Here is a 55,020-nt window from a genome sequence, read left to right as displayed (position 1 = left end):
GCGGCTGCGCCTCAGCGTCGAGCTCTGCGCCATGTACTGGCATTTCCTGCTCTTCGTCTGGCTGGCCATCTTCGCGCTTTTGGCCGGCTGGGCTGCGACGTTCATCGATATTTGCCGGCAACTGCTGACCTAGGAGATAGGGATGGCTGAGACGACAGTGACGCACACCGGCCAAATGAGGCCAAGACCAGCTGGCTGGCATGGCATTGCCGCCGATTGGGCCTCCGACCAGCGCGCGTTCAAGAACGTGTCCTGGGGCAAGGCCATGATGTGGATTTTCCTGCTCAGCGACACCTTCATCTTCGGCTGCTTCCTGCTCTCCTATATGACCGCGCGCATCTCCACGCGCGTGCCGTGGCCAAATCCGAGCGAGGTCTTCGCGCTGCGCATCGGCGGCCAGGAAATCCCCCTGATCCTGATCGCCATCATGACCTTCGTGCTGATCTCGAGCAGCGGAACCATGGCGATGGCGGTGAATTTCGGCTATCGCCGCGACCGCCGCAAGACGGCCATCCTTATGCTTCTGACCGCGGCACTCGGCGCGACCTTCGTCGGCATGCAGGCCTTCGAATGGACCAAGCTGATCACCGAAGGGGTACGGCCCTGGGGCAACCCCTGGGGCGCGGCACAGTTCGGTTCATGCTTCTTCATGATCACCGGCTTCCACGGCACGCATGTGACGATCGGTGTGATCTTCCTGATCATCGTGGCGCGCAAGGTCTGGCGCGGAGATTATGACACCGGGCGGCCCGGCTTCTTCACCAGCCGCAAGGGCCGTTACGAGAACGTCGAGATCATGGGGCTCTACTGGCATTTCGTCGATCTGGTCTGGGTGTTCATCTTCGCTTTCTTCTATCTTTGGTGAGAGGCAGATATGGCTGAAGCAACCGCAAACGGCCTCGGGCAACACGCACTTCACGCACATGATGCACCGGTGGCGGCCGCCCATGCCGAAGTTCACCAGGAACACCCGATCAAGCTCTATCTGGTGGTCTGGGCGTGGCTGTTCATCCTCAGTACCTGCTCCTATCTGGTCGATTATTTCGGCCTGCACGGCTATCTCAGATGGTCGCTGATCCTGATCTTCATGATCCTCAAGGCTGGGCTGATTGTCGCTGTCTTCATGCATATGGCCTGGGAACGGCTGGCGCTCGCCTATGCGATCATCCTGCCGCCGATCCTGGTCTTGGTGTTCGTGGCGATGATGCTTTTCGAGGCCGATTACACGCTTTTGACCCGGATGACGTTTTTCGGCGCTGGCCCCTGACCGGCACTCCGGGTCAGCCGGCGACATCCGCGGCCGGAAAGCCCGCGCCGCTTGCCAGTCGGCGGCCTTGAAACAAGCGGCCGCTGGTGCATTTCTCCTGGTACCGGAAACGACAGGAGGAACGAATTGCCCTCGTTTCCGCATGCGTCGCGAACTCAAGCAAGAGGGACGCCAAAAAATGACCATCGCAAACAGACTTAGGGAATTTATCGACGGCAAGGGAATTTCCTACGACACCGTCCCACACCATCGCACATCCACCAGCAGGCAGTCGGCAATAGCCGCGCATGTGCCCGGCAGCATCATGGCCAAGTCAGTGGTCGTTCACCACGAACTTGGCTATGCGCTGGCCGTGGTTCCAAGCACGCACAGGATCGAGCTCGGCAGGTTGCAGGACGTCATGGACAGACGCCTCGGCCTCGCCTCCGAAGATGAGGTGGTTTCCCTCTTCGGCGATTGCGACATCGGCGCCGTCCCGCCGATCGGTGCGGCCTACGATGTGCCGGTGATCCTCGATGAGAGCCTCGGCAACGCCGCCGACATCTATTTCGAGGGCGGCGACCACAGGACGCTGGTGCATGTAAGCGGCAAGGACTTCCGCAACCTGACGAGGGATGCACGCCAGGCCCGCTTCAGCCACGCTGCCTACTGAACCTGATCCTGTCGCGCCGGCGCGCCCTCGCCGACGCGACAAAAGCTGGAGCGTCCTCAGTTCGCCGGTCTGGCGGAGGCCGGCGACTCCACGACCTTGCGGTAGACATGCCAGGTGGCGTGACCGAGGATCGGCAGCACGACCGCCAGTCCCGCGAACACCGGCACGGAGCCGATGATCAGCGCGACAGCGACGATCAATCCCCAGACAGCCATGGTGATCGGGTTCGCCATAACCGCCCGCACCGAGGTGTGGATGGCCTCGTAGGCGCCCACATCGCGGTCGAGCAGCAGCGGGAAAGCAACGACCGTCGTGCACAACACCACGACGGCGAAGACGAAGCCGATGGCGTGCCCGAGGATGATCAGCGTCCAGCCGCGCCCGGTGGCGAATATCTGATTGATGAAGCCGGATATCGATTCCGGCGGCGCCGGGCCAAACAGATATTGGTAGAACATCTGCGCAGTCAGGAGCCACGCGATGAAGATCGCAAACAGCATGATCCCGACCGCCGCGATCGCAGGCAAAGCCGGGGAATTCCTGACCTCGAAAGCGTGCCGCCAGGACGTATCGAGCCCGGCCTCCCGCCTGCGGCTGATCTCATAGAGGCCGATGGCCGCGAACGGGCCGATCAGTGCAAAGCCGGACACCAGTGGAAACAGCAAGGGCAGCGCATTGGCGCCCGATGTCCAAGCGGCGAGCACGACGCCGACGAGCGGGTAGATCAGGCAGAGAAAGACGATATGCGAGGGCTTGACCATGAAATCGTCGACGCCGCGCCTGAGTGCGTCGAAGAGGTCGGAAACACCGATCTTTCGAATTCTCGTATGCTCCAGCGTCTCGCTGGCACCTGCAATCACGTGAAAGCTCGCCATAACCGTTCCTCCAGATCAGGTCCGGCAAGGTCGGAGGTTCACGGTGCCACCGATGTGCATGGCTGGCCACGCAAACGCGACCTGCACTGTCCCCAGCATACTCTCTTGTGCGGGACTTGTCGCCTTGTTGGTAGGGAGTTGGTGGCGGCGGGCGGGACGCTGGCCCCGGAAGTCTTTCTTCGATATTCTCACACAGTGCCGCGCGCCCCTTTTTGGCGCGCCCGGGGACGCTGCAGGCACTTTGATTGGCGCATGATCTCCCGGCCGGAGGTCAGCGAAGCGAGAATCGATCCCGGTTTTCGCAGCCTTGCGCCAGGTCGAAGGTGAAGATCATGGACGCAAGGACGGTTCTCATACTTGGCCTCGGCATAGTCTTTCTGCTGCTGCTGGGATTTTGCGCACTGCCATCGTGACGGATCAACGTGCGGTCTTCAGCACGACACTTGCCAACCGTTCAAGCGCCGGCTGAAACCAGGGCGCGCATGATGACGGTGTCGGCAAGCAGCGCGGCGAAGATCGCGAAAAGATAGATGATCGAGTAGGCAAACAGCGCCTTGGCGGGCTTCAGTTCCTTTTCGGCAGCAGCCAGGACCTTCCAGGCGTGCCAAATAAAACCCACGCCCAATACGGCCGAGACAAATCCGTAGTAACCGCTGGCGAATCCGAAGGCCCAAGGCAGCACGCCGGCCGGCGCCAGAAGCAGCGCATAGGCGAGGATCTGCTTCTTCGTCGAAGCCGGGCCGGCCACATTCGGCATCATTGGAATGCCGGCGGCGGCGTAGTCGCCGACCTTGAACAGCGCCAGCGCCCAGAAATGCGGTGGCGTCCACAGGAAGATGATCAGGAACAGGACCAGGCTTTCGACGCCAACGGCGCCGGTGGCCGCCGCCCAGCCGATGACTGGAGGAAGAGCGCCGGCGGCACCGCCAATGACGATGTTCTGCGGCGTCGAGCGTTTCAGCCACATGGTGTAGATGACGACGTAGAAGAAGATGGTGAAGGCCAGCAGCGATGCGGCGAGCCATCCAACCAACAAGCCGAGCGTCATGACCGAAAGACCGGCAAGCACCAGGCCGAAGCCGAGCGCCTCACCCGGCATGACACGGCCGGACGGAACCGGCCGCTTTGACGTCCGTGACATCAGCGCGTCGATGTCCGCGTCATACCACATGTTGAGAGCCCCGGCCGCCCCTGCCCCGATCGCAATCGCACCGATAGCGATCACGGCGATGATCGGATTCATCGCAACGGGGGCCACCATCAGGCCAACGAAAGCGGTGAAGATGGAGAGCGCCATGACGCGCGGCTTCAGCAGCGCAAAGAAATCGGCGGCCATCGCTTCCGAGAGGCGGACGCCGGTGTTGTCTCCGAGGTGGCTTTCCTTAGTCGACATTGCAGGCGACCACAGATGAGACAGGAAGACTGACTACTGCGAGAACTGCTTGAGATAGGCGATAACGTTGGCTACGTCCTGATCGTTCTTGAGGCCGGGAAACGTCATCTTGGTGCCTTTGACCATGGCCTTGGGATCGTGAAGGTAGGTCGTCAGCGTTGGCTCGTCCCATTTGACGCCGGATTTGCCTGCCGCAACCATGGCATCGGAATATTTAAAATCCGGATGCGTACCGGCCGTGCGGCCGATGACGCCGTGCAGCGATGGACCGATCTTGTTCTTGTCCTCGTTTGCAATGTGGCAGACTTGGCATTTGGTGAAGACCTTCTCACCAGCCGCGGCATCCTGTGCCCGCGACGGATGCGCGATGAAGATCGTAACGGAGACCGCAGCGAAAAACGCTATAGAGCGCATGGCATTTCCTCCCTGATCGCCATTTATGCTTCGAACGATCGCGCCCGGGCAGAATATCTCTCCCCGATGGAATTGCAGTACTTACATACCATGGAATCCAGGCGGCGGGTAGAAAAAGCCAAACATTGCGGAGGTTTAGTAACCAGACGCGCTCAGGGAGGAGCGGTCCGGCAGGTCCCGGCGATCTGCTCGACCGCTTCTTCAAGCCCGGCAAGGTCGAAATCCGCATGGCCACGGCCTGACAACAATCCGAACCGCCAGGAAAGCGACAGCCGGCTTGCGGGAACAAGACGCTTGATGCCGTCGGCGCCGTCGCGCACCAGCATTCTGCCGCGCGCCCCGACCGACCAACTCTCGTCGAACTTGCCGCCGCCGTCGACGGTAACCGACATGGTGATCTTGCGGCTGGCCGAAACCCCGTCATTCAATTGCAGCCATTCGATCCAGCGCGGTTCGCCGTCTGCCCTGCAGGCAATGGTCAAAACCGGGCTGTAGCTCAAGGCACCGCCACCCGTGATCAGTTTGTTGGTGCCATGAAGCGAGGCGGTAACGAGGCCATCATCGTCCGTGCTGAAGCGCCAGTCGCCGGCAAGCGCGTCGGCTTGCGCGAGATCACAGGCGAATGCCAGAACAAGCGCCAGGGCGACGGCACGCCCCGTTTCGAAGAATAGGCTCAACGCCCCCTCCAGGAACCATACGGTTTGCAGCAACAGCGCAGATAGTGATTAGCGCTTGGTTTAGCCAAGTGCCGCCTCCCGCGAAGCGAATCGGCTGTTGCAGTTTCGCAACGAAAAAGGCCACCTCAAGGGCGGCCTTCGTCGATTCCAGCAAGTACGAGAAACTTATTCGGCGTCCTTGGCTGCCTTTTTCTTCGGCGCGGCCTTCTTCTTCGGCTCTTCTGCCTCGTCGCCGGCCTCGCTCGCCTTGGCTTCAGCCTTCTTGGCTGCGGCCTTCTTCGCGGGCTTCGCCTTGGTCGTGGTTTCCGCTTCCTCGTCGTCGGCCATCAGCTCTTCCTTGCTGACCTTGACGTCGGTGACCGAAATCTGGCCGAGCAGGTGGTCGACCACCTTCTCCTCGAACATCGGCGCCCGCAGCGCGTTCAGCGCCTCGGGATTGTTGCGGTAGAACTCGAATGCTTCCTGCTGCTGGTTGGCCGGGAAGCGGCGAACCTGCTCGAACAGGCCGCGCTGCAATTCCTCGTCCGATACGGTGACACCGGCCTTCTCGCCGATCTCGGCCAGCACCAGGCCGAGGCGCACGCGGCGTTCGGCAAGACGCAGATATTCGGCGCGGGCTTCTTCTTCAGTCGTCTCTTCGTCGGCGAAGGTGCGGCCGGCGGCCTCCAGATCGCGATTGACCTGCGCCCAGATGTTGTTGAACTCGGCGTCGATGAGCTTCGACGGTGCCTCGAACGAATAGGCCGCATCGAGCTGGTCGAGCAGCTGGCGCTTGACCTTCTGCCGCGTCATCGAGCCGAACTGGTTCTCGATCTGGCCGCGCACGATCTCACGCAGGCGCTCCAGCGATTCCAGGCCAAGGTTCTTGGCGGTCTCGTCGTTGATTTCCAGTTCGCCCGGCTTCGACACTTCCTTGACGGTGACGTCGAAGGTGGCTTCCTTGCCGGCCAGATGTGCCGCCTGGTAGTTTTCCGGGAAGGTCACGGTGACCTGCTTCTCGTCGCCGGCCTTGGCGCCGATGAGCTGGTCCTCGAAGCCCGGAATGAACTCCTTGGAGCCCAGCACCAGCGGCTGGTCGGTGCCGGCGCCGCCGGCAAAGGCCTCGCCGTCGATCTTGCCGACATAGTCGATGCTGACGCGGTCGCCTTCGGCGGCCTTGCCGGTCTTCGGCTCGTAGCTGCGTGCCGATTCGGCGACGCGCTTGACCTGGTCGTCGATCTCGGCGTCCGGCACGTCGAACACCTGGCGCGTCACCTTGATGTCGGAGAAATCCTTGATCTCGATCGCCGGAATGATCTCGTAGTTGAGGCGGAACTCGAAGTCGGTGCCGCCGGCCAGGATCTTCTCGGCTTCCTTCTCGTCTTCGGTCATGATGACTTCGGGCTGCATGGCGGCTTTCTCGCCACGGCCCGTGATGATCGAACGGGTCGAATCGTTGAGGATCTCGTTGACCACTTCGGCCATGAACGACTTGCCATAGACCTTGCGCAGGTGCTGCACCGGCACCTTGCCCGGCCGGAAGCCGTTGATGCGAACCTTGTTGCGGGCGTCCGACAGCCGCGCCATCAGCTTGGCTTCCATGTCACCGGCCGGCACGGTGATCTTGATCTCGCGCTTGAGACCGGAGTTGAGCGTTTCGGTGACCTGCATCGTAAAACCTTTGTTTTCACCAATGAGACTGCCACGGCCTCTGCCGTTTACAGCCTGCCGGTATAATCTTGCCGGGAATGGCTTTTGGTACGGAACCTGGCGATTTGACCGAAATTACGGCTCAAACTCTCCCAAACTGCGTTCCAAAATGTGAATAAGTTCTTGTTTTTCCTACTTCTTATCACATTTTGTAGAAGCGGATCGTCGCGTCCCGTCACATTTGACACGCCTTTTGTCACAGGCGAGGCTAATTTTCAACAGTCTTCGCGCTTAGGCGAATAACCAACATTTCGGCCCTGACCCGACATCTTGTCTCCGACATTGACAGAATGATGGCTACATGGGATTGCCGGAGCGCTGCGGGTATGGCGGAACTGGTAGACGCACCAGATTTAGGTTCTGGCGAGAGATCGTGGGGGTTCGAGTCCCTCTACCCGCACCACCCTTCGCTCTGCGAGCTCCGGGTGGCAGGCCATCTGAAACCGTTAGCTTCTGATCGCCTCGTCAAATGACCGCTATCGCGTCGACCTCTATGAGGTAGCCTGGGGACATTATCGCCACCCCGACCACCACATTGGCTGGTTTGTGATCTCCAAACAGCGCAATCTGCGCTTCTTCAATGATCGGAACGTGTTCATCGCGCCTGTAATCGACAATGTAGATCGTGATCTTGCAAACGTGCTCAGGCCGTGCACCTGCCGCATTGAGCGCTCGGCCGAGATTGCCGAATGCCAGGCGGGCTTGCGCCGCAAAATCACCATGCCCAACGAGCTTGCCGTGTATGTCTTCGGGCTGCTGACCTGAGACGAACACCAGCTTGGATCCCGTCGCGACGACAACCTGCGTGTACATCTCCGGAACTGGCAGATCATCGGGGTTGATGAGTTCGAGCGGCACTGAACAATCTCCTGCTTCATTCGACTGAAATCGACATTGGCGATCACCGCGTCGCTGGCATGGCGATAGCGGCGGTACGCGCGGCGATCAGCGGCATGGCCCCGCGCAAACTCTTCCAAGGTCACGCGCCGGCGCCAGCGCCGATTGTGAGTATGCAGCCTAGTACAGCGGCTCCTCGAACAGCGTCTTGTCGCCGTCGACCAGCGCCTTGATCTGCGCGGTGCCGTCGCTGGCAAGCGCAAGCCGTATCCCGAACGGACGTACCCGCATGTCGTCCTGGATCGCCATCCCCTCGCCCTCCGGCAGGTAGAAGCGTTCGATGCCGTAGTCCGGCGCGATCGTCATCCCCTCGCTGCGCAGATCCCAGCCCGCCGCGACATGGCCGGCAATATCGGCCTCATCCGCGGCGGCCGGCGTCGGCGCCTTGCCGAACCAGGCGGTGGTCGGCGTCCAATAGCCATCGGCGCCCTTCTTCAGGCGGACGACGATCGAGGTGTCGTCGCTGGAGAACTTGCCGGCGGGGATGTTGGCGATCATCTTCACCGGAATGCGCGAAATGTCGTAGCCGAGGACGATATAGTCGCCGCGCAGCAGGTCGCGCGGATCGACGGGTTCGATCTTCAGCAGCACTTCCTTGCCGCTGCGCAGGATCGCCGCCCGCCCTGCAATGATCCAGCTCAGGAAGCCTATCTGGACGAGCGCCAATACCAGCGCCGAGACAACAAGCCTCTTTCCGGTCATCATGCGGTGGCTCCTCCGGTGGCCGGACCCTTCATGCGTTTTTCGACGCGGATGATGATGATGGCAAGGATGCCGAGCAGCACCGCGGCGGCAAGGAAGAAGCCGGCCGTGTCGAGCATCGACTGCAAGGTCACGACATAGATGATGGCGAGTTCGAAGGCGAAGCCGAGATAGGCAAGCCAGCGCAACCCGCGGCTTTCACGCCCTGCCAGGACGATCGCGGCGACGATGCCGGCGAGTGCTGCGACCGAGGCGATGGTGAAACCGCTGTTGTAGGTGCTTTCGTCGGCCAGTTCGAACTGGATGATGGCCAGGCCAGTGAGGAAGCCGAGCAGCGCGTGCAGGGGCAAGCGGCCGCCAAGCTGCACGATCCTGTCGACCGGTTCCGGTGCGAAGACAGAAGCCGCGAAAAGCGCGGCAGAGACAATGACCAGGGGGATCGCCACCGGCAGCGTCGCGTGATTCCCTGCCAGCAGCACGAGATAGAAGAGCAGCGACAGGACGATCAGGTGCCGCGCGGCCTGGCTGCGGGTCCAGAACGAGACGGCGAACAGCACGATCGCCATGACGACGAAGGCATGCGGAAACGCGCTGCGGCTGTAATAATCGAACCCTTTCAGGAACAGCCAGGCGTCGGCGATACCGACCGCTGCGACGTTCAGCGGGTTCGACCGCAGCGCGACCGCCGCCAACCCCGTCCCGGCGCCCCAGGTGACAAGCGCGGACGCCTCGTCGCCGGACAAATGGTACATCTGGCCGATCAGCGCGATCGAACCGCCGAAAGCAGCGGCAGCCACGATCCACAGCGCTTCGCCGATCGCCGCATGGTCGCGCGTCTTCAGCACCGCGCCGCCGACATAGCCGCCAAGGATGATGGCAAACAGAGCAGCCACCCGCGCCAGCCGCGGGATCGCTTCCCAGTTGGCGGCGACGAAGATCAGGATGGCCGCGCCAAACAGCAGGGCCGCCATCATCGCCAGGATCGAACCGAAGCTCAGTGATTTGCGCATATTGGCCTCGACGTCACGCGTCAGGGCGTCGGCTGTCGCGGCGTCGATCAGGCCTGTCTGCAGCCATCGCGCGATGTCGGCTCTGACCCGTGTCGAGTAGCCCGCCATGTCCTGCCTCCCCGCTAGGTCGTTTTTTCAGCCGAACCAGCCAAACCGTTGACGCCACGGCATTTTCCGATTCTGGCTTCTTTGTGTCAGGTCCGTGAAGGCGCGTTAATGTTGCATTGCACAATTTGCATTGCTGCCATGCAGCCATAGCGCTTTTAAATCGATATGAGCCCGCCTATTTATGGTTCGTACACAAACGGAATGATCCGCAAGAAAGACGAAACGAGAACTACCATGAACCTGATCCGCAACTACCGCAACTGGCGCCGCTACAGGGACACCGTGTCTGAGCTGAGCCGCCTGAGCAACCGTGAACTGACCGACCTCGGCATCAGCCGCAGCGACATTCCTTACGTCGCTCGCAAGGCGGTCTAATTCTTCGGACCGCAAATGGTCCGAACAAGTTTCTGAAAAGAGAACGACAATGAACCTGATCCGCAACTATCGTAACTGGCGCGTTTATCGCGAGACGGTTACCGAGCTGGGTCGCCTTTCGAACCGCCAGCTGCATGATCTCGGTATCGTCCGCGACGAAATCAAGATCATCGCCCGCCGGGCGATCTAACGGAATTTCGCTGGGGTCGACCTCCTCCCCGACTTCCAGCGAACGGTCAGCCCTTATCCTCCTCCCGAGGGTTGACCACCAAAACGGCGCCCGCCGCACCTCCTCCCGCGGCGGGCGCTGTTCCCCGGAGCAAAACGAATTTTGCTCCAAAGGGTTTCGCCCCTTTTCAAAACGCGAAAGAGATTTCGTCAAAGCCGACCTCCTCCCCGGCGATGACGAATAGGCCCGACCTTCACCTCCTCCCGAGGGTTGGCCAACCAAACGGCGCCCGCCGCACCTCCTCCCGCGGCGGGCGTTGTTTCCCCGGGGCAAAACGGATTTTGCTCCAAAAAGGGTTTTGCCCCTTTCCAAAGATAGCAAAAGAGATTTTGTCAAAGCCGACCTCCTCCCCGGCGATGACGAATACGGTCGATCTTCACCTCCTCCCGAGGATCGACCCCCAAAACGACACCCGCCGGACCTCCTCCCCCGGCGGGTGTTGTTGTATTCAGCGCCTGGTTTCGCCCTCCGCGGTTTGCCGCACCAAGCACGGCAATTGCAATCGCCGCCCCAAGCGATTATTCCGGCGCTCATGAGCAAAAATCCCATCCATATCATCGGCGGCGGTCTCGCCGGTTCCGAAGCCGCGTGGCAGGCAGCGCAAGCCGGTGTTCCCGTGGTGCTGCATGAAATGCGCCCGGTTCGCGGCACCGACGCGCACAAGACCGATGGCCTGGCCGAGCTGGTCTGTTCCAACTCCTTCCGCTCCGACGATGCCGAAAACAACGCAGTCGGCCTGCTGCACGCCGAAATGCGCTTGGCCGGCTCCTTGATCATGAGCGCCGGCGACGCCAACCAGGTGCCGGCCGGCGGTGCGCTGGCCGTCGACCGCGACGGTTTCTCCGACGCCGTGACAAAGAAGCTCGAAGCGCACCCGCTGATCACCATCCAGCGCGAGGAAGTGCCTGGCCTGCCGTCGGCGGACTGGGACCAGGCGATCGTCGCCACGGGGCCACTGACCGCGCCATCGCTTGCCCAGTCGATCGCCGAGGCGACCGGCGCCGATGCGCTTGCCTTCTTCGACGCCATCGCCCCGATCATACATTTCGACACGATCGACATGGACATTTGCTGGTTCCAGTCGCGCTATGACAAGGTCGGGCCCGGCGGCACCGGCAAGGACTACATCAACTGTCCGATGGACAAGGACCAGTACCTTGCCTTCGTGCAGGCACTGGTCGACGGCCAGAAGACCGAATTCAAGCAGTGGGAAGGCACGCCCTATTTCGACGGCTGCCTGCCGATCGAGATCATGGCCGAACGCGGCGTCGAGACGCTGCGCTACGGACCGATGAAGCCGATGGGCCTGACCAATTCGCACAATCCGACCGTCAAGGCCTATGCCGTCGTCCAGCTGCGCCAGGACAATGCGCTGGGCACGCTCTACAACATGGTCGGCTTCCAGACCAAGCTGAAGCACGCCGAACAGGTCCGTGTGTTCCGCACCATTCCAGGCCTGGAAAACGCCGATTTCGCCCGCCTCGGCGGCCTGCACCGCAACACCTACATCAATTCGCCAACCTTGCTCGACGCTTCGCTGCAGCTGAAGTCGCGCCCCGGCCTACGTTTCGCCGGCCAGATCACCGGTTGCGAAGGCTATGTCGAAAGCGCGGCCATCGGCCTGCTCGCCGGGCGCTTTGCCGCCGCCGAAAGGCTCGGCCAGGCGCCGTCCCTGCCGCCGCTCACCACGGCTTTCGGCGCGCTGCTCAACCATATCACCGGCGGCCACATTGTCTCCGACGACGAACCGGGCAAGCGCTCGTTCCAGCCGATGAACGTCAATTTTGGCCTGTTCCCGCCGGTGGAAGCGGTGAAGATCGAAGGCAAGCGCCTGCGCGGCAAGGACAAGACGGTCGCAAAACGGCACGCCATCACCTCGCGTGCGCTCCAGGATTGCCGCGAGTGGCTGGGTTTGCCGGCACAAGCGGCGCAAGCAGCGGAATAGCCGCGTGCCTGGATCCGGATTCCGCACGATCCCCCAGCTTCTGCCACCCGGCTGGCGGGAGAGTAAGGAACCGTTCGCTGGCGACTACGAGATATACTGGAGCATCTACATCCGCTGCAACAACAAGCGGAAGTTGCGCGAGATCCATATACCGGCGCTTGAAGCGCTGATCGGCCAGCCCCATGGAGGCAAGGGCTGGGTGCTTGAAAACGAAGACTACGACGAGGACCGCGATCGAAGCTTGCAAAGGATCGTTGCCCTGCAGCGCCTAGACGGCCCGTATAACGACCGATTCCTCGTTGATTTCATGAAGTCGCTTTATTCGCTGTCGCCCTACTGGACTATCCAAGCCCGGCTTGATCCGTCACATCCTCACGGTGTGTACGTCAACGCGCGATTTGAACGAGAGACAGCCCCGGAAGCCTCGGCAGTTGTCGATGCAATGGTCGAGCTGGAGGGCAGTTTCACGGACGCCATGGGTGGTGAATCCGGACGTTACCTCGGGACGGGTCAACGTATCGGCGGTGATTCCGCATCTGGCGGATCGTGATCCGTCAATGCAGTGGTCGAACTGAAGCCTACTTTCATCGGACTAGGGTCAATCTGGCCAGTATATGGGTTCGGGCCAACGCATCGGCGGTCAGCCCTGCCATAACGCTCCGATTGGAATCGACGACAAAGTAGGATAGTATCCTACCTGATGTCGCATGGGAGCCACCCTATGGAATCCGCCGAAAAACTGTCCGTCACCGTCACGCCGGCCATGGCGCGCATGATCCGCGAGAAAGTCGAGGACGGCTCCTTCGGTTCGGCGAGTGAAGTCATCCGCGCTGCGCTTCGCGCCTTCCAGCGCGAAGAGGAAGAGCATGCCGAGCGGATGGCATCGATCCGGGCGCGGGTGAAGGCGTCGATCGAGGATACGAGGCCTGCTGTTCCGCTCGACGAAGCGATCGACCGGGTAAAGAAGCGGATTTCGCAACTGGCGCAAGACCACGATGATCCAGCGCCTCGCCGTCGTTCTTAGCGAAAACGCAATCTCCGATCTCGAAACGATTGGCGCTTACATTCTTGAGAACAGCGGCAGCGAAAACATCGCGGACGGTTTTGTGGATCGGATCAAGGAGCGCTGCCAGAGCATCGGCAATGCGCCCCGGGGTGGCCGTCCCCGCGACGATATCGTGCCCGGATTGCGAACAGTTCCATTCGAGCATTCCGCCGTCATCACTTACATCGTCGACGGCGATGTCATCCGCATCGTCAACATCTTTTACGGCGGTCGCGACTATGAAGCGCTGATGCGCGATGGCGGTTCGAGCGACCCCTCTTAGCAGCCAAAACAACTATTCGGCCGGCTCGGCGCCCGCCATCGGCAGCCCCGGCTTGCCCGCTTCACTGGGATTTCGCCTGACATAGGCAGCCTTCAGGCTCTCCGAAGTTTCGCGCGAGCCGTCATGGCTCCAGCCCGGCGGCTTGATCAGGTAGTTCAGACGCTCGCCCAAAGTCAGTCCAGGCGAAAAGGCATCCCTGAACATGCCGATCCATTCGTGGAACGCCACTTTCAGCGGGTTGAAGGTGCCGAGATTCCTAACGATGCCGTAGCGTGGCCGGTCCTCCTCCAGTTCCGGGACGAATGTGCCGAACATGCGGTCCCAGATGATCAGCGTGCCGGCATAGTTGGCGTCGAGATAGCGCGGATTGGTGGCGTGGTGGACGCGGTGGTGCGAGGGCGTGTTGAAGATGAATTCGAACCAGCCCCACATCTTGCCGATGGTCTCGGTGTGGATCCAGAACTGCCAGACCAGGTTGAAGCCGAAGGTGAAGGCGATCACCGCCGGGTGAAAGCCAAGCAGCACCAGCGGCGCCTGCAGCACGAACATGAAGGTGAACAGACCCGTCCAGCTCTGCCTGAGCGCCGTCGACAGATTGTAGTGCTGGCTTGAATGATGGTTGACATGCTCGGCCCACACCCAGCGCACCCGGTGCGCGATGCGGTGATAGACGTAGTAGCGCAGATCATCGAGCAGGAAGGCGACCAGAAACACCCAGACCGATAGGCCGAGATTGAAGACGCGGAACTGCCACAGCCACAGCAGCGCCCAGTAGGAGACGACGCCAAGCAGCAGTCCGGCGACGACATTGCCGGTGCCCATCATCAGGCTGGTCAGCGTGTCGCGCGTCTCGAACGAGCCCTTGGCGCGGCCGGTCCGTACCAGCCAGAGTTCGATCAGGATGGCGGCGACGAAGAACGGAATGGCCAGCTGGGTGACCTGTGGAAAATCATAGCTGTCCATCACGCGGCCTCCCTGGCGGCATCTGAGTGGCGTGCTTGAAGGGCCTTCAGCACGGCCTGCGCGTCGCCGGCATTGGCGAAGCGGAAGCGGCCGCCCTTCCAGGTGAAGTCCCTCAGCCTGACCAGAATTGTGTTGGCCTCGTCAGCGCTGGACACTTTTGTGTCATCAGCCGTGACGATGCGCGTCAAAAAGCAGTCGCCAATGCTGTGAACAATGCCGATGCGCCCTCGCCCAAGGTCCAGGAATGCCGTCTTGGCGTCCACCGTCAGGCAGACTGTCGCGACCATCTCGTCAGGGTAGTCCTCGGCGAAGCGGCGCAACGCCTGATCCGGGCTGGGCAGCGTGGCCGTCTTGCTGCCACCGGTGAAATGGACCGCGGCAACCGACAGCGCAATGCCAAGGACGACGATCGCGACCAGAACAGGCAAGCTCATGGATTTCCTCCGGGCCGGCCTGTCGTCTTCGGCGACAGTTCCCGGCACGGCCGAATCCTTAGCATGATTGACGTTTACGTCAAAGTGCCGGCCAGCCCTTGCTCGCCCAACGCAACAGCAGCCAATGCCTGCGCAAGGCCGACAGCCGCACGACGCCGTCGAGCGGCGAATGGTGCGAGCCTTCCATCTTGTGGAGATAGGCGCGCGACAGCGCCAGCGGCAGGAATGCCGGACGCAACGATGCCGGTAGCGCGGCAGCGCCTTGCTCGAAAGCGGAAAGGTGTTCGCGCGACAGCGCCATCATCGCCGCCACCGCGCGCTGCGCACCCGGCCCGCCATCGCCGGCAACAAATTCCTCCGGCGACGACCCCGCCGCCGCCAGAATGTCGGCCGGGATAAAACACTGCCCGCGCTTGCGATGCAGCGGCAGCAGAAGCAAGAGGCCGGTCATGGCCTGCGCGCAGCCCGCCCTGCCGGCGAGTTCGGCGTAGCGGGGCGCCTCGACGGGATCGAGCATCATTGCCGCAAGCTGGATGAGCGCGGCCGCCGTCTCGCCGCAATAGCCTTCGAGGTCGGTGCGCGTGGGCATTGGATCGTCGTAGAGATCGAAGATGCGCGCTTCGAGCATGTTGTCGAAGGCCAATTTCGGCAGGTGATGGGCGGAAATTGTCGCCTTCAGCGCGTCGGCGACGGGATGGCCGATGACTGCATCCTCGTTGTCGGCGGCGACGAGGTCACGCCACCATTGCAGCCGCACCTCGCCCGGCAACGCTTCGTGGATGCGGTCGCGGATGCCCGCAACCTCCGCATTGAAAGCATAAAGCGAAAACAGCGCATCGCGCTTATCGGCGGGCGCATAAAGCGCCGTCAGATAGCGGTCATGGTCGGCGGCGCGCACCGCGTCCATGACGATTTTGGCATTTTCAGACATATCAATCGACGGCGATGAGCGCGGCAGCCACGGCGCGGTCTTCCGCCAGAAGGACATTGTAGGTCCGCACCGCGGCGCCCGTCGACATCGGGTCGGAGGCAATACCCGCCTCTTTCAACGCCGCCCGCAGCGCCGCCGGCAAAGGCCGCAAATCCTTGCCCATGCCGACCAGCAGGATCTCGACCTTGTCGGCCTCGGCCAGAAGTTTTTCGAAATCCGCCACCGTCAACGCCGAGGGATTGGCCGGCTCCCAGCCATAGATGCCTGTGGGCAGGCACAGCAGCGAGCCGCGATGCGACATGTCGGCAAAGCGGAAACCGCCATTACCATAGGCCTCGATCGGCGCGCGGCCGGGGAAATGCGCCTCGCGGATGACGATGCCTTTGCCGGTCACCACTTTGTCACCCCTTCGGGGTCGCGCGTCAGGTCGCGACCGCCTTGCCGCCGTTGACCGGCTTCTCCTCGTCGGCCGAAGCCTGCGGCCGCAGCTTGAACAGGATCAGCAGCGGTGCGGCGATAAAGATCGACGAGTAGGTACCGAACACAACGCCGAACAGCATCGCCATGGTGAAGGAGCGGATGACTTCGCCGCCGAACAGCACCAGTGCCAGCAAGGCCAGGATCGTCGTCACCGAGGTCAGCGTCGTTCGCGACAGCGTCTCGTTGATAGCGTTGTTCAACAGCTGCGGCAGCGGCATTCGCTTGTATTTTCGCAGATCCTCTCGGACGCGGTCATAGACCACGATCGTATCGTTCAGCGAATAGCCGATGATGGTCAGGATCGCCGCCAGCGACGATTGGTTGAACTCAAGCCCGGTGATGACGAAGAAACCGAGCGTCATGACCACATCGTGCACCGTCGCCACGATGGCGCCGACGGCGAACTGCCACTCGAAACGGAACCAGACATAGACCAGGATACCGATCAGCGCGACCAGCATGGCGATGGTGCCTTGCTTGGCGAGTTCTCCGGAAACCGTCGGTCCCACCACTTCGACGCGACGGAAATCATACTGGTCCTGCAGCTCGCCGCGCACCTTGTCGATAACCGTTTGCTCGGCATTCTCGCCGCCATCCTGCGTGCCGACGCGGATTAACACGTCGTTCGGCGCGCCGAACTGCTGCACCTGCACTTCGCCGATGTTGAGCTCCATCAACCGGCTGCGGATGTCGCCGAGATTGGCATCGCCGCTCTTGGCCTTCACCTCGATCATCGAACCGCCCTTGAAGTCGATGCCGTAATTGATGTCGACCGTCATGAACAGCACGACGGACAGCACCGACAGGAAGCTCGACAGCGCGAACGTCCAGCGGCGGATGCCCATGAAGGGGATCTTGGTGCCTGGCGGAATGAAGGTCACCGGCGCCTTCGGCAATTCCTTCGGGCGGGCGCGACGCAGCCAGATCGACACCAGCAGGCGCGTGAAGGTGAAAGCGGTGAAGACCGTGGTCAGGATGCCGATGGCGTAGGTGATGGCAAAGCCCTTCACCGGGCCGGTGCCGAGATAGAACAGCACCACGGTGGCGATCAGCGAGGTGACGTTGGAATCGACGATGGTGGCCAGCGCCTTCGAGAAGCCGGTGTCGATCGCCTGGATCACCGAGCGGCCTGCGCGTCGCTCTTCGCGGATACGCTCGTAGATCAGCACGTTGGAATCGACCGCCATGCCGATGGTCAGCACGATACCGGCAATACCCGGCAAGGTCAGCGTCGCCCCAAGCAGCGACAACAGTCCGACAATCATCGCCACGTGCACCGCCAGCGCGATGTTAGCGAGGAAACCGAGGAAGCCGTAGGCGACGAACATGAAGGCAACGACGAGGATCGAACCGATGATACCGGCAACCTTGCCGGCATGGATCGAATCCTGGCCAAGGCCCGGACCGACGGTTCGTTCCTCGATCACGGTCAGCTTCGCCGGCAACGCGCCGGCGCGCAACAGCACGGCCAGATCGTTGGCGCTTTCAGCGGTGAAACTGCCGGAAATCTGACCGGAGCCGCCAAGGATAGGTTCGCGAATTTGTGGCGCTGAAATCACCTGATTGTCGAGGATGATGGCGAAGCGCTTACCGACATTCGCCGCCGTCGCCTGACCGAAGCGTGTTGCTCCGCGCGAGTTGAAGGTAAACGACACCACCGGTTCGTTGGTTCGCGAATCAAAAGTTGCCGTCGCCTTGGCGAGATCCTCGCCCGAAACAAGCACGCGGTTCTCGATCAGGTAGGGAACCGGTGGATCGTCCTGCGAATAAAGGATCGATGAACCGCTTGGGGGGCGATTTTTCAACGCATCCTGCACCGGCATCGAATCGTCGACCATCTGGAAGGTCAACTTGGCGGTTTGGCCGATGATCTCCTTCAGCCGCTGCGGATCCTGCAGGCCGGGAACCTGAACCAGGACGCGATCGTCGCCCTGCCGCTGCACGATCGGCTCGGTGGTGCCGAGTTCGTTGACGCGGCGCTCGACGACTTCAATCGATTGCGCCAATGCAGACGAGGTACGGTATTTAACGCCGGCGTCGGTGGCTGTGAATTTGAGCACGCCCGGTTCGGAATCGTCGAGCGACATTTCCTGGATGGAGCCGCCGGTGAACAGGCCTGCAGCCACCGGATCGGTCAAAGTCTTCAACGCCTTCTTTGCGGCATCAATCTGAGCTGGGTCCGTTATGCGCACCTGCACGGTCCGGCCCGTGCCGGCAAGGCCGGTGTAGCCTACCTTTGCATCACGCAATAACGTCCGAATCTCGTCGCGTGTCGTCTCCAACTGCGCCTTGATCAGGTCGTTCTGGTCCATCTGGAGCAGGATGTGCGAGCCACCCTGCAGGTCGAGGCCAAGCGTCATCTGCCGCTTCGGCACCCAACTGGGCAACTGTGCCAATGTGCTTGCAGGGATGAGATTGGGCGCGGCGAGGACCACTGTGGCGGCCACAGCCAGCCAGATCAGGATCATCTTGAAGCGCGAAAAATACAGCATATGGCGTCGTCCGTCAGAGCGTGTCCGCGGATCGCTCCGCCTGGAATTGGATTACTTCTTGGCGTTCTGGTTGGCCACCGGTTCGCCCTTGACGCGCACATCGGCGATCGTCGAGCGCAGCGCCGTGACCTTGGTGCCACCGCCAAGGTCGATCTCGAGCTCGTTGTCGTCGATCACCTTCGTCACCTTGCCGACGAAACCGCCGCCGGTGACGACCGTGTCGCCGCGACGGACCGCCGCCAGCATCTCGCCGCGCTTCTTCAGCTGCGTGCGCTGCGGGCGGATGATCAGAAAATACATGATCACGAAAATCAGGACAAACGGCAAAATGCTGATGAGCATATCGGGAGAGGCGCCGCCGATGCCTTGGGCGTATGCCGGTGTCACGAACATCGAGGTACTCCTGAATTTTGAAAACAGCAGCCAACCGTCCTGCGGAGTTTGGCGGCCCCTTGAAATTTGGCCGGAATATAGTCGGTAAAGTTGTCAATGCAACTGCGCGGCCAGCCAAATCGGCTGCTTTTCCGGCTTGTCGGGCCGTGTTAGAGCATGACCGCGAAAAGCGCGGGCCGGTTTTCCGAAAAGATCACGCTCGAACAAACGGTTGGAGCCGGTTTCGAACCCGACGGAATCGAACGCCCCCACCTGCCCGCCCCAGGAAACGAACCAAAAAAGACCTGAAATGACCGACAGCAGCATCGACGCCCTCAACAAGAAACTTGACCGCCTGATCGAGGCGGTCAGCCGCCTCGCCCCGCCGCCGGTGCCTGAAACCGGCCTCGGCGAGGCCGACTGCTTCGTCTGGCAGGCGGATCCCGGCTACCTGGAGCCGGTGCGCAAGGTCAACCGCGTCGACATCGGCCTGATCCGCGGCGTAGACCGTGTCCGCGATATCCTCGTCGACAACACCGAGCGCTTCGCCGCCGGCTTTGCCGCCAACAACGTGCTGTTGTGGGGCGCGCGCGGCATGGGCAAATCGTCGCTGGTCAAAGCCGTGCATGCCGAGATCAATGCCAAGGCCAAATCCGACCTGCCGCTCAAGCTGATCGAAATCCACCGCGAAGACATCGACACGCTGCCGAAGCTGATGGGTCTGCTGAAGGCCGCGCCCTTCCGCGTCATCCTGTTTTGCGACGACCTGTCCTTCGATCATGACGACACCTCCTACAAGTCGCTGAAGGCGGCACTCGAAGGCGGCGTCGAGGGGCGCCCGGCCAACGTCATCTTCTACGCCACCTCCAACCGGCGCCACCTGCTGCCGCGCGACATGATCGACAATGAGCGCTCGACCGCTATCAACCCGTCCGAAGCGGTCGAGGAAAAGGTCTCGCTGTCCGATCGTTTCGGACTTTGGCTCGGCTTCCACAAATGTTCGCAGGACGAATATCTCGAGATGATCAACGGCTATGCCAGCCATCATGGCCTCGACATCGACCCCGAGCAGTTGCGCGCAGAAGCGCTGGAATGGGCGACGACGCGCGGCAGCCGCTCGGGCCGCGTCGCCTGGCAATTCACGCAGGATCTGGCCGGCCGGCTTGGCAAGCCGCTCAAGGATTGAGGTGTGTCACTTGGGCGGCCGCGCACGTCGCACGTCGCGCGGCGTTTGGCCGATCTCGCGGCGCATCCAATGCGCCAGATGTGACTGGTGTGCGAAGCCCGTCAATTCCGCGACCTCGCTTGTGCTGAGATCACCCTGCTGCAGCAGGACGCGCGCGCGTTCGACGCGGCGTCGCAACACGTAGCGATGCAGGGTGACGCCCGTCGCCACCTTGAACCATGTCCGCAAATGCGAGCTGCTCGCGCCGGCAACCCGGGCTAGTCGATCGATCGAGAGCGGCTCGTGCAGAGCGGCCTCAATGTGCTCCAGGACGCGCTTGAGCTGGGTATCCGACAAGCGGCTCGTTCGATCGATGTCTATATCATCGAGGCCGAGCAGCCTGACCGCGAGTGCGGCGCCAATGCTGTCGGCAAACAGAGAGCCGCTCGGCGCGCCTGCATCGAGATCGCTCTGCAGTGCGCGAGCAAGATGCTCGATGCGCTGGTCGCGAAGCAAATGGCGTGTGTCGAGCCGCGTTACCAGCGCCCTGCCGCCAAGTTCCGCCGCTACCCTTTCCATCAGCGCTGGCTGCAAGACAATCTCAACCGTGTCGAACGGGGTTTCAGCCTCGAAACCACCCTCCTCGCCAGCCGGCACCAGGTCGATATCGCCGGCGCGCCTGACGAAATAGCGCCCAACCTGATTGCAGTAAGAGCGTGTCGCCGCGCTTGCATGCACCATGACGCGGTGGTGCGGCGCCCGTGGCAGACGATGGACACCTGCCTCAATGTGCCGGGAAACCATTGTCACCTTGGACAGAGATCGGGCCGGAGCGGATTGCAGAAGCATGCTCTCTCGATTCATGGCGAAACCTGTTCAAGATTTGGCAATTCCCGCGCGATTTTCAATGCCGCGAGCCTGTACGCACGCCTCTCCATCAAACTTGGAAGAGAGGTTGCCATGAGTTTCTATGTTGTTGTCGGTGCAGGCCCGGTTGGTCGCGAGACCGCGCGCCTTCTTGGTGAGGAAGGACATGATGTCGTTCTCACCAGCCGAAGCATCGGTTCGAACGCGTTGCCGAACGTGCGGACAATGCAGGCCGATGCCACGAATGCCTCGGACCTGTCGCGTATCTGCCGAGGCGCCGATGCCATCTTCATGTGCGCCATGGCCACATATCATCGGTGGCCGACCGACTTTTTCCCCATCATCGACGGCACCGTGCGCGCGGCCGAAGCGGTCGGCGCGAAGCTCATCGTGCTCGGAAACCTCTATGGCTATGGGGAAAATGCCGATAGCCCGCTTCGCTCCGACCTGCCTCTGGACCCGACTTCGAGGAAGGGAACCGCCAGGACGATCATGTGGCAGCGGGCGGTTCGTGCCAGTGTGCCGGCGATCGAAATACGCTCCAGCGACTATCTCGGACTTGGCGCGATCAGCTACTTCTCCCTGATCGCGCTGCCTTCCATCGTCGAGGGCAAGCCTACTGCCTTCATTGGAAACCTCGACGCAAACCACGCCTGGACCTTCACCAGGGACGTCGCGAGCACACTGGTCGCGGCCTCCCGCTACAAGGGCGAATGGGACCGGGCATTTCACGTTCCCTCGCAATACGCCTCACCCCGGGAACTCATCCAGAAAACCGCGGCGATGCTCGCACGAGAGGTCTTGGAAATACGTTCCTATTCCGTCGCCGAGATGGAAGCCATGGGCATGCATGAGGCTGTCGAGATGAGCTACCTCTTCGATAGCCCCTTCCTGGTTGATGCCTCCGACACCGAGGCGCTTCTGGGCGTCAAGGCCAGCAGCCTCGAGGACATGATCGCCGACACGCTCCGCGATCATCTGTGAACCAGCGGGCGGGCTTTTGCACAAACTGAAAAAGCCCGCTCCTTGCGGAACGGGCTGAGCCGGCGGGCCGGACTGGAGGTCAGACGGCCCGCAAATCGCTTTTTTTGTTCTATTCGAGATAGGTCGAGGGATCGACCGGCGCCGAGTTCTTGCGCACTTCGAAGTGCAGCTTCGGCGAGTCCGTCGTGCCGCTCATCCCCGACAGTGCGATTTCCTGGCCGCGCTTGACCTTCTGGCCGCGCTGCACCTCGATCGAGCTGGCATGGCCATAGACGGTGACCAAGCCGTTCTCGTGGCGCACCAGCACCGTGTTGCCGAATTCCTTGAGCCCGTCGCCGGCGTAGATGACGACGCCGTTCTCGGCCGCCTTGATCGGCGTGCCCGAGGGCACGGCAATATCGACGCCGTCCTTGCCGGATCCGAAACCGGAGATCACCCGGCCGCGCACCGGCCAGCGCATCTTGCCGATACCCGTGGCATCGGGCGCCACAGCGTCCTCGTCCTCGGCCTGCTGGATGACCTTCGCGTCCTTCTTCGGCGGCGTGTAGGACGCCAGCGTTTCCGACGGCGTGGTCTTTGCCGGAGGCTGCGTGGTTGCCGTGGTCACCGGGTCGACCTTCGCCGGCTTGGCGCTGGCGACCGTCACGGTTCCGCCGGCGGGCACCTTCAGGGTCTGGCCGATCTTGAGCAAGCCGTCCTTCATGCCGTTGGCCTGCTTCAGCGCAACGACGCCGACGCCGGTCTTCCTGGCGATCGAGGACATCGTGTCACCCGACTGGACCGTATAGGTGCCAGCGGCGCCGGTTGCCTTGGCGACCTGCGCGGGCTTGGGCTCCTTAGGCTGGCTTGCGGCGGCCGAAGCGTCGACCTGGGCGGCAGCCTTGCCTTCTTTAAGCTTCGGCTGCTGCGGCAAGACGGCGACCTTGTCGGGCGCGGTGGCCGGCAAATCGTGCTTGCCGTCCTTCGCCGGCTTGGCGTCGGCGACCTTCGGCTCGGCTTTGCTCGAATAGGCATAGGCCGGAATGACGATCTTCTGACCGGTCTTCAGCCCCTTGGTCGGGCTCAGGCCGTTCACCTTCATGATGACATCGGCCGGCACCTTGTAATGCGCTGCCAGACCGGAAATGGTCTCGCCGTCCCTGACGACGATTTCGGTCGCGTGCGGCCTGCCCGCCTCTGCCATCTTCGGCGCATCGGGCTGGGCATTCTTGAACGGCTTGGCGGCCGGCTCGACAGTGCCGGTTGTCGTCCCGTCGACATGCGGAGCCGGCCGAACCATGGCCGGCGCCGATGCGACACGCACCGGATTGGCGGCAGGCGCCAGCGCCGGCGCGGGTTGCGCCTGCGCTGAAGCGGGCGGCGGCAACGGGCGGCTCGAAACCGGCTCGAGGCTGGAGCGGCTGACCGACTGGGTGTGGCTGCCATCGAGCGGGGCCGCCGAGACATCGCCCGGATAAGGCTGCACGGCATCCTGCTTGTTGATGATGGCGCGCTGATTGTTGGTCGAGGAAGTGAAGACATCGTCGACACTGTTGAACCGCGAAGCCTGGGAACTGCACCCGGCGGCAGCACCCGCAATCATGAGAACAGCGCAGCCCCGCGCCAGATTGCGACTGTTTGTCTTCAAAACACTGAGTTGCATCGCACTAACCCGCACAAACTCTCACCAACTGAGACAGGATTAAAGCGCGTTAATGTTACTGGGCGGTTAACCCATTAGAATCCGACGAAAATTTTCTTAAAACATTTTGGGGATGGCTGGCGGCACGGATCATGAGGCCGAACAGGTGTTCGACCGCGGACCTGTGCTCTGCCGGAAACTAGATGACTGCCGCAACGCTGCGCAAGATCGGCTGCAGCCGCACGAGGCCGATATCCCCGCGCTCGAAGCGGCTGCCGACCTTGGTCAGCTTGGCCAGCACCTGCTCGCCCTCCTCCGGACCGATCGGCGCGATGACGATGCCGCCGCTCGACAGTTGGTCGAGCAGGAAGCGCGGCAGGCTGTCGAAAGCCGCCCAGGCGACGATGCGGTCGAACGGCCCTTCGGCAGGCAGGCCGCCGGAGCCATCCGCCTGGCGCACGATGACATTGCCGATGCCGAGCGCTTCGAAGCGCTGCCGGGCCTGCTCGACAAGCGTCTTGTAGCGATCGACGGTGACGATGCGCGCCGCCAGCCGCGACATCACCGCCGCCGTATAGCCGGAACCGGTGCCGATCTCGAGCACGCGGTTCCCCGCTTCGATGGCAAGGGCCGCGATCACCGCCGCCTGCATGTCGGCGCCTTCGATCGCCTCGCCGCACTCGATCGGCAGCATACGGTCCGACCATGCGATCTGGTGGAAGTGAGGCGCCAAAAAGCCGCGCCGCGGCGTCGCCTCGAAGGCCGCGATGAGCGCTTTCGGCACGGTTCCCCTGCCGCGCAGGCGCAGCAGGAAAGCGGCAAATCCTTCGCGGTCATCGATTGGCAGGTTCATGCAAGTGCCTTGCTCAGCTGATCACGGATCTCATGCGCGGTGAGGTCGAGCTGCAACGGCGTCACCGACACCAGACGGTTGCGCAGCGCGTAGAGGTCGGTGCCTTGCTTGCCTTCGACCGGCTCGCGGCCGAAGCGCAGCCAATAGTAAGGCAGGCCGCGCCCGTCACGGCGCTCGTCGACCCACAGGCTGTGCACGAGTTTTCCTTGCGAGGTGACCACGGTGCCCGCGACCTCTTCGGGAAGGCAGTTGGGAAAATTGACGTTGAGCAGAACACCGTCCGGCAGCGGCGTCGCGACCAGCTTCTTCAGCAGTGCCGGCGCCAGCGCCTCGGTGGTCTCGTAGGGAACGATACGGTCCTCGCCGACATAGGAGTAGCCCTGGCTGAGCGCGATCGAGCGGATGCCAAGCAGCGCACCTTCCATGGCGCCGGCGACGGTTCCCGAATAGGTCACGTCGTCGGCGATGTTGGCGCCGGAATTGATGCCGGACAGGATCAGGTCGGGCGCACCGGGCAGGATCTTCTTCACCCCCATGATGACGCAATCGGTCGGCGTACCGCGCACGGCGAAATGCTTCTCGCCGATCTTGCGCAGCCGCAACGGCTCGGAGATCGACAGCGAATGCGCATAGCCAGACTGGTCCTGCTCCGGCGCGACCACCCAGACATCGTCGGACAGGGTGCGGGCGACGCGTTCGAGCGACGCCAGGCCATCGGCATGAATGCCGTCGTCATTGGTCAGAAGAATGCGCATTATTCGATTCGATCTTTGCCAGACCACCCATGTAAGGCCGCAGCACTTCAGGAATGGTTACGCTGCCATCTTCATTCTGGTAGTTTTCGATGACGGCAATGAGAGCACGGCCGACAGCGGTACCCGAACCGTTGAGCGTGTGGACGAAACGGTTGCCCTTGCCATCCCTGTCCTTGTAGCGGGCGTCCATGCGGCGTGCCTGAAAATCGCCGCAGACCGAGCAGGACGAGATTTCGCGATAGGCGTTCTGGCCGGGCAGCCAGACCTCGATGTCGTAGGTCTTGCGCGCGCCAAAACCCATGTCGCCGGTGCACAGCACCATGGTGCGGAACGGCAGGTCCAGCCGCTTCAGCACTTCCTCGGCACACTGCGTCATCCGCTCATGCTCGGCGAGTGAGGACTCCTGATCGGTGATCGACACCAGTTCGACCTTGTAGAACTGGTGCTGCCGCAGCATGCCGCGCGTGTCACGCCCGGCCGAGCCTGCCTCCGAGCGGAAACACGGCGTCAGCGCCGTATAGCGCAACGGCAGCTTTTCATGCTGGGTGATCTCTTCGCGCACTAGATTGGTGAGCGGCACTTCGGCGGTTGGGATCAGGCCAAGCCTGCCCTCCCCGTGTGGCGTGAAGAACAGATCCTCCTCGAATTTCGGCAATTGGTTGGTGCCGAAAAGCACCTCGTCGCGCACCATCAGCGGCGGGATCACTTCCTCATAGCCATGCTCGGTCGTGTGCAGATCGAGCATGAACTGGCCAATCGCGCGTTCCATCCGCGCCAGGCCGCTCTTCAGCACGGTGAAGCGCGAACCCGACAGCTTTGCCGCCCGCTCGAAATCCATCATGCCGAGCGCTTCGCCGATCTCGAAATGCTCCTTCACCCAGTTCGGCCGCGTCGGTACCTTGCCGACGATGTGTTTGACGACATTGTCGTGCTCGTCCTTGCCGACCGGCACATCGTCGAGCGGCACATTGGGCAGCACCGCCAGCGCGTCGTTCAGCGCCTTGTCGAGTTCGCGCTCACGCGCCTCGCCATTCTGGATGAAGGTTTTGATCTCGCCGACTTCGGCCTTCAGCTTTTCGGCAAGGGCGGCATCGCCCGAACGCATGGCGTTGCCGATCTCTTTTGAGGCGGCGTTGCGGCGCTCCTGCTTGGTCTGCAACTCGGTGACATGTTCGCGCCGTGCCTCGTCCGCAGCGATCAGCCCGTCGACGGTGGACTGCGCCTCAGCCGCCGACCACGAGCGCTTCACCAGCGCCTCGACAAGGGCCTTCGGGTTGTCGCGAATCCATTTGATGTCAAGCATGGTTTATCCGTCCTCAGCTATGCGAGAGGGCGTAAACCGCATCCTTGATTGATGCAAGATAGACCGGGCAGCGACTGTCTCTTTCCAGCGCTGCCTGTTGTTTTACGAAGCAGCCGGCGCTGGAGGCTCGTCCGGCGTTTTGTCGGCCACGGTCTCCCCGGCCTCCTGCTTCTCACGTGCCAGCCGCTGCTTTTCCTGGTCCCGCTCGATCCATCGCGCGGCCCAGATCGAGACCTCGTAGAGAAGGATGGTCGGAATGGCCAGACCGATCTGGCTCATCGGATCCGGCGGCGTCAGCACGGCAGCAACGATGAAGGCAATGACGATCGCCCATTTGCGCTTTTCCGCCAGCGCCTTGGACGACAGCATGCCGACGCGCGTCATCAGGCTGGTCACCACCGGCAGCTGGAACACCAGGCCGAAGGAGAAGATCAGCGTCATGATCAAGCTGAGATATTCCGACACTTTCGGCAGCAGCGAAATCTGCACCTGATCGTCGGTGCCGACCTGCTGCATGGCGAGGAAGAACCACATCACCATCGGCGTGAAGAAGAAATAGACCAGCGAGGCGCCCATCAGGAACAGGATGGGCGACGCGATCAGGAACGGCAGAAAGGCGTTGCGCTCGTTCTTGTAGAGGCCGGGCGCGATGAACTTGTAGATCTGCGTGGCGATCAGCGGAAAGGCGATGACCATGCCGCCGAACATGGCGAGCTTGACCTGCGTGAAAAAGAATTCCTGCGGCGCGGTGTAGATCAGCTCGACCTTGTGCGGATCGAGACCCGCCCACTTCGTCGCCCATTTGAAGGGGACGACCAACAGATTGAACAGCCGCTTGGCGAAGAAAAAGCAAACCAGGAAGGCGACGAAAAAGCCGCCCAGCGACCAGATCAGCCGCCGACGCAGCTCGATCAGATGCTCCATCAGTGGCGCCGACGACTTTTCGATCTCGTCCTTTTCCTTGTCCGAAACGCTCACTTGGCGGCTCCAGCCGTCTTTTTGGCCACCGGCTTCTTCGCCGCGGCAGGCTTCGGTTCGGCTTTCGCCCCGGTCTTTGCCGCAGTTGCCTTGGCAGCAGCCGCCTTGGCGGCGGCGGGCTTCGTCGAGGCGGTGGCTTCAGGCTTTGCCGCTGTCGCGGCCTTTGTCGACGCCTTGGGCGCGGGTGCGGCTTTTGCAGTCACCGCCTTCGCGGAAGTCGCGGCCTTGGACGGCGCTTTCGCTGCCGGCGCCGCCTTGGCGGCTTTCTTGGCCGCGGATGTCTTCGGCGCCACGGCGGGTTCCGTGGATGCCGCGACCACCGATTCATCGGTCATCGCCGGGAAAATCGGCGTTGGCGGCGCGGCCTCTGGCCCGCTGACGCCAGGCATTTCCGTCGCGCCATTCTTCAGCGGCTCGGCTGCCTGCGGCGTCGAAGCGGCGGGCGCTGCCGGATCAGCGGCTGGCTTCGGCTTCATCGCCGCGTCGACACCGGCGCGGACATCGGCCGCCGCCTGCTCGAACGGATTAAGCTGCTTCTTGATTTCGGCAACCGGGCTGAGGCCCCTGAGCTCGTCGACCGATTTCTTGACGTCGTCGAGCTCCGCTTCCTTCAGCGCTTCGTTGAATTGTTTCTGGAAGTCGGCGGCCATGGCACGCAGCTTCGCCGTCGTGCGCCCGAAGGTGCGCAGCATGTTGGGCAAATCCTTCGGCCCGACGACCACGATCATAACGATCGCGATCACCAGCATTTCGGTCCAGCCGACTTCAAACATGGCAATCTGTTCCGACTAGAACTCTTGGCTCAGCTCTTGCTGGCCTTTTCCTTCACGGCCGAAACGGTCTCGTCGGCACGGTGTTCGACGGTGCGCTTGTCCTCGGCGACGTCGTCGTCCGCCATGCCCTTCTTGAAGCTCTTGATGCCCTTGGCCATGTCGCCCATCAGCTCCGGAATCTTGCCGCGGCCGAACACCAGAAGCACGATGACCAGCACGATCATCCAGTGCCAAATCGAAAATGAACCCATAGCAAATCTCTCTCGAATGTTTTCCCTGGCGATGATCTATGCGTTTTCGCGTTGGGATTCAAACACAACCGCGACAGAGTTTATGAAAGGCTGGCGGATGTCACGCATTTTCGGCAAGGCGGCCCGCTACCAAACGGCGCATGTAAAGGCGTAAAGCCGCTTTTGATAGACGCCCGCGGTCAATCTTCCGTGACGCGCGGCGTCAAAAGGCCGAGTTCCTCGAGATCGATATCGGTCAGCGGATCCTCGTCATCGGTCAGCGCGTCGGGGTCGGCCGGCGGCTGCGGAATGGAGAAGTTCGACGGCATGCGGCCCGATAGCAGGCCGGCCCCCTTCAGTTCCTCCATGCCGGGGAGATCACGGATTTCCTCGAGCGCGAAATGGTCGAGGAAAGTTTCGGTGGTGCCGTAGGTCACGGGACGGCCGGGCGTTTTGCGGCGGCCGCGCATGCGTACCCATTCCGTCTCCAGCAGCGTGTCCAGCGTGCCCTTCGACGTCTCGACACCGCGGATGTCCTCGATCTCGGCGCGCGTCACCGGCTGGTGATAGGCGATGATCGCCAGCACTTCGAGCGCGGCGCGCGACAGCTTGCGCTGCTGCACCGTGTCGCGGCTCATCAGGAAGGCGAGATCCCCGGCGGTGCGGAACGCCCAGGCGTCGCCGACCCGCACCAGATTGACGCCTCGCCGGGCGTAGACCTGCTGCAACTCGGCCATTGCCAGGGCGATGTTGATGCCGTCGGGAAGGCGTGCGGCAAGCTGCTTTTCGCTGACAGGTTCGGCGCTGGCGAAGACAATCGCCTCGGCCATGCGCACGGCCTCCGCCATATGCAGGCGCTCGGCCGGGTTCTGTGCCGAATTCTGGACGGACGCCTGGTCGAGATCGCCCTCTTCCGGCCCATCATCCACCTTGAAGGGGATAACCGAAGCGTTGGCGCGTTCGCTCATGATGCCACCTCGACTGCCTTGATTGCCGGTGCACGGCCGCGCAGATAAATCGGCGCGAACGTCTGATCCTGGCGCACATCCATCGTGCCGTCGCGCACCAGTTCCAATGTTGCCGCGAAGGAACTGGCGATCGCCGTGCGCCTCTCCTCAGGGCTGGTCATGTACACGATCAGGAAACTTTCCAGCGTCGTCCAGTCGCTCACAGCCCCGACCAGGCGGGTCAGGATGTCGCGCGCATCCTTGAGCGACCAGACACCACGCCTGGCGATGGTCACATTGTTGATCGCCTGCTTCTGTCGCTGCTGGGCATAGGCGGTCAAGAGATCATAGAGCGACGCCGAATAGGCGTTGCGCTTCTCGATGATGACCATTTCCGGCATGCCGCGCGCGAACACGTCGCGGCCGAGCCGGTTGCGGTTGACCAGACGCGCCGCTGCTTCGCGCATCGCCTCCAGCCGCTTCAGCCGGAATTGCAGCACCGCCGCCAGTTCCTCGCCGCTCTCGCCCTCTTCGCCCGGCTGCTTGGGGATCAACAGCTTCGATTTGAGGAAGGCCAGCCACGCCGCCATCACCAGATAGTCGGCTGCAAGCTCCAGCCGCAGCGCCCTCGCCGTCTCGACAAAGGTCAAATACTGCTCGACCAGCGCCAGGATCGAGATGCGCGCCAGATCGACCTTCTGGGTGCGCGCAAGATGCAAGAGAAGATCGAGCGGACCTTCGAAGCCGGCCACGTCGACGACCAGCGACGGATCGCCCGTGACGCGTGAATCGTCATTCTCGGCCCACAGGCGGTCCATCGGTGCGGCCTTCGCGGCCTTGCTTTCCAATGTTTCCGCCACTGCCCTGTCACTTCCCTTCGTTAGGCCACCGCGTCGAAATAGGTGGCAAATTCAGCACGTATCTCGGCTTCTTCGGCCGCATCGTGTTTCTTTATATAGGTCAGTGCCCGCTTTGCACGCTCCAGCGACTTGCCCTCAAGCCCCTTGGTGCGCGACGCAATGCCCGCCATCTCCTCGAAAACGCCGTTGCAGTGAAGGACCAGATCGCAGCCCGCCGCAAGGATCGAGGCCGCCTTTGTCGGGAAATCCCCAGAAAGTGCCTTCATCGAGGTGTCGTCGCTCATCAACAGCCCGTCAAAGCCGATGTCGCGGCGGATGATCTCGTCGATGACCTTGCCGGATGTGGTTGCCGGGTTGTTGGGGTCGATGGCGCTGTAGACGACATGCGCGGTCATCGCCATCGGCAGGTCGTTGAGCTCCCGGAACGGGGCAAAATCATGTCGCTGCAGATCGCTGAGCGAGGCATTGACTATTGGCAGCTCGAAATGCGTGTCGGCAAAGGCCCTGCCGTGACCCGGAATGTGCTTCATCACCGGCAGCACGCCGCCGGACATCAGACCTTCGGCGGCGGCACGGCCGAGTTCAATGACCGGGCGCGGCTCCTTGCCGTAGGCGCGCGCGCCAATGACGTCGCTGGCGCCCTCGATCGGCACATCGAGCACCGGCAGGCAATCCGCCGTGATGCCGTAGCGCAGCAGGTCGAAGGCATGCAGGCGCGCCATCAGCCAAGCTGCCCGGGCGCCGGCGTCGTGATCGTCGCGCCACAGCGCGCCAAGCGCCCCGCCGGCCGGATAGTTCGGCGCCAGCGGCGGCCGCAGGCGTTGCACCCTGCCGCCTTCCTGGTCGATGAACACCAGCGCATCCGGCCGCCCGATACAGTCGCGCATCTCGGCGACCAGATCGCGGATCTGCTCGGTCTCACCGATATTGCGGGCAAACAGGATGAAGGCCCATGGGCATTCATTGCGATAGAAGTTGATTTCTTCGCGGGTGAGCGATTTCCCGGCACAGCCGAGGATCATGGATTTTGATTCGGTCATATCAGGAGTCTAGGGCTTCGCGCGGTTAAAGGGAATCGTCGGGGAGCACATGCGGTCCAACGCCAGAAATGCTTCCACATGAAAAACGCCCGGCACATGAAAAACGCTGGGCACATGAAAAAGCCGGCGCGACCTGGGGCCGCGCCGGCTTTGAACGGTTGAACGTCGTCTAACGCGACACGAAGCAATTGCCGCCGGCAGCCTTGTAGCTGGTGCACAGATTGATGGCATCGTTGCGCGACTGGGCTACGACGCGGACGCGGTAGAACGTGCCCTTGCCGGCGATCTCGGCCTTGACGATGTTGGCGGTGCGCCCGGCAAGCACGCTGCCGTAGCGGCGTTGCAGGTCCTGGTAGGTCGACTGGGCGCTTTCCACCGTCGGCTGCGAAGCAACCTGCATCGACCACGAACCACCGCCAGTCGCCGTCGTTGCCGGATCGATGGACGCGACCTGATCGGGCTTGACCTCGCCGACGACGTCGACCGGCTGGTCGGACGGACGCTGCGGCGCGATCGCGACCTTTGCCGGCGTGTTAGCCGATTGCGCCTTGGCCTCGGCCTTGGCCGGTTTGGCTGCCGGCTTGAGGGCTGGCTCGTCGTCCAACTGGGCGGCGGCGGGCGCCACCGTGCCGGTCTGATCGGCATCGGCGGACGGCGCGACATGCTGCGGCGCCGGATCGGTTGGTTCAGCGGCAGCCACCTGCGGCACAGCCGGTGCCGGATCCTCGCGTGGCACCAGCGAGCCGTCCGATTTCACCACCATGGTCCTCACCTTGCGCGGCGCAACGGCGACGACGTCGGTGTTGGTGCCCTTGTCGGCATCCTGCAGCACCTGCGCGATGCGATCCTCGGACTTGGGCGCGGGCGCCGCCGCATTGTCGGCCGGCGTTGCGTTGGCGGCCGGTGCGGCACCTGCGGTCGGCGCGGCATTGCCGTCGTCGGTTCCGCCAACGGCAGCACCCTGATCAGCGGAAAGATCGACGGCACGGGCCGGATCCTTCGCCTGCACATCCACCGGGACTTCGGTGTTGGTGACAAGTTTCTGCTGCACCGGCTCGGCGGGCTTCGCGCCCTTGACCACGGCGTCGTAGACCTTGTTGTCCTGGTTCGGCACCACGGTGCCGCCCGGATTTTCCGGCTTGACTTTGATCGGCGAATTGTCGGCCTTGACGATGACAGGCGCTTCGCTGCCACCCTTGCCGCCGAAAGACAGAGCAAAGGCACCAAGGCCGCCCGCCACCGCCACGGCGCCGACAATCGCGGCGATGAACAGGCCACGACGGCCCGACGGCTTGGCCGCTTGCCGCTCGCCGAGACCCGGAACGGACATCGCCTCGTCCAACTCAGGATCGTAGTCGAGTTCATCGACGGTGAAATCGTCGGCCTGCGAGACCGGTTGGCTGCCCGGCAAATTATCGAGATCGAAGCCGTCGGCGGCATCGGCATAGCCTGTATTCGCCGCTGTGCGCGCGGGCGTTTCCGCCGGCCGCGCCGCGTAGGTCCGTGCTTCCGGCTGGAAGGCTGGCTTGGGCGCTTCATATGCCGGCGCCTGATAGCCCGAAGTGAATCCAGCATTGTAGGATTCGTCGGCATAGGCAGCGCTGCTTGCGGGTGCAGCGGGAGCCGGCGCGACTTCCACCGAATTCATTTCCGTCAGAAGGCTGGCGAACTCGGCGTCGAGATCGTCATAACCAGCGGTGGCCGGCTCGTCTTCCTCGAAATGCAGTTCCGGAATGTCGAGATCATCCGCCAACGCCACGACGCGCTCCGGCACATCGACCGTTTCGACATCGGGCATCTCTTCATAGCGCGAGGACTGTCGCGGCTGCGGCGCGGATGCGGGGGCCGCATAGGGAGCAGCCGCGACCGGCGCAACCGCAACCGGTTCGGGCGCACGATAGGACGGCACCACGGCCACTGCTGGGGCCACTTCAGGCGCAGCGGTCCTGGCCGCCATCGAAGCGGCCGGCTGCGCGGCGAATGCCGGCTGCTGGGGAACCGGTGTCACGCGGCTCCACGAACGGGTCGGCTCCGTCGGCGCGGAGCGTTCGGCCAGCCAATCGAGGGAATCGGCCTGATCCTGCCGGGAGGCAGGCTCGTCGCGCGGATCTAGGCTCCTAGCCAGGGCTGCGTCGAACGCATCATTGTCGAAATCGACATCGAGATGATCAGCGGCATCCGAACCAGGATCCTGGCCCTGAAGTTCGTCGAGCAGCAGATTGTCGAGATCGGTATCCTGAGCGGCACTGGAGGCATGCAGATCCTCGGGCGCTTGCTCATCGAGATCCCAGTCCAGATCGCCGGCAAGATCGGCCGGTTCCTCGGCGGCTTTTGCAGGCGCGACAGCATATGGAGCAGCATACGACTGAGCGGGAGCAGCAGCCGGCTGAGCCGCGACAGGCTGAGCGAAGACGGGCTGAGCCACGACAGGCTCCTTGGCCGAAGGCAGCGTGCGCGCCGTCATGGCGCCTAGCAGCGCGTTCAACTCGTCTTCGAGGCTGCGTTCGTCCGCCATGGGGGCCGGCGCCGGCTCGGCCATGACGTCTGCCGGCGTTGCCGGAGCTATCGGCTGGACCGCGGCGGCCGCGACCTCGGCGACCGGCTCTTCGGCAGGCTCGGCGAACGCGTCGTCCAGGTTCAGATCGAAATCATCTTCCGAAGCGGCTTCGGAGCTCGAGAACTCTTCCCTAGTGTCCTCAGCAACGGCGATCGCGTCGTCCGCTTGCGCCGCATCGAAGGCCACTGGCTCGTCCGCATGAACGTCGAAATCCATGTCGACATCCGCCATGGCGGCCTCGAAGCGACCGTCGAAATCCTCGTCGGAAATCGCCTCGGCCTCGTTCGCGGCCGCCAGCACCGGCTCCGGATCATCAACCGCGGCCGCAGCCACATGGCGCTGATCCGCAGAATGGCCGTCAAGCATCAGCTCGTCTTCGAGCGAAAGCGCGACCGCATCATCGAATTCATGTTCAGGGGCCGGCTCGACAGCCATCGGCCCTTCGGCAATGGCATGCTGGGCCTCTACGGCCTCGTCCTCGATCTCGACGGCATGGTCCTCGATGCGGAAATCCTGATCGAGCGACGCAGCGAGTTCTTCCTCGATCGGCAGATCGTCCTCGAAGGGCGAAACGTCATCGAGCGAACTCGCGACGGCATTGTCGAAATCGGCGTCGAAGGCGGGTTCGACGGATGGCGCGGTTTCGGCTGCGCCGAGATCGGCATGGCTGGCGACGAGCCCCTGATCATCGACACCCGTGAAGTCCAGATGGAAATCGTCGTCGAGCGACGGCGCAAGATCGTCGTCAGCCGCATGCACGGCCGCCGTTTCGAATGCCGGCTCATGAGCATCGACAACCGGAGCGGCAACGCCAGCGTCGAAGTCGCCCATCAATTCCTTTTCGAGGTCGATATCGAAATCGTCCTCTTGCACGGATTGAGTGGCGGCAGCGACCTGCGGCTCGACCCGCGCCTGCTGCTTGACCGGCTGGCGTGGATCGAATCCCATGATCCTGGTCAGTTCCGCGAACGGATCATCGTCAGCGATATCGTTGTTGTCGGCTACTCTCAGCTGGGTTCTGTCTGCCATTATTGTTCCCGAACTCGCACTCATTCGGACGCCATGGACGTCGCGCAGGGTTGGCCCTTACCAGCGCAATGTGGGCAAAAGGTGACAGGTTTTTTAGTCAAACCTAACGCATTTCGGTGGGCGCGGCGGCCCCGATCAGCGTCAGGCCGGACGTCAGAACGTCCGAAACAGCCTGCACCAGCCCTAGTCTGGCATGCGTCAATTGTCGGTCGTTAACCTTAACAAAACGTAAGTCCGGATTATCCGTGCCCCGGTTCCAGTGTCCGTGGAAACTGGAAGCCAGATCATAGAGATAAAATGCCAGCCTATGCGGCTCCAGCGCAAGAGCGGCGGACTCGATCAGGCGCGGATATTCCGCGAGCTTGCGGATCAGGCCGATCTCACCCTCGTCTTTGAGCGAAGCCGTCGCGGCAGCCAGGCTTTTGCGATCGAAATTCGCCTCGCCCAATTGCTCGCCTGCCTGCCGGAACACCGAATGGCAGCGCGCCGAGGCGTACTGCACATAAAACACCGGATTGTCCTTGGACTGCTCGGTGACCTTGGCGAAATCGAAGTCGAGCGGCGCATCATTCTTGCGGAACAGCATCATGAAGCGCACCGCGTCGCGGCCCACCTCTTCAATGACTTCCCGCGCCGTGACGAAATTCCCAGCCCTTTTTCCCATTCGGACCGGCTCACCCTCGCGAAACAACTTGACCAGATTGCACAGCAGGACAGTGAGCTTGACCTCGTTGCCGGCGATTGCCCGCGCCAGCGCTTCCAGACGCTTGACATAGCCGCCATGGTCGGCGCCGAGCACATAGATCAGGTCGACGAAGCCGCGATCGACCTTGTCCTTCAGATACGCCACATCGGCGGCGAAATAGGTGAACGATCCGTCCGACTTGACCAGCGCCCGGTCCATGTCGTCGCCGACCGCCGTCGAGCGGAACAGCGTCTGCTCGCGGTCTTCCCAGTCGTCCGGCTTCTCGCCCTTGGGCGGCGGCAGCTTGCCTTTGTAGATGTGGCCCTTCAGCGTCAGGTCGTTGATCGCCAAACGGATCTTCCTGGCATTGTCGGCATGCAGCGTGCGCTCGGAGAAGAACACGTCGTGATGCACGTTGAGCAGCGCCAGATCCTCGCGGATCATCGCCATCATCGCGTCGATCGCGCGGTCTTTGACAATGGCCAGCGCCTCATCCTCGGGCATTTGGAGTAAGCCGCGGCCGAACTCTTTCGCCAGCGCCTGGCCGAGAGGAACCAGATAATCGCCTGGATAAAGGCCGGTCGGAATCTCGCCGATCTCGTCGCCGAGCGCCTCCCGGTACCGCAGTATGACCGACCGACCGAGCACGTCGATCTGTCCGCCGGCATCGTTGATGACATATTCCTTGGTCACGTCGTAGCCGGCAAACGCCATCAGATTGGCGAGCGCATCACCGACAACCGCGCCCCGGCAATGGCCGACATGCATCGGGCCTGTCGGGTTGGCCGAGACATATTCGACATTGGTTTTCCTGCCGGCACCGACCTTCGAGCGGCCGTAATTGCGGCCCTCGCTCAGAAGCGCCGACAGATGCGCCTGCCAGAAACCGTCCTTGAGCCGGAGATTGACGAAGCCGGGGCCGGCAACCTCTGCGGCGGCGACATCCTTATCATCGCGCAGCGCCAGCGCCAGCCTCTCGGCCAGCGCGCGCGGGTTCTGCCCGGTGGGTTTGGCCAGCACCATCGCCGCATTGGTCGCGAGATCGCCATGGCTGGCGTCGCGCGGCGGTTCGACGGCAATGCGCGACAGGTCTGGCGAAACGCCGTCCTTGTCTTTCAGATCGAGCGCTTCGACAGCCTTTGTGACTCGCGCGGTGAAATCGGCGAAGATGTTCATGGTATTGCTCTGGCGGCTTTAGGGCGAATCCGGCTCGTTGGCCGGCAAAATCGCGCCCGCCCTAGCTCAAATCCGGGGTGCGGTCAAACAAACGCCTGTGATCCTTGAGCGCGTAGGTGTCTGTCATCCCTGCCAGGAAATCGGCGACGCTGCGGGCCTTGATGCGATCGTCGGCCCTGTCCAGCCCCTCGCGCCAGCCGTCCGGCATGGCGCGCGGGTCGGCGAAATAGACGTCGAACAGATCCCTGACGATCTGCTCGGCACCGGCGCGCACCCGCATCACCTCCTTGTGCCGGTAGAGGTGCTTGTAGAGAAAGGCTTTCAATTCCTTCTCGGCCGAGGCCATCTCGGCGGAAAAGGTCACCATCGTCTCCCCCGCCGCCCTCACCGCATCGGCGCTCTGCGGCCCGACACGTTCGAGATTGGCGGTCGCGCAGACGATGACATCTTCGACCATGGCGGTGATCTGCCGCCGCATCAGTTCGTGGCCGGTGCGCACGTCATCGAGCCTGGGATAGCGTTGACGCACGCTCGCCAGGATCGTTCCCGGCAGCGAGACCGCCTCCAGCATATCAAGCGTCAGCAGCCCTGCCCGCAGGCCGTCGTCGATGTCATGCGTGTTGTAGGCGATGTCATCGGCGATCGCCGCGCACTGCGCCTCGATGCCGGCGAACCGGTCGAGTTCGAGATCCTGCAGTTCCGAATAATCGCGGATCGCCTGCGGCACAGGCCCCTTGAGGCCCTTGCCGCTGGCGTCCGTCAGCGGACCATTGTGCTTGACCAGGCCTTCCAGCGTCTCCCAGGTCAGGTTCAGCCCGTCGAATTCGGCGTAGCGCGCCTCCAGACGCGTCACGATGCGCAGTGACTGCGCGTTGTGATCGAAACCGCCCCAGGCCGCCATCTTGTCGTTCAGCGCGTCCTCGCCGGTGTGGCCGAAGGGCGTGTGGCCGAAATCATGCACCAGCGCCACCGCTTCGGCGAGATCCTCGTCGCCGCGTAGCGCCCGCGCCAGCGCACGCGCGATCTGCGCCACTTCGATCGAATGGGTCAGCCTCGTGCGGTAATGGTCGCCCTCATGGGCGATGAAGACCTGGGTCTTGTGCTTGAGCCGCCGGAACGCCGTCGAATGGATGATGCGGTCGCGGTCACGCTGGAACGGCGTGCGGGTCGGGCTTTCGACCTCGTCGAACAGCCGGCCGCGCGAACGCGCCGGATCCGTGGCATAGGCCGCGCGCGGCCGATAGCCGAACCCGATGTCGCCCAACTCATTGGTCATGGCTGATGCTGCCGCAGTTGACTTGGCCCCTTGCGCTTCATACCTATCATGTGAAACCGAAAGCAAGGTGACGCCCATGGGCGCTGATGCCAAGACCGCCATGAAAGTGGACATGACCGAAGCCGCAGCCAAGCGGATCGCCAAGATTGTCTCTGGCGAGGCCGGCAAGACGGCGCTGCGCGTTTCCGTCGAAGGCGGCGGCTGTTCCGGCTTTTCCTACAAGTTCGACCTGGTCGACACGCGCAACGACGACGACGTCGCCATCGAGAAGGATGGCGCCACGGTGCTGATCGACGATCTGTCGCTGGTCTATATGGGCGGCTCGGTGATCGACTTTGTCGACGATCTGATGGGCCAGTCCTTCCAGATCCGCAATCCGAATGCGGTCGCCTCTTGCGGCTGCGGCACCAGTTTCTCCATCTAGCGGCATGCCTGCCATCGGCGCGGTCCGTCAGGTCGCGCTGTCAGCCGGACGCAATCTTGATTCGACGCTGGCCTTCTGGCGCGATGTGCTCGGCATGGGCGTTCACGCCCGCTACGATCCCCCTGGTATCGCCTTCATCATGGCCGGCGACGTGCGCCTGCTGTTCACCGACGGCATACCGGCCGGTACCGTCTATCTCGACATTGCGGGCCTCGATGACTTCCATTCGCAGGCGAAAGCCGCAGGCGTCCCTTTCACCGCGCCACCGACGCTCGTGCATCGCGATACCGAAGGCCAGTTCGGTCCGGCGGGGGAAAGCGAGTGGATGGCCTTCCTAAAGGACCCGGCAGGCAATACGATCGGGCTCGTCGAACGCCACCCGCCGCAGGAAGAATAAGACCGTCATGAAAATCGTCACCTGGAACATCAACGGCGTGCGCGCCCGCATCGGCAACCTCACCCACTGGCTGACCGAGAGCGCGCCCGACATCGTCTGCCTGCAGGAGATCAAGACGGTGGACGATCAGTTCCCGCGGGCCGAGATCGAGGCTCTGGGCTATAATGTCGAAACCCATGGCCAGAAGGGTTTTAATGGCGTCGCTCTGCTGTCGAAGCTGCGCTTTGACGAAGTCAATCGTGGCCTCCCTGGCGACGACACCGACGAGCAGGCGCGCTTCATCGAAGGCGTGTTCTCGACCGACAAGGGTGCGCTTCGAGTCGCCTCGCTCTATCTGCCGAACGGCAATCCGGTCGATGACGACAAGAAATTCCCCTACAAGCTATCCTGGATGGCGCGGCTGGAGCGTTGGGCCGAAGAGCGGCTGAGGCTGGAAGAGGCGCTGGTGCTGGCCGGCGACTACAACGTCATTCCCGAGCCGATCGACGCGCGCTTTCCGGAGAACTGGTTGGGCGACGCGCTGTTCCAGCCGCAGACGCGACAGGCCTTCCGGAGGTTGCTCAACCTCGGTTTCACCGAAGCGGTGCGCGCGGTCACCGATGCACCCGACACCTACACCTTCTGGGATTATCAGGCCGGCGCCTGGCAGAAGAACAACGGCATCCGCATCGACCATCTGCTGCTGTCGCCGGAAGCCGCCAACCGGTTCTCCTCGGCCTCGATCGAAAAACATGTGCGCGCCTGGGAAAAGCCATCCGATCACGTGCCGGTGGCGATCGACCTCGCGCTGCAGCCGGCCTGACCGGGACCCTTCTGCCGTCGGATCGTCCGGACGTTGTATCGCCACAAATCGGGCGCATGATGGAAAATCATCATGGCGGCTGGGGTTCCCATGACCATTCGATTTGTTGTTTGTCCGATCGGCGTGGCATTTGCCACGGCCGCCATGTTGCCGGCCTTCGCCGCCCCGGAATGTCTTGCCAACGGAAAATCCTATCCGCTCGGCCAGGTCGCCTGCCTGACGGTTGCCGACCAGAGCCATCTGGCACGCTGCGAGATGGTGCTCAACAACACATCCTGGACCAAGGTCGGCGACAGCTGCCCCGAAAACACGATGGCGCCGCACCTACACGTCACGCCGATCTCGACGCCCGCGCCAAGCATGGTACCGACGGAGCCGACCGAGAACTGATTTTTCCCATTAGCCGATCTCCCCCCTCGTGGGGGAGATGTCCGGCAGGACAGAGGGGGGCGCCGTAGAGCGCCAGCCTCAACAGTGACCGAGCATCGCAATGCCTCATACGCCATTGCCTCCAAGACATCGCGCAAGCGCCAGATCGATGCGCAAGGTCATGACATCAGCCGAATTGAAGCTCTGGAACCAGCTTCGCGCGCACCGGTTGATGGGGCTTGGCTTCCGTCGACAATTTCCGGTCGCCGGGTACATTGTCGACTTCGCCTGCCCGGAGAAGAAACTTGTCGTCGAAGTCGACGGCTCCCAGCATGCGGAAGCCGACGCCGCAGACAGCGACGAAGCAAGGACGTTGCGCCTGGAGCAAGACGGTTGGGCTGTCCTGCGCTTCTGGAACGACGACGTCATCCGCGACATCGACAATGTCTGCCAACATATTGTAATCGTGGCCGGTGTTGCGGGTACGTCAGAATAACAGCAAGGCTGGCGGGACAGCGCCCCCCTCTGTCCTGCCGGACATCTCCCCCACACGGGGGGAGATCGGCTGTCGCAACTGCTTTCGCCAATCTCCAACGTTGCAAGAAAACGCGCCGGCAACCAGGCTGCCAATCCCCCGGTCCAAACACCTCCACGAGGGGGGAGATCGGCAGACGACCTACTGGTCTGTGTTGGCGGTGCCCTTGGTCAGGATATCGTCGGCGAGCGAAATCGCCGTGCGCCGGTCGGCTTCGCCGGCGGCAGCAAAAGCCTCTTCCTGCATGCCGCGGATCCAGGGCTGATCGGCGGGCGAGGCGCGCTCGAGCGCCGCGGTCATCATCGCCAGGCCGCGAACGATCTTGCCGCTCTGGAACAAGAGATGGCCAAGCGTCGCCTGCGCGCCGGCATGGCCCTTCTCGGCGGCGAGCTGGAACCAGCGCCCGGCCTGCTTGACGCTGGCCTTCACGCCGCCCTCGCCCTTCAGGAACATCTGCCCCATCTCGAACTGGGCGTTCGGATTGCGGTAGTTGGCGGCGGCACGCATATAATATTCCTGCGCCGCCACCTCGTTCTCGGTGACCGGGCTGCCGGGAATGCCCGTGCGCAGATAATCGCCGAGCGCCACCAACGCGTCGGACACGTAGCTTTCTTCCGGCGAGCCGGGCTCGACATCCTGGTCGACGATCTCGGAGAAGAACTTGAACGCCTCATAGTCGTCGCGCGCCACGCCGTCGCCCTCGGCATACATGCGGGCAAGCTTCCAGGTGGCGCCGATCTGGCCGTTTTCGGCGGCGTATTTATAGGCTTCGGCGGCCTGTTCCTTGTGGCCGTTCTTGTAAGCGGAGAAGCCGAACTGGAACACCGCCCAGGGACTCGATTGCGGCTTCACGCCGGTCTTGTCGTCGAACACCTTGTCGTCGAAGGCCAAAGCCTGGCCCGCGGCGCCAAAGATCGCGACAGCGACCAGTGCCGGAAGGACAGATGACCTCAACAACTCAGATATCCGCATAGCAGTGTGTTTCTTTCGCACCGCCCGGATGGGTGACCGCGCCGTCGCGGGCAGACCCGACCGTCTGTGCGTATTTCCAAATCGCGCCCGACTGGTAGTCGGTCGTGCGCGCCTTCCATGTCTTTGCCCGCGCCGCCAGTTCGGCCTCGGTCAGCGCCACGTCGATCGTGCCATTCACCGCATCGATCGAGATCACGTCGCCATCCCGGATGAGACCGATCGGGCCGCCAACGGCCGCTTCCGGCCCGACATGGCCGATGCAGAAGCCGCGTGTCGCGCCCGAGAAACGGCCGTCGGTGATCAGCGCCACCTTGCCACCCATGCCCTGGCCGTAGAGCGCCGCCGTCGTCGACAGCATCTCGCGCATGCCCGGACCGCCGCGCGGTCCTTCGTAGCGAATGACGAGGACCTCGCCTTCCCTGTAGTTGCGATGCGTCACCGCCTCGAAACATTCCTCTTCCGAATCGAAGCAGCGCGCCGGGCCGGAGAATTTCAACTCCGCCATGCCCGCGACCTTCACGATCGCGCCTTCGGGGGCAAGGTTTCCCTTCAACCCCACGACACCGCCGGTTTGGGTAATTGGTCTGTTGGCCGGGCGGACCACATCCTGGTGTTCATTCCAGGCAACATGCTCCATGTTTTCGGCCAAAGTGCGGCCAGTGACCGTCAGGCAATCGCCATGCAGATAGCCATGGTCGAGCAGCGTCTTCATCAACAGCGGAATGCCGCCGGCCTCGAACATGTCCTTGGCGACATATTTGCCGCCTGGCTTGAGGTCGGCGATGTAGGGTGTCTTCTCGAAAATCTTTGCGACGTCGAAGAGGTCGAATTTGATGCCAGCCTCATGCGCGATCGCCGGCAGATGCAGGGCGGCATTGGTCGAGCCGCCGGTGGCGGAAACCACGGTCGCCGCATTCTCCAGCGCCTTCAGCGTGACGATGTCGCGCGGCCGGATATTTTTCGCGATCAGCTCCATGATCTTTTCGCCCGAGGCGAAATTGAAGCGGTCGCGCATTTCGTAAGGCGCCGGCGCACCGCAGGAATAGGGTAGCGCCAGACCGATCGCCTCGGCGACGGTGGCCATGGTGTTGGCGGTGAACTGCGCGCCGCAGGAGCCGGCCGACGGACAGGCCGCCTGCTCGATCTCGAGCAACTCGGCATCACCGATCGTGCCGACCGAATGCTGGCCGACCGCCTCGAACACATCCTGCACGGTGATCTGCCGGCCGCGATAGCTACCGGGCAGGATCGAACCGCCATAGATGAAGATCGACGGCACGTTGAGCCGCACCATCGCCATCATCATGCCGGGCAGCGACTTGTCGCAGCCGGCAAGGCCGACCAGTGCATCGTAGCAGTGGCCGCGCATGGTGAGTTCGACCGAATCGGCAATGACCTCGCGCGACACCAGCGACGACTTCATGCCCTGGTGGCCCATCGCGATGCCGTCGGTGACGGTGATGGTGCAGAATTCGCGCGGCGTGCCACTGGCGGCCGCGACGCCCTTCTTGACCACCTGCGCCTGGCGCATCAGCGAGATGTTGCAGGGGGCGGCTTCATTCCAGCAGGACGCGACGCCGACCAGCGGCTGCGCGATCTCGGCCGCCGACAGGCCCATAGCATAGAGATAGGAACGGTGCGGCGCACGCGCCGGACCGACAGTCACGTGGCGGCTAGGGAGCTTAGCCTTTGAAATGACCTTGGCGTCCATTCTCATCCTTGCCGCGGGCGGTGCGGCCTGTCCCATCGCCGAGCCTTTTGGCGCGTGTCCCGAGACCATTTCGAGGTGCGCCGGGTTTATGGCGGGAAATGGGCAATTTCCTCAGGCGGATTTGTAGCGCAGGGGTTGTTCAGAAAGTGTTGCCAAAACGTCACAATCGCACGAGGCGGCACCAGTGCGGCTTATATGCAACGCAGCTTGGATACCGGAGCCAGCGGCAACGCCGGCCCAAACGAAAAAGGCCGGGCAATGCCCGGCCTTTTTGTCAAACTTTCAATAGGTTAGAACTTGATCTTGATGCCGCCGGAAATTGCCGTGACCAGATCATTGCCGAAGTCGTAGCTGACCTCATTGCCGGCCACATAGCCGTTTTCGCCATTCACTGTTCCCGAATGGCCGCTGGTCAGCACGCCGATCGCACCGGCCAGTCGAACCTCGATATTGGGCTGCGGCGTATAGGCGACGCCACCGCCCACGGTCCAGGTATCGGTCTGCGAGCCATAGCCATGTGACGTGCCGCGATCCCAGGAAAGCTGGCCGGCCGCACTCCACTGATCGTTGAACTTGTGGCCGATACCGCCCGTGACGGTCCAGCCGTCGCGATACATCAAATCCAGCGAGGTGATCTGGCCTGAATGCAGAGCATCACCCGTAACGCAGGCCGCCGAAGGAGTGCCGACTACGCAAATCGGAACACTCTGCAGCAGGCTCCAATTGACCCACTTCAACGAACCGAAAGCGAGCCAGCCGGGCGCAATGCCTGACTGCAACTTCAACTCCACCGTGTCCGGCATGTACTGTGTTGAGGCATAGATCGGCAGCACGACACTGCCAACATGCGTCAGATCCAGCGTGCCCGAGATATTGTCGAGCTTGACCCGCGAATTGTAGACGAGGCTGGCGCGCAGCGCGATGTCAGGGATTTCATAGGCAAGGCCGACACGCCAGCCCCAGCCGGTCCCTTTGAGATCAACCTGGCCGGTGCCCTGGAAACCCGGTACCAGCGGCGACACCAGGTCTTTCTTGAAGCCATAGACTTCCTGGTAATAAACGCCGCCGATGAAGCGAAGCTGGCCTTTGCCGGCATCCATCTTGTAGGAGCAAGTCGTGGCGTAGTTGTTGCTCTTGATGTCGGTTTCCATGTTGGATTCGGCGCCGGCCCACAGACCTGGATTGGTGTGCGCGCCCCAAGGCTGGGAATAGTCGAACATACAGTCGACACCCTGAACGACCTGCGCCTTGACGCCGATGCGCGGCACCCAGTAGCTCTTGCTGTCCTTCGCCGTGCTGCCGAGGAATGTCAAATTGCCGTCGAGCGGGTTGGTGTCCACCGCATTTTTGAGCTTGCGTTGCGGCATAACATAAGTCGATTCCGCTTCCGTCGCGAACGGCGCAGGATCGAACAGAAGATCGATATCGTAACCGCCACGCTCAATGCCACCGGCATGCGCCCAGTTCATTGCCGTCCCGATCAAAGCAAGCGAAAAGCACCCCGCCCCCAGCAGTGCTTTCAGTCGCAAAATAGTCATGAATGTCCTCCCCGAATTCGAGTGCATCAAGCTAGAACCAATTCGGGTTAACGGCGCAACAACGAATTCTTGGGGCGTACATGTACATGCTTGCCAAACGCATTTTCGACAAAATGCAGACAGGCACGGCAAGGCCGAAAAACGGCCCTAGGCGTGCCTATCCGGTCAGAAGATGAGGAAAACTCGCCCGAAAAGGCTCAAAAACAGCCACTTTTCAGGGGAGATCGGCCCCATTGTTACATTATGGCAACAATGGGGCTAAAACTTCCGTTTACGTCAACATTAACGCAACGGAATGCCCACTTTCGAGGCAAAAGACCGTCATTTTAGAGACAGCTAAAGCCTCGCGAATCTGCCCTTCAACCGGCGTCGCGAACCCTGGTCAACGCCACAGAAAGCTTGTCCTGCGCGTCGCGGTATTCGGCGAGCTTTTCGCGCTCGGCTTCGACGATCTCGGCCGGCGCGCTGGCGACGAACCGTTCATTCGACAGCTTCTTGTGCAGGCGCGCGATTTCCTCGGTCACCTTGGCCAGTTCCTTCTGCAGCCGCGCAGCCTCGGCGGCGAGATCGATCAGGCTGCCGAGCGGCAGGCAGATCGTCGCCTCGTTGAGGACGATCTGCGCCGAGCCCTTGGGTGCGGCGTCAGCCAGCGAGATGTCGCCGACGCGCGCCAGCCGCTTGATCGCCGAGTCCTCGCGAACCAGCCGCTCGCGCGTCACATCGTTGGCGCCGACCACGACCAGCGGCGCGATCGCCGCTGGCGGCACGTTCATCTCCGAGCGCACCGAGCGGATGCCGGAGACGAGATCGACCAGCCAGTTGATGTCGGCGGCCGCATCAGCGTCCTCGAAGTCCGGCGACGGCCAGGCGGCATGGCACAGAAGCGACTCGCGCTCCTTGCCCTCGCCCGCCGTCTGCGCCCACAACTCCTCCGTCATGAACGGCATCATCGGGTGCAAGAGCTTGTAGATTTCGTCGAGCACGAAGGCGACGCAGGCGCGGCTTTCGGCCTTGGCCGCCTCGTCCGCGCCCATGAACACCGGCTTCAGCAGCTCCAGGTACCAGTCGCAGAACAGGTTCCAGACGAACCGGTAGGCAGCACCAGCCGCCTCGTTGAAGCGGTATGAGGTGATGCCGTCCGTGATCTCCCGCGCGGCCCGCGTCAGCTCCGTCAGGATCCAGCGGTTGACCGCCAGCTTGGCGTCGTTCAGCCAGAAATCGTCATTGCGCGCGACTTCGTTCATTTCGGCGAAGCGTGTCGCGTTCCACAGCTTGGTGCCGAAATTGCGGTAGCCGGCGATGCGCGCCGGGTCGAGCTTCACGTCGCGTCCTTGCGCCGCCATCACCGTCAGCGTGAAGCGCAGCGCATCGGCGCCAAACTCGTCGATCAGGTCGAGCGGGTCGATGACGTTGCCTTTCGACTTCGACATCTTCTGCCCGTTCTTGTCGCGCACCAGCGCATGCACATAGACGGTGTGGAACGGCTCCTCATCCATGAAATGCAGGCCCATCATCATCATGCGGGCGACCCAGAAGAAGATGATGTCGAAGCCGGTCACCAGCACGTCGGTCTGGTAATAAGTCTTCAGCTCCGGTGTCTGGTCCGGCCAGCCCAGGGTCGAGAACGGCCACAGCGCCGAGGAGAACCAGGTGTCGAGCACATCCTCGTCGCGGGTCAGGATCTCGCCGGGCTTGTAGTTTTCCAGCTTGTCCTCGACCCAGGCCTTCCAGGGACCTTCGAGCGCCAGATAGTACTCGATCGCGGCACCCAGCGCCTCTTCCTCGGTCTTCTCGACGAAGACGCGCCCATCCGGTCCGTACCAGGCCGGGATCTGATGCCCCCACCACAGCTGGCGCGAGATGCACCAGGGCTGGATGTTCTCCATCCAGTCGAAATAGGTTTTCTCCCAGTTCTTCGGCACGAAATTGGTGCGGCCTTCGCGCACCGAGGCGATCGCCGGCTTGGCGAGTTCGGCTGCATTGGCATACCACTGCTCGGTCAGGAACGGCTCGATCGGCACGCCGCCGCGGTCGCCATGCGGCACGGCATGGCGATGCGGCTCGATCTTGTCGAGGAAGCCGCCAGCTTCCATCAGCTCGACGATCTTCTTGCGCGCGACGAATCGGTCGAGGCCGTCGAGCTCATCCCACACTGCCTGGCGCTCCGGCGTCACATCGAGGCCGGCGAGGAAGTCCTCGTTGTCCTTCAACTTGATGGCGGCTTCGACGGTCAGGATGTTGATGGCCGGCAGCTTGTGGCGCTTGCCGACCTCGAAATCGTTGAAATCATGCGCCGGCGTGATCTTGACCGCGCCCGAACCCTTTTCGGGGTCGGAATACTCGTCCGCCACCACCGGGATCTTGCGGCCGACGATCGGCAGCACCACGTTCCTGCCGACCAGGTGCCGGTACCGCTCGTCGTCCGGATGCACCGCCACCGCCGTATCGCCCAGCATGGTTTCGGGACGCGTGGTCGCCACTGTGATGAAGGTTTTCGGATTTTCCGGGTCGAAGGTCTCGCCTTCCACGGGATAGCGGAAGTGCCAGAGATTGCCGTTGACCTCCTGCTGCTCGACCTCGAGATCAGAGATTGCGGTCAGCAGTTTCGGGTCCCAGTTCACAAGGCGCTTGTCCTTGTAGATCAGGCCTTCCTTGTAGAGGGTGACGAAGACTTCGAGCACGGCCTTGGACAGGCCTTCATCCATGGTGAAGCGTTCGCGCGACCAGTCGGCCGAGGCGCCGAGGCGCTTCAGCTGGTTGAAGATGGCGCCGCCGGATTCGGCCTTCCACTCCCAAACCTTCTCGATGAACTGTTCGCGCGTCAGATCGCGGCGGTGGATCTGCTTTTCCATCAGCTGGCGCTCGACCACCATCTGCGTGGCGATGCCGGCATGGTCCATGCCCGGCTGCCACAGCACGTTCTTGCCGCGCATGCGCTCGAAGCGCACCAGAATGTCCTGCAGCGTGTTGTTGAGCGCGTGGCCCATATGCAGCGAGCCGGTGACGTTGGGCGGCGGGATGACGATGGTGAAGGCCTCGGCCCCCTCCTCGGCGCCTGCGCCGGCGCGGAAGGCGTCCGCCTCTTCCCAGGTTTTGGCGATCTTCGGCTCGACGGTCTTTGCGTCGTAGGTCTTTTCAAGCATGGGAAAATGGTCCGCGCTGTCGGGATTTTTGCTGGTTCGGTGTAAATCGGAAGGTCTTGGCCAAGTCAACCGCAAGGGCCGCCTCGGTTCATGAGAAGCAAATAGGCGGGACCTTGCTCATTTCAACGGAAGCCCATGCCCGCACTCGGCGCAAAACTTCGCCCTTGGTGTCCGGTAGGGCTTTCCGCAGGCCGGGCAGTCGGGGCCGTAGTCGGAGCGGCGGACATGCAGGAGCCAGAAAGTATGATGAAGTGTTACTCCGGTCCGCTCCCGATAGCGATCCGCCGCCGGATGCTTCATTTCTGTCCATTGTCCATGCTGGGAAATGAACCTCTTGACCTGAAAATACAGCGTTGCGGGGTCGTCGACGACCTCCCGATACTCTTCATCGGTCAGCATCGGAACCATCGCCCGCAATCGATAGCTGTACGTCAACTGTCGGTCCATCGGCCAAGGGGAGCAACCACACATGGCTTTAAAAGGGCAATCTCCTTTGCCATGATCATCGCGAGCGACCTTACCAACAGAAACGCCGCCCGAGGGCGGCGCTTCGATCCTGAATAGGTTGAGAGACTTACTGCGCGCCGCGCGCGACGCGCTCGATCTCCTCGCGCACCAGCCTTTCAACCAGCGTCGGCAGATTGTTGTCCAGCCAGTCCTGCAGCATCGGCCGCAGCATCTCCTCGGCCATCTCGTCGAATGTCTTCTTGCTGCGGCTGGCAAAGGCATCGGACAGCTCGCCGAAGGCGGCTGCGACCTGACGGCCAGTGTGTTCGGACAGGATTGCCGGACGCGCCGTGGGCGCTTCATTTGCCGCCGCACGTGCCTGAGCGGTGCCTGCCGGCGCACCGCTTGAAGAAGGCTGCTCGATCGCAGCCTCCACCACCGGGTCGCTCCCCGCTGTCTCGGGCTGGACGACCGCCTCGGGCTGCGCGACCGGCTTGCGGATATTCCTGTCCGGTATCGCTTTCGCTTGCTCTCCGACCGCCGCGATCTCGCGCCGCCAATCGGCAACGATGGTATCGCTTGTCGCGCTGGCCTGCGGCGCCTCAGCCTGCGGGACCCCAGCCTTCGGGACCATTGGCGCGTCGGTCCTGACGACAGGCACCGGCTCGGCGGCGATCCTGGCGCTGACCTCGGCAAGCGTCATCGACGGCTTGACCGGCACGGGATCGGCACGCGTCTGCGATTCCATGCGCGCGGGCTCGAGCGAAGGTGCCTGGACTTCCGCGAGCGCGACCGGCTTTCTGACTTCGGGGGCGGCATGCAACTCGGCACGAAACGCATCGACGTCTGCTGCCGGCGCCTCGCTGGGCGATGGCTCCAGATCCTGCCGCAACTCTTCGGCCTCGCCCGGCTGCTTGCGGCCGTTGTCGCTGTCCTCGATGATCCTCCTGATGGAAGCCAGTATCTCTTCCATGGAAGGTTCGCGCTGTGCGCTGCTTGCCGTGGCCATCGTCACATCCGCCGCCCTTGTGACCCCTGTGGGTTTCCGCTCCGGCACAAGCCGGATTCGAATCATGGCGACAGCGTAACCGACGGATCGCTGCACGAGAATCCCCAATCTGGGGACATGTGGGATTTCAACAGATTAGAGCAGGAAATCGAAGCAGGACCATTTCACAACGAAGGTCCCGCTCCACAAGTCCCTGTCGGCGCCTAGCGGCCGTCCGGCGTGCGCACGCCGATCCACTTGTCCTTGACGGCGTTATAGTGCTCTTCGGGCTTGTATTTGGTCACCGCCAGGCCCAGCCGGTCGACCGACAGGCGACCCACCGCCGACAGGATGGCATAGCTCGCCACCACCACATCGTGTTCGGAATTGGCCTGGTTGATCTTGGCGGTGATGACGGTGGCCTGCGCGTTGAGCACGTCGAGCGTGGTGCGCTGGCCGACATTGCGCTCTTCGATAACGCCGTTCAGCGCCAGTTGCGCGGCATCGATCACCTGCTTGTTGGCCGAGACGCTCTGCTGCGCGGCGGTGTATTGCGACCATGCGGTGGCAACGGCCTGGCGCACCTGGTCACGGCTGACATCGACCTGGATACGGGCCTCGCCCAGCGATTCCTTGTTCTGGCGCACGACCGCCGAAGTCCGGCCGGCCGAATAGATCGGAATGGTCAATGTCGCGCCGATATTGGCCGAGGTCGAATTGCCGTTCGTTCCGATGTTCGGATTACGATTGAGATAGTCATCCGAGATACCGGCAGAGGCGGTAAGCTGCGGCAACAGGGCGCCTTCCGCCGACTTCACCGAAAACGCGGCCGCGTCGACCAGATGTTGGGTGGAGAGAATGGCCGGATGTTCGGCCGAACCAATGGCAATCGCCGAAGCGAGGCTCGACGGCAACAGCTTCGCCAATGGCGCAGCCGGCTTGAGCTTGCCCGGCTCGTCGCCGACGATCTGGTGATAGAGCGCGGCGCTGGCCAATGCCTGCGCGCGGGCGGCGCTGAGAGAAGCTACGGCCGAGGCGCGCGACGCATCGGCCTGCGCAACGTCGGTGCGCGTGCCCTCGCCAACCTCGAAACGCGAGCGCGCGGCGCGCGCCTGCTCGGTCAGGAACTGCAGGTTCTGTTCGGTCAGTACGGCGATCTGCCGATCGCGGATCACGTCCATATAGGCGCTGGCCGCATTGAACAGCGTGTTCTCTTCGGTGTTACGCAGGCTCTCCACCGACGCCTTCACCTGGGCTTCCGCGGCCGCCACATTGTTCCTGGTCTGAAAACCGTCGAACAGGGTCTGGTTGATGACGATACCGACGCTGGCCGACCCCGTTTTGCTGTTGGCGCCGCTGGCGCGCGTGTTCACATAATTCGCGTCGGCAGTTCCGTTGATGGTTGGGCGCCAGCCGGACTTGGCAATGGCCACGCCTTCGTCGGTGACGCGCACACCGGCGCGGGACGAATTGAGCGTGGAATTGTACTGATAGGCCTTGGCGAGCGCGCCGGTGATGGTCTCCGCCGAGGCGGTCAGGGGCGACAGCGCGGTCGCGGAAACGAGGATGGCGGCAAAAAGGGTCTTGGATACAGACGGCACGGGTATATCCCTCATTCGTTTTCCATGGGAACCGCGCCGCGCCGGCTTCTCGCTAAAGGAGCCGGAGTGGCGTGTTGTTATGTTCCCTGTCGCTCGGTCCCAAAGTGCCCCCAGTCTGAGATCAGCAACGATTGTTCAAGTCCAAGCGACCATGACAAAGCCTTTGCTGCAAGCACAAATCATTCAGAATTCAAAGGCATGCTCACGTTCGAAGCCGGGTAGTGGCTTAATTGCCGCATTAAATGCCCGTCTGCCGGTTACAACCCCCCCAGCCTTAAAAAAAAGTCGCGCCACGCCGGAATTGCCCTGCCCTTCGACCGCGACGAGTCGGCCACCTTCGCCGAGCTGATCGAGCAGCGGTGCCGGCACGTTCTCGACACTGCCGCCGATGAAGATGACGTCATAGGGTGCCTTGGCCGCATGACCTTGCGCCAGCGCACCCTGGACCACGGTCACATTGCCGCAGCCAAGGCCGGAAAGGGTCGACACCGCGGTTTGCGCAAGGGCCGAATCGCTTTCGAGTGCCACGACCGACCGCGCCAGCCGCGACAATATGGCCGAGGCATAGCCGCTGCCGCAGCCGACATCGAGCGCCGAATCGGTTGGGCTGATCTCGGCCAGCTGCATCAGCTTGGCCAGTGGCGATGCTTCCATGAGATAACGCGCGCCATTGGTGCCGTCGGCAATGCGTACGTCTGCGTCGATATAGGCAAGATCGCGCTGGCGGTCGCCGACGAAAACCTCGCGCGGCACGGAAAGCATGGCTTCCAGCAGCGGGGCGCTTGTCACGTCGGTGGTGCGCACCTGACCATCGACCATCTTGACGCGAAGCTCGGAGAAATCAGCGCTCATGTCCCAACCAATCTGCCTGCCGCGCCAGAACCGCGGCCCATTTCGACTGGAACTTCAGGCTCCGGCGCTTGCGCGCAGGAGCCTGGGGCATTGGAGGCCTCGCCCGGAATCGAACCGGGGTGCAAGGATTTGCAGTCCTCTGCGTAACCACTCCGCCACGAGGCCTCGTTGCTCCCGGCGTTCCACCCGGTTCCAATAGGTTGCGGCGAAAATGGCGTCAAGCGGCCACCACGCATTCCACGCGGTTTCCTCTGCAAGAATCCAACCCTCCACATCAAGCGTCGCAGCCATAATGGCCACAACACATATTAGCAGAGCGTTAAGTGTAGCAGGAGATCACGAGAAACTCCACGCCCCGGCAACCGTTGATAAAGGTGGAGGAGTGCGCCATGCGGCCAGCAAGCCCGAACATCGGAACGAATGCCTGGGACGGCTTGTCGCGACCGGGATGCGAGGGATTGTTGCGCTATGCAATCGACTGCCTTGCAATAGACGGCGCAGCCAGACTTTCGCCGCGCGACCGTGCGCGCCTCGCCTCGGCTGCCGCCGTTCTCAAGGAAATCCGCGAGGATCTGGAGAGACGTGCGGACCGAAACGCCGATACGCAAAAATCCTAAACCCGAACAAGGGCATAACTCTGCGGAAGGATGACGTGGTCAAAGGCGCGGCTTGGTGCCCGCCGTTCCGTCCGGCCGTCGCCGCCGCTCCCACCAGACGACGAAGCGGCGCCGATGGCGGCGTACCATGGCGAATTCATAGGAAAGCACCAGCAATCCGATCGGAACCATCCAGAAGCCGAGAATCGGCAGAAAGCCGAGAATGCCGCCGATGGTCAAAAGAATGCCGATCGTGATTCTGAGGCCGCGCGATTGCGGCATGGCGAAATCGCGCCCGAAGATCGAGATCTTTCGTGCCGGTATCCGGTCTTCGTCTGCTGCCGTCATCGCCAATGGCTGCCTGTATGGTCGCTTGTCTCGTGACTCGAAAATGCCTGTTTACAAAAGCCGCGACCGCCCTTTCGGTTCCGCGCCTATCGCCAAGACGGCTAATATGAGGACGGAGCCGACCGATTGCGAGAAACGCCTGAGCGAAAAAGTCTCGGAAAAAAGCGAAATGCTTCTTTGCAAAGCCGAAAGGTGTTTGCTATAGGCTGCGCCACTTGCTCAAAGAGCCTCCGTTCCCCGGTAGCTCAGTGGTAGAGCAACCGGCTGTTAACCGGTTGGTCGCTGGTTCGAATCCGGCCCGGGGAGCCAAACATTTTCAATAGCTTAGCGAATCTGCGCTCCCCATCTCCATCGGAGGATGGCACGCAATAGGCACGCGGCGAACAGCTCACCAGCGGGAATATCCACCCTTGAGCATCACTATATCCGGGTCTTCCTCGTCCCCTTCGGGCTCATATGAAGCCGGCGCTTCCAGCAAATCGATTCGCCTGAGGTCGTCCGTCCCTCCCATGGGCGCGTCGAGTGAAAGCATTTTGAACGTGTCGTATTCTCGGTTGTACCCCCTGACGTAATCCTTCATGCGAATGCCGACATTCTCTAGCAGCAGATCACCCAATAGCACCGCTTCGAGCATCGCGTTGATGACATCATCGCGCATGAAGCGTGGGAGCGCTGCGCTGACTGCCCTGCTCACAACCCGAATGACATCCTCTGGATTGTGGCGAATGGCATTTATGGATCGTTCCCTGAGCTTGCGCCGCTCCTGCCACATTTCGACCTTGTCGCGGTTCTTCACCCAATATACGCGCTTGGTAGCCAGGATCTCGGCTTATGTTCGACTGAATAGCTTGCTTGGTACGTCGCGATTTTTTCGCTGTTGGCCACGCGATAGGCTTTCCAGCCGGCTTTGACGCGGTCTGGATGCCTCAGTTTGAACAGCCGTCTATGTTCGGCCGCTTTCTCTGGATTCTCGGCACGCCGTTTCCGCTGTTTTTCCAGCGCAGCAGGAGAACGTCCCTTCGCTAGGAGTTCTTCGCGGTGCTTGGCGTTGTAACGGCGCCTTGCCTCAATGACTTTAATTGGGTCGCGAGCCATCAAGGATGATGGCACTCGCCTACGCGCGGCACAAGTTGAGCGGCTGAATTATGCCCGTTGATCCCGCTATTAGCCCCTACAAAGCGGAAAGCCCGCCACAGTGAGGCAGCGGGCCAAATGCGACAGGTCGTCGTATTTCAATAGTGGTAGTAGTGCCTATGGTGGTGATGCCTGTGGTGGCGGTAGTGCCGGTAATAGTGCCGGTGATGGTATCGATAGTACGGGCGATATTGCTCCGCATAGTACTGGTCACCATAGTAATCTCGGTTGTAATAGTGGCGATAGGGGGGCGGAAATCCTCCGAAGCCACCAAAAAAGTCACCGTTATAGCCCCCGAAGGGCGAAAAGAGAAATTGCGCTTGCGTCGGTTCGACTACAACGGCCGTGCCAGCAATCGCGAGCACGGACGCGAGTATCAGCTTCCTCACGGTTACCTCCATCGGTTCGATCGTGAACAACGCGAAGGCTGGCCGACTCGTTCCTCCCGCGACCGGGCTCTGGATCAGTTTCCGCAGTCGCATGCAAAAGCCCGCCACCGTGAGGCAGCGCCTGACAGGCGATGAAGAAAAGCCGGGCTGCTTCCGTGCTGGTGACGATGATGTTGTCATCGCCGGACTTGCAGAAATGCGTCTCGCACATGTCCATGAGAACGTCGACCATGTTGAACGCGTCGCAGATCTGGCTTTCCAGGCCGGTGAAGGTCACCTTGTTTATAACGTCAGCCATGGTCATGCCTCCCCTGCCATGCGAACGACCGATGGACCAAGCGCCGGCCCCCACGCCGCCGCCTGTGGCGTCAATAACCGTTGCCGGTCTTGGACGAGGCCCCACGCCGCCAACGCCGGGGGCTTGATCATCACGCCGGCCATG

At 62.3% G+C, this 55,020-nt stretch carries 59 protein-coding genes and 3 tRNA genes (2 of these 62 running past the window's edge); 19 read left to right on the top strand and 43 right to left on the bottom strand.

The genetic code is table 11. The features are described from left to right. The 4 genes from CKW40_RS10975 to CKW40_RS10960 all read left to right on the top strand — a co-directional run. Positions 1–133, top strand: partial view of a cytochrome c oxidase subunit 3 gene (locus tag CKW40_RS10975; RefSeq protein ID WP_095199927.1) — the 3' portion only. The gene continues 572 nt to the left of window position 1, outside the view; the window shows 133 of its 705 coding nt (coding positions 573–705); its start codon lies beyond the left edge, outside the window; it ends in the stop codon at positions 131–133. Between the two features lie 9 nt (positions 134–142). Beyond that, the gene (locus tag CKW40_RS10970; RefSeq protein ID WP_095199926.1) at positions 143–865 is read left to right on the top strand and encodes a heme-copper oxidase subunit III family protein; all 723 of its coding nucleotides are present in this window, start codon (positions 143–145) and stop codon (positions 863–865) included. Positions 866–874: 9 nt separating this feature from the next. Continuing rightward, positions 875–1,267 (top strand): cytochrome C oxidase subunit IV family protein, encoded by a 393-nt coding sequence (locus CKW40_RS10965; RefSeq protein WP_095199925.1) that lies wholly within the window; start codon positions 875–877, stop codon positions 1,265–1,267. A 178-nt stretch (positions 1,268–1,445) separates the two neighbouring features. Next, a complete protein-coding gene (locus tag CKW40_RS10960) occupies positions 1,446–1,919 on the top strand; it encodes an aminoacyl-tRNA deacylase (RefSeq protein WP_095200281.1) in 474 nt (157 codons plus the stop codon). A 56-nt stretch (positions 1,920–1,975) separates the two neighbouring features. Here CKW40_RS10960 and CKW40_RS10955 read toward each other — a convergent pair whose 3' ends face one another. From CKW40_RS10955 to tig, 5 genes are all read right to left on the bottom strand, one after another. Further along, entirely contained in the window at positions 1,976–2,794 is an 819-nt protein-coding gene (locus tag CKW40_RS10955) for a DUF2189 domain-containing protein (protein ID WP_095199924.1), read from the bottom strand. A gap of 454 nt (positions 2,795–3,248) precedes the next feature. Further along, positions 3,249–4,187, bottom strand: coding sequence for a heme o synthase (locus tag CKW40_RS10950; protein WP_095199923.1), 939 nt, complete (start codon positions 4,185–4,187; stop codon positions 3,249–3,251). 33 nt (positions 4,188–4,220) lie between these two features. Continuing rightward, positions 4,221–4,601: a c-type cytochrome gene (locus tag CKW40_RS10945; RefSeq protein ID WP_095199922.1), complete on the bottom strand. Its 381-nt coding sequence runs from the start codon at positions 4,599–4,601 to the stop codon at positions 4,221–4,223. A gap of 152 nt (positions 4,602–4,753) precedes the next feature. After that, positions 4,754–5,278, bottom strand: coding sequence for a hypothetical protein (locus CKW40_RS10940; protein WP_095199921.1), 525 nt, complete (start codon positions 5,276–5,278; stop codon positions 4,754–4,756). 165 nt (positions 5,279–5,443) lie between these two features. After that, positions 5,444–6,928 carry a trigger factor gene (tig, locus tag CKW40_RS10935; RefSeq protein ID WP_095199920.1) on the bottom strand — a complete coding sequence of 495 codons (1,485 nt, stop codon included), beginning with the start codon at positions 6,926–6,928 and terminating at the stop codon, positions 5,444–5,446. 359 nt (positions 6,929–7,287) lie between these two features. Here tig and CKW40_RS10930 point away from each other — a divergent pair. After that, a tRNA-Leu gene (locus CKW40_RS10930) sits at positions 7,288–7,370 on the top strand. Positions 7,371–7,432: 62 nt separating this feature from the next. On the opposite strand, the gene CKW40_RS10925 is transcribed toward CKW40_RS10930, so the two are convergent. The 3 genes from CKW40_RS10925 to CKW40_RS10915 form a co-directional block, all read right to left on the bottom strand. After that, entirely contained in the window at positions 7,433–7,825 is a 393-nt protein-coding gene (locus CKW40_RS10925) for a RidA family protein (protein ID WP_095199919.1), read from the bottom strand. A gap of 159 nt (positions 7,826–7,984) precedes the next feature. After that, entirely contained in the window at positions 7,985–8,569 is a 585-nt protein-coding gene (locus tag CKW40_RS10920) for a GDYXXLXY domain-containing protein (RefSeq protein WP_095199918.1), read from the bottom strand. Continuing rightward, positions 8,566–9,684 carry a DUF2157 domain-containing protein gene (locus CKW40_RS10915; protein ID WP_095199917.1) on the bottom strand — a complete coding sequence of 373 codons (1,119 nt, stop codon included), beginning with the start codon at positions 9,682–9,684 and terminating at the stop codon, positions 8,566–8,568. The genes CKW40_RS10920 and CKW40_RS10915 overlap by 4 nt, the downstream gene beginning before the upstream one ends. A 234-nt stretch (positions 9,685–9,918) precedes the next feature. On the opposite strand from CKW40_RS10915, the gene CKW40_RS10910 reads away from it, so the two are divergent. The 6 genes from CKW40_RS10910 (at position 9,919) to CKW40_RS10885 (ending at position 13,561) form a co-directional block, all read left to right on the top strand. Beyond that, a complete protein-coding gene (locus tag CKW40_RS10910) occupies positions 9,919–10,059 on the top strand; it encodes a DUF1127 domain-containing protein (protein WP_013531315.1) in 141 nt (46 codons plus the stop codon). Positions 10,060–10,108: 49 nt separating this feature from the next. Further along, positions 10,109–10,249: a DUF1127 domain-containing protein gene (locus tag CKW40_RS10905; RefSeq protein WP_019858543.1), complete on the top strand. Its 141-nt coding sequence runs from the start codon at positions 10,109–10,111 to the stop codon at positions 10,247–10,249. A gap of 571 nt (positions 10,250–10,820) precedes the next feature. Continuing rightward, complete coding sequence (trmFO, locus tag CKW40_RS10900) at positions 10,821–12,233, top strand: methylenetetrahydrofolate--tRNA-(uracil(54)-C(5))-methyltransferase (FADH(2)-oxidizing) TrmFO (protein WP_095199916.1); 1,413 nt, start codon at positions 10,821–10,823, stop codon at positions 12,231–12,233. Between the two features lie 4 nt (positions 12,234–12,237). Beyond that, entirely contained in the window at positions 12,238–12,783 is a 546-nt protein-coding gene (locus CKW40_RS10895) for a hypothetical protein (protein WP_179297922.1), read from the top strand. Positions 12,784–12,954: 171 nt separating this feature from the next. Beyond that, complete coding sequence (locus CKW40_RS10890) at positions 12,955–13,257, top strand: type II toxin-antitoxin system ParD family antitoxin (protein ID WP_179297921.1); 303 nt, start codon at positions 12,955–12,957, stop codon at positions 13,255–13,257. Then, positions 13,229–13,561: a type II toxin-antitoxin system RelE/ParE family toxin gene (locus CKW40_RS10885; protein ID WP_095199914.1), complete on the top strand. Its 333-nt coding sequence runs from the start codon at positions 13,229–13,231 to the stop codon at positions 13,559–13,561. The genes CKW40_RS10890 and CKW40_RS10885 overlap by 29 nt, the downstream gene beginning before the upstream one ends. A gap of 12 nt (positions 13,562–13,573) precedes the next feature. On the opposite strand, the gene CKW40_RS10880 is transcribed toward CKW40_RS10885, so the two are convergent. The 7 genes from CKW40_RS10880 to CKW40_RS10850 form a co-directional block, all read right to left on the bottom strand. Continuing rightward, positions 13,574–14,524, bottom strand: coding sequence for a sterol desaturase family protein (locus CKW40_RS10880; protein ID WP_179297920.1), 951 nt, complete (start codon positions 14,522–14,524; stop codon positions 13,574–13,576). Further along, positions 14,524–14,958, bottom strand: a complete 435-nt coding sequence (locus tag CKW40_RS10875; protein ID WP_095199912.1) for a hypothetical protein — start codon at positions 14,956–14,958, stop codon at positions 14,524–14,526. The genes CKW40_RS10880 and CKW40_RS10875 overlap by 1 nt, the downstream gene beginning before the upstream one ends. 79 nt (positions 14,959–15,037) lie before the next feature. Continuing rightward, the gene (locus CKW40_RS10870) at positions 15,038–15,889 is read right to left on the bottom strand and encodes a phytoene/squalene synthase family protein (RefSeq protein WP_179297919.1); all 852 of its coding nucleotides are present in this window, start codon (positions 15,887–15,889) and stop codon (positions 15,038–15,040) included. A gap of 1 nt (position 15,890) precedes the next feature. Further along, positions 15,891–16,286, bottom strand: a complete 396-nt coding sequence (locus tag CKW40_RS10865; protein WP_179297918.1) for an Mth938-like domain-containing protein — start codon at positions 16,284–16,286, stop codon at positions 15,891–15,893. A 25-nt stretch (positions 16,287–16,311) separates the two neighbouring features. Beyond that, positions 16,312–18,861: a protein translocase subunit SecDF gene (secDF, locus tag CKW40_RS10860; protein WP_095199911.1), complete on the bottom strand. Its 2,550-nt coding sequence runs from the start codon at positions 18,859–18,861 to the stop codon at positions 16,312–16,314. Between the two features lie 51 nt (positions 18,862–18,912). Then, a complete protein-coding gene (gene yajC, locus CKW40_RS10855; protein WP_027043763.1) occupies positions 18,913–19,254 on the bottom strand; it encodes a preprotein translocase subunit YajC in 342 nt (113 codons plus the stop codon). Between the two features lie 93 nt (positions 19,255–19,347). Beyond that, complete coding sequence (locus tag CKW40_RS10850; RefSeq protein WP_095199910.1) at positions 19,348–19,560, bottom strand: hypothetical protein; 213 nt, start codon at positions 19,558–19,560, stop codon at positions 19,348–19,350. Here CKW40_RS10850 and CKW40_RS10845 point away from each other — a divergent pair. Continuing rightward, a complete protein-coding gene (locus CKW40_RS10845) occupies positions 19,544–20,419 on the top strand; it encodes an ATP-binding protein (RefSeq protein ID WP_095199909.1) in 876 nt (291 codons plus the stop codon). The two genes, CKW40_RS10850 and CKW40_RS10845, sit on opposite strands and share 17 nt — an antisense overlap. Positions 20,420–20,425: 6 nt before the next feature. Here the strand turns inward: CKW40_RS10845 and CKW40_RS10840 are convergent, their stop codons facing one another. Then, complete coding sequence (locus tag CKW40_RS10840; RefSeq protein WP_179297917.1) at positions 20,426–21,262, bottom strand: AraC family transcriptional regulator; 837 nt, start codon at positions 21,260–21,262, stop codon at positions 20,426–20,428. Between CKW40_RS10840 and CKW40_RS10835 the strand changes: the two genes are divergently transcribed. Beyond that, positions 21,170–22,249: an NAD-dependent epimerase/dehydratase family protein gene (locus CKW40_RS10835; protein WP_342202926.1), complete on the top strand. Its 1,080-nt coding sequence runs from the start codon at positions 21,170–21,172 to the stop codon at positions 22,247–22,249. The genes CKW40_RS10840 and CKW40_RS10835 overlap by 93 nt on opposite strands. Before the next feature lie 109 nt (positions 22,250–22,358). Here CKW40_RS10835 and CKW40_RS10830 read toward each other — a convergent pair whose 3' ends face one another. The 13 genes from CKW40_RS10830 to CKW40_RS10770 all read right to left on the bottom strand — a co-directional run bounded on the left by CKW40_RS10830 (position 22,359) and on the right by CKW40_RS10770 (position 38,332). Further along, a complete protein-coding gene (locus tag CKW40_RS10830) occupies positions 22,359–23,891 on the bottom strand; it encodes a peptidoglycan DD-metalloendopeptidase family protein (protein WP_095199907.1) in 1,533 nt (510 codons plus the stop codon). A gap of 178 nt (positions 23,892–24,069) precedes the next feature. Further along, positions 24,070–24,723, bottom strand: coding sequence for a protein-L-isoaspartate(D-aspartate) O-methyltransferase (locus CKW40_RS10825; protein ID WP_095199906.1), 654 nt, complete (start codon positions 24,721–24,723; stop codon positions 24,070–24,072). Continuing rightward, positions 24,720–25,478 (bottom strand): 5'/3'-nucleotidase SurE, encoded by a 759-nt coding sequence (gene surE / locus CKW40_RS10820; RefSeq protein WP_095199905.1) that lies wholly within the window; start codon positions 25,476–25,478, stop codon positions 24,720–24,722. Before surE ends, CKW40_RS10825 begins: the two co-directional genes overlap by 4 nt. Continuing rightward, positions 25,456–26,781 carry a serine--tRNA ligase gene (gene serS, locus CKW40_RS10815; protein WP_095199904.1) on the bottom strand — a complete coding sequence of 442 codons (1,326 nt, stop codon included), beginning with the start codon at positions 26,779–26,781 and terminating at the stop codon, positions 25,456–25,458. The genes surE and serS overlap by 23 nt, the downstream gene beginning before the upstream one ends. Before the next feature lie 102 nt (positions 26,782–26,883). Continuing rightward, positions 26,884–27,759: a twin-arginine translocase subunit TatC gene (gene tatC / locus CKW40_RS10810; RefSeq protein ID WP_095199903.1), complete on the bottom strand. Its 876-nt coding sequence runs from the start codon at positions 27,757–27,759 to the stop codon at positions 26,884–26,886. Beyond that, positions 27,756–28,532: a Sec-independent protein translocase protein TatB gene (tatB, locus tag CKW40_RS10805; RefSeq protein ID WP_095199902.1), complete on the bottom strand. Its 777-nt coding sequence runs from the start codon at positions 28,530–28,532 to the stop codon at positions 27,756–27,758. The genes tatC and tatB overlap by 4 nt, the downstream gene beginning before the upstream one ends. A 29-nt stretch (positions 28,533–28,561) precedes the next feature. Further along, entirely contained in the window at positions 28,562–28,783 is a 222-nt protein-coding gene (locus CKW40_RS10800; protein ID WP_013895102.1) for a twin-arginine translocase TatA/TatE family subunit, read from the bottom strand. A 179-nt stretch (positions 28,784–28,962) separates the two neighbouring features. Continuing rightward, positions 28,963–29,730: an SMC-Scp complex subunit ScpB gene (gene scpB, locus CKW40_RS10795; RefSeq protein ID WP_095199901.1), complete on the bottom strand. Its 768-nt coding sequence runs from the start codon at positions 29,728–29,730 to the stop codon at positions 28,963–28,965. Continuing rightward, the gene (locus CKW40_RS10790) at positions 29,727–30,527 is read right to left on the bottom strand and encodes a segregation and condensation protein A (RefSeq protein WP_095200276.1); all 801 of its coding nucleotides are present in this window, start codon (positions 30,525–30,527) and stop codon (positions 29,727–29,729) included. Before CKW40_RS10790 ends, scpB begins: the two co-directional genes overlap by 4 nt. Positions 30,528–30,589: 62 nt before the next feature. Continuing rightward, positions 30,590–31,609, bottom strand: a complete 1,020-nt coding sequence (gene nagZ, locus CKW40_RS10785) for a beta-N-acetylhexosaminidase (protein WP_095199900.1) — start codon at positions 31,607–31,609, stop codon at positions 30,590–30,592. A gap of 169 nt (positions 31,610–31,778) precedes the next feature. Further along, entirely contained in the window at positions 31,779–35,195 is a 3,417-nt protein-coding gene (locus CKW40_RS10780; RefSeq protein WP_095199899.1) for an SPOR domain-containing protein, read from the bottom strand. Positions 35,196–35,298: 103 nt separating this feature from the next. After that, positions 35,299–37,056: an arginine--tRNA ligase gene (gene argS, locus CKW40_RS10775; protein WP_095199898.1), complete on the bottom strand. Its 1,758-nt coding sequence runs from the start codon at positions 37,054–37,056 to the stop codon at positions 35,299–35,301. Between the two features lie 61 nt (positions 37,057–37,117). Next, positions 37,118–38,332 (bottom strand): deoxyguanosinetriphosphate triphosphohydrolase, encoded by a 1,215-nt coding sequence (locus CKW40_RS10770; protein ID WP_095200275.1) that lies wholly within the window; start codon positions 38,330–38,332, stop codon positions 37,118–37,120. Positions 38,333–38,408: 76 nt separating this feature from the next. On the opposite strand from CKW40_RS10770, the gene erpA reads away from it, so the two are divergent. The 5 genes from erpA to CKW40_RS10745 all read left to right on the top strand — a co-directional run bounded on the left by erpA (position 38,409) and on the right by CKW40_RS10745 (position 40,820). Next, positions 38,409–38,756: an iron-sulfur cluster insertion protein ErpA gene (erpA, locus tag CKW40_RS10765; RefSeq protein ID WP_031259639.1), complete on the top strand. Its 348-nt coding sequence runs from the start codon at positions 38,409–38,411 to the stop codon at positions 38,754–38,756. 4 nt (positions 38,757–38,760) lie between these two features. Further along, positions 38,761–39,153 (top strand): VOC family protein, encoded by a 393-nt coding sequence (locus tag CKW40_RS10760; protein ID WP_095199897.1) that lies wholly within the window; start codon positions 38,761–38,763, stop codon positions 39,151–39,153. A 7-nt stretch (positions 39,154–39,160) separates the two neighbouring features. Continuing rightward, complete coding sequence (xth, locus tag CKW40_RS10755) at positions 39,161–39,955, top strand: exodeoxyribonuclease III (protein WP_095199896.1); 795 nt, start codon at positions 39,161–39,163, stop codon at positions 39,953–39,955. A 72-nt stretch (positions 39,956–40,027) separates the two neighbouring features. After that, positions 40,028–40,345 carry a hypothetical protein gene (locus CKW40_RS10750; protein WP_179297916.1) on the top strand — a complete coding sequence of 106 codons (318 nt, stop codon included), beginning with the start codon at positions 40,028–40,030 and terminating at the stop codon, positions 40,343–40,345. 100 nt (positions 40,346–40,445) lie between these two features. After that, positions 40,446–40,820 carry an endonuclease domain-containing protein gene (locus CKW40_RS10745; protein WP_095199894.1) on the top strand — a complete coding sequence of 125 codons (375 nt, stop codon included), beginning with the start codon at positions 40,446–40,448 and terminating at the stop codon, positions 40,818–40,820. 180 nt (positions 40,821–41,000) lie between these two features. Here CKW40_RS10745 and CKW40_RS10740 read toward each other — a convergent pair whose 3' ends face one another. The 10 genes from CKW40_RS10740 to CKW40_RS10690 all read right to left on the bottom strand — a co-directional run bounded on the left by CKW40_RS10740 (position 41,001) and on the right by CKW40_RS10690 (position 53,055). Then, positions 41,001–41,831, bottom strand: coding sequence for a tetratricopeptide repeat protein (locus tag CKW40_RS10740; RefSeq protein WP_095199893.1), 831 nt, complete (start codon positions 41,829–41,831; stop codon positions 41,001–41,003). Beyond that, the gene (gene ilvD, locus CKW40_RS10735) at positions 41,818–43,542 is read right to left on the bottom strand and encodes a dihydroxy-acid dehydratase (protein ID WP_095199892.1); all 1,725 of its coding nucleotides are present in this window, start codon (positions 43,540–43,542) and stop codon (positions 41,818–41,820) included. The genes CKW40_RS10740 and ilvD overlap by 14 nt, the downstream gene beginning before the upstream one ends. A 290-nt stretch (positions 43,543–43,832) precedes the next feature. Continuing rightward, positions 43,833–45,080: an OmpP1/FadL family transporter gene (locus CKW40_RS10730; protein ID WP_095199891.1), complete on the bottom strand. Its 1,248-nt coding sequence runs from the start codon at positions 45,078–45,080 to the stop codon at positions 43,833–43,835. Positions 45,081–45,439: 359 nt separating this feature from the next. Next, entirely contained in the window at positions 45,440–48,223 is a 2,784-nt protein-coding gene (locus CKW40_RS10725) for a valine--tRNA ligase (RefSeq protein ID WP_095199890.1), read from the bottom strand. Between the two features lie 117 nt (positions 48,224–48,340). Next, positions 48,341–48,658 carry a zinc ribbon domain-containing protein gene (locus CKW40_RS10720; RefSeq protein ID WP_143748272.1) on the bottom strand — a complete coding sequence of 106 codons (318 nt, stop codon included), beginning with the start codon at positions 48,656–48,658 and terminating at the stop codon, positions 48,341–48,343. 139 nt (positions 48,659–48,797) lie between these two features. Further along, complete coding sequence (locus CKW40_RS10715) at positions 48,798–49,679, bottom strand: PopZ family protein (RefSeq protein ID WP_095199888.1); 882 nt, start codon at positions 49,677–49,679, stop codon at positions 48,798–48,800. A 203-nt stretch (positions 49,680–49,882) separates the two neighbouring features. Beyond that, a complete protein-coding gene (locus CKW40_RS10710; RefSeq protein WP_095199887.1) occupies positions 49,883–51,259 on the bottom strand; it encodes a TolC family outer membrane protein in 1,377 nt (458 codons plus the stop codon). 183 nt (positions 51,260–51,442) lie between these two features. After that, on the bottom strand, positions 51,443–52,111 hold the full coding sequence (locus tag CKW40_RS10705) for a protein-L-isoaspartate O-methyltransferase family protein (protein WP_095199886.1): 669 nt from the start codon (positions 52,109–52,111) through the stop codon (positions 51,443–51,445). Between the two features lie 91 nt (positions 52,112–52,202). After that, positions 52,203–52,276, bottom strand: a tRNA-Cys gene (locus CKW40_RS10700). Positions 52,277–52,767: 491 nt separating this feature from the next. Beyond that, positions 52,768–53,055: a hypothetical protein gene (locus tag CKW40_RS10690; RefSeq protein WP_095200274.1), complete on the bottom strand. Its 288-nt coding sequence runs from the start codon at positions 53,053–53,055 to the stop codon at positions 52,768–52,770. Positions 53,056–53,289: 234 nt separating this feature from the next. Between CKW40_RS10690 and CKW40_RS10685 the strand changes: the two genes are divergently transcribed. Further along, positions 53,290–53,364, top strand: a tRNA-Asn gene (locus tag CKW40_RS10685). Positions 53,365–53,443: 79 nt separating this feature from the next. On the opposite strand, the gene CKW40_RS10680 is transcribed toward CKW40_RS10685, so the two are convergent. The 4 genes from CKW40_RS10680 to CKW40_RS45570 form a co-directional block, all read right to left on the bottom strand. Continuing rightward, entirely contained in the window at positions 53,444–53,851 is a 408-nt protein-coding gene (locus tag CKW40_RS10680) for a hypothetical protein (RefSeq protein WP_095199885.1), read from the bottom strand. After that, positions 53,848–54,153 (bottom strand): hypothetical protein, encoded by a 306-nt coding sequence (locus CKW40_RS42855; protein ID WP_143748271.1) that lies wholly within the window; start codon positions 54,151–54,153, stop codon positions 53,848–53,850. Before CKW40_RS42855 ends, CKW40_RS10680 begins: the two co-directional genes overlap by 4 nt. 321 nt (positions 54,154–54,474) lie before the next feature. Next, a complete protein-coding gene (locus CKW40_RS43715) occupies positions 54,475–54,876 on the bottom strand; it encodes a hypothetical protein (protein WP_179297914.1) in 402 nt (133 codons plus the stop codon). A gap of 2 nt (positions 54,877–54,878) precedes the next feature. Next, on the bottom strand, positions 54,879–55,020 hold the end of the coding sequence (locus CKW40_RS45570) for a hypothetical protein (RefSeq protein WP_179297913.1). Its footprint extends 278 nt past the window's final position; only the last 142 of its 420 coding nucleotides appear in the window; the start codon falls outside the window, past its right edge; the stop codon is at positions 54,879–54,881.

The sequence above is a fragment of the Mesorhizobium carmichaelinearum genome (genome assembly GCF_900199455.1).
In the GTDB taxonomy this organism is placed as follows: domain Bacteria; phylum Pseudomonadota; class Alphaproteobacteria; order Rhizobiales; family Rhizobiaceae; genus Mesorhizobium; species Mesorhizobium carmichaelinearum.
This window is presented reverse-complemented; position numbering and strand designations above follow the sequence as displayed.

Excerpts from the sequence above, each read along its gene's own strand:
- CKW40_RS10970 (WP_095199926.1), top strand. The coding sequence starts at position 143 with ATGGCTGAGACGACAGTGACGCACACCGGCCAAATGAGGCCAAGACCA.
- CKW40_RS10965 (WP_095199925.1), top strand. The coding sequence starts at position 875 with ATGGCTGAAGCAACCGCAAACGGCCTCGGGCAACACGCACTTCACGCA.
- CKW40_RS10960 (WP_095200281.1), top strand. The coding sequence starts at position 1,446 with ATGACCATCGCAAACAGACTTAGGGAATTTATCGACGGCAAGGGAATT.
- CKW40_RS10955 (WP_095199924.1), bottom strand. The coding sequence starts at position 2,794 with ATGGCGAGCTTTCACGTGATTGCAGGTGCCAGCGAGACGCTGGAGCAT.
- CKW40_RS10950 (WP_095199923.1), bottom strand. The coding sequence starts at position 4,187 with ATGTCGACTAAGGAAAGCCACCTCGGAGACAACACCGGCGTCCGCCTC.
- CKW40_RS10945 (WP_095199922.1), bottom strand. The coding sequence starts at position 4,601 with ATGCGCTCTATAGCGTTTTTCGCTGCGGTCTCCGTTACGATCTTCATC.
- tig (WP_095199920.1), bottom strand. The coding sequence starts at position 6,928 with ATGCAGGTCACCGAAACGCTCAACTCCGGTCTCAAGCGCGAGATCAAG.
- CKW40_RS10920 (WP_095199918.1), bottom strand. The coding sequence starts at position 8,569 with ATGATGACCGGAAAGAGGCTTGTTGTCTCGGCGCTGGTATTGGCGCTC.
- CKW40_RS10915 (WP_095199917.1), bottom strand. The coding sequence starts at position 9,684 with ATGGCGGGCTACTCGACACGGGTCAGAGCCGACATCGCGCGATGGCTG.
- CKW40_RS10910 (WP_013531315.1), top strand. The coding sequence starts at position 9,919 with ATGAACCTGATCCGCAACTACCGCAACTGGCGCCGCTACAGGGACACC.
- CKW40_RS10905 (WP_019858543.1), top strand. The coding sequence starts at position 10,109 with ATGAACCTGATCCGCAACTATCGTAACTGGCGCGTTTATCGCGAGACG.
- trmFO (WP_095199916.1), top strand. The coding sequence starts at position 10,821 with ATGAGCAAAAATCCCATCCATATCATCGGCGGCGGTCTCGCCGGTTCC.
- CKW40_RS10890 (WP_179297921.1), top strand. The coding sequence starts at position 12,955 with ATGGAATCCGCCGAAAAACTGTCCGTCACCGTCACGCCGGCCATGGCG.
- CKW40_RS10885 (WP_095199914.1), top strand. The coding sequence starts at position 13,229 with ATGATCCAGCGCCTCGCCGTCGTTCTTAGCGAAAACGCAATCTCCGAT.
- CKW40_RS10880 (WP_179297920.1), bottom strand. The coding sequence starts at position 14,524 with ATGGACAGCTATGATTTTCCACAGGTCACCCAGCTGGCCATTCCGTTC.
- CKW40_RS10875 (WP_095199912.1), bottom strand. The coding sequence starts at position 14,958 with ATGAGCTTGCCTGTTCTGGTCGCGATCGTCGTCCTTGGCATTGCGCTG.
- CKW40_RS10870 (WP_179297919.1), bottom strand. The coding sequence starts at position 15,889 with ATGTCTGAAAATGCCAAAATCGTCATGGACGCGGTGCGCGCCGCCGAC.
- secDF (WP_095199911.1), bottom strand. The coding sequence starts at position 18,861 with ATGCTGTATTTTTCGCGCTTCAAGATGATCCTGATCTGGCTGGCTGTG.
- yajC (WP_027043763.1), bottom strand. The coding sequence starts at position 19,254 with ATGTTCGTGACACCGGCATACGCCCAAGGCATCGGCGGCGCCTCTCCC.
- CKW40_RS10845 (WP_095199909.1), top strand. The coding sequence starts at position 19,544 with ATGACCGACAGCAGCATCGACGCCCTCAACAAGAAACTTGACCGCCTG.
- CKW40_RS10850 (WP_095199910.1), bottom strand. The coding sequence starts at position 19,560 with ATGCTGCTGTCGGTCATTTCAGGTCTTTTTTGGTTCGTTTCCTGGGGC.
- CKW40_RS10835 (WP_342202926.1), top strand. The coding sequence starts at position 21,170 with ATGGACACCTGCCTCAATGTGCCGGGAAACCATTGTCACCTTGGACAG.
- CKW40_RS10840 (WP_179297917.1), bottom strand. The coding sequence starts at position 21,262 with ATGAATCGAGAGAGCATGCTTCTGCAATCCGCTCCGGCCCGATCTCTG.
- CKW40_RS10830 (WP_095199907.1), bottom strand. The coding sequence starts at position 23,891 with ATGCAACTCAGTGTTTTGAAGACAAACAGTCGCAATCTGGCGCGGGGC.
- CKW40_RS10825 (WP_095199906.1), bottom strand. The coding sequence starts at position 24,723 with ATGAACCTGCCAATCGATGACCGCGAAGGATTTGCCGCTTTCCTGCTG.
- surE (WP_095199905.1), bottom strand. The coding sequence starts at position 25,478 with ATGCGCATTCTTCTGACCAATGACGACGGCATTCATGCCGATGGCCTG.
- serS (WP_095199904.1), bottom strand. The coding sequence starts at position 26,781 with ATGCTTGACATCAAATGGATTCGCGACAACCCGAAGGCCCTTGTCGAG.
- tatB (WP_095199902.1), bottom strand. The coding sequence starts at position 28,532 with ATGTTTGAAGTCGGCTGGACCGAAATGCTGGTGATCGCGATCGTTATG.
- CKW40_RS10800 (WP_013895102.1), bottom strand. The coding sequence starts at position 28,783 with ATGGGTTCATTTTCGATTTGGCACTGGATGATCGTGCTGGTCATCGTG.
- scpB (WP_095199901.1), bottom strand. The coding sequence starts at position 29,730 with ATGAGCGAACGCGCCAACGCTTCGGTTATCCCCTTCAAGGTGGATGAT.
- CKW40_RS10790 (WP_095200276.1), bottom strand. The coding sequence starts at position 30,527 with ATGGACCGCCTGTGGGCCGAGAATGACGATTCACGCGTCACGGGCGAT.
- nagZ (WP_095199900.1), bottom strand. The coding sequence starts at position 31,609 with ATGACCGAATCAAAATCCATGATCCTCGGCTGTGCCGGGAAATCGCTC.
- CKW40_RS10780 (WP_095199899.1), bottom strand. The coding sequence starts at position 35,195 with ATGGCAGACAGAACCCAGCTGAGAGTAGCCGACAACAACGATATCGCT.
- argS (WP_095199898.1), bottom strand. The coding sequence starts at position 37,056 with ATGAACATCTTCGCCGATTTCACCGCGCGAGTCACAAAGGCTGTCGAA.
- CKW40_RS10770 (WP_095200275.1), bottom strand. The coding sequence starts at position 38,332 with ATGACCAATGAGTTGGGCGACATCGGGTTCGGCTATCGGCCGCGCGCG.
- erpA (WP_031259639.1), top strand. The coding sequence starts at position 38,409 with ATGGGCGCTGATGCCAAGACCGCCATGAAAGTGGACATGACCGAAGCC.
- CKW40_RS10760 (WP_095199897.1), top strand. The coding sequence starts at position 38,761 with ATGCCTGCCATCGGCGCGGTCCGTCAGGTCGCGCTGTCAGCCGGACGC.
- xth (WP_095199896.1), top strand. The coding sequence starts at position 39,161 with ATGAAAATCGTCACCTGGAACATCAACGGCGTGCGCGCCCGCATCGGC.
- CKW40_RS10750 (WP_179297916.1), top strand. The coding sequence starts at position 40,028 with ATGGCGGCTGGGGTTCCCATGACCATTCGATTTGTTGTTTGTCCGATC.
- CKW40_RS10745 (WP_095199894.1), top strand. The coding sequence starts at position 40,446 with ATGCCTCATACGCCATTGCCTCCAAGACATCGCGCAAGCGCCAGATCG.
- CKW40_RS10740 (WP_095199893.1), bottom strand. The coding sequence starts at position 41,831 with ATGCGGATATCTGAGTTGTTGAGGTCATCTGTCCTTCCGGCACTGGTC.
- ilvD (WP_095199892.1), bottom strand. The coding sequence starts at position 43,542 with ATGGACGCCAAGGTCATTTCAAAGGCTAAGCTCCCTAGCCGCCACGTG.
- CKW40_RS10730 (WP_095199891.1), bottom strand. The coding sequence starts at position 45,080 with ATGACTATTTTGCGACTGAAAGCACTGCTGGGGGCGGGGTGCTTTTCG.
- CKW40_RS10725 (WP_095199890.1), bottom strand. The coding sequence starts at position 48,223 with ATGCTTGAAAAGACCTACGACGCAAAGACCGTCGAGCCGAAGATCGCC.
- CKW40_RS10715 (WP_095199888.1), bottom strand. The coding sequence starts at position 49,679 with ATGGCCACGGCAAGCAGCGCACAGCGCGAACCTTCCATGGAAGAGATA.
- CKW40_RS10705 (WP_095199886.1), bottom strand. The coding sequence starts at position 52,111 with ATGAGCGCTGATTTCTCCGAGCTTCGCGTCAAGATGGTCGATGGTCAG.
- CKW40_RS10690 (WP_095200274.1), bottom strand. The coding sequence starts at position 53,055 with ATGACGGCAGCAGACGAAGACCGGATACCGGCACGAAAGATCTCGATC.
- CKW40_RS43715 (WP_179297914.1), bottom strand. The coding sequence starts at position 54,876 with ATGGCTGACGTTATAAACAAGGTGACCTTCACCGGCCTGGAAAGCCAG.